The sequence below is a fragment of the Stenotrophomonas testudinis genome, assembly GCF_024499815.1.
In the GTDB taxonomy this organism is placed as follows: Bacteria; Pseudomonadota; Gammaproteobacteria; order Xanthomonadales; family Xanthomonadaceae; genus Stenotrophomonas.
This window is the reverse complement of record NZ_JAMOKY010000024.1, coordinates 1-55,437: the sequence shown is the minus strand read 5'-3', so window position 1 is coordinate 55,437 and position 55,437 is coordinate 1. Positions and strand designations below refer to the sequence as shown.

Annotated in this window: 52 protein-coding genes and 1 other RNA gene; 19 read left to right on the top strand and 34 right to left on the bottom strand. The window is 67.3% G+C overall.

Annotated features, from left to right (window positions below; translation table 11 throughout):
- Window positions 1-189 precede the first annotated feature (189 nt).
- Window positions 190-1,389, bottom strand: coding sequence for an MFS transporter (locus tag NQ204_RS13525; RefSeq protein WP_116865442.1), 1,200 nt, complete (start codon window positions 1,387-1,389; stop codon window positions 190-192).
- Window positions 1,390-1,462: 73 nt separating this feature from the next.
- Here NQ204_RS13525 and NQ204_RS13520 point away from each other — a divergent pair, with 73 nt between their 5' ends.
- Complete coding sequence (locus tag NQ204_RS13520) at window positions 1,463-2,260, top strand: AraC family transcriptional regulator (protein ID WP_116865441.1); 798 nt, start codon at window positions 1,463-1,465, stop codon at window positions 2,258-2,260.
- A gap of 152 nt (window positions 2,261-2,412) precedes the next feature.
- Here the strand turns inward: NQ204_RS13520 and dnaJ are convergent, their stop codons facing one another.
- From dnaJ to hrcA, 4 genes are all read right to left on the bottom strand, one after another.
- Window positions 2,413-3,540 carry a molecular chaperone DnaJ gene (gene dnaJ, locus NQ204_RS13515; RefSeq protein ID WP_116863917.1) on the bottom strand — a complete coding sequence of 376 codons (1,128 nt, stop codon included), beginning with the start codon at window positions 3,538-3,540 and terminating at the stop codon, window positions 2,413-2,415.
- A 154-nt stretch (window positions 3,541-3,694) separates the two neighbouring features.
- Window positions 3,695-5,617, bottom strand: coding sequence for a molecular chaperone DnaK (gene dnaK / locus NQ204_RS13510; RefSeq protein WP_108768569.1), 1,923 nt, complete (start codon window positions 5,615-5,617; stop codon window positions 3,695-3,697).
- A gap of 185 nt (window positions 5,618-5,802) precedes the next feature.
- Window positions 5,803-6,318: a nucleotide exchange factor GrpE gene (gene grpE, locus NQ204_RS13505; RefSeq protein WP_116863919.1), complete on the bottom strand. Its 516-nt coding sequence runs from the start codon at window positions 6,316-6,318 to the stop codon at window positions 5,803-5,805.
- Window positions 6,319-6,381: 63 nt separating this feature from the next.
- Window positions 6,382-7,446 carry a heat-inducible transcriptional repressor HrcA gene (gene hrcA / locus NQ204_RS13500; RefSeq protein ID WP_256644131.1) on the bottom strand — a complete coding sequence of 355 codons (1,065 nt, stop codon included), beginning with the start codon at window positions 7,444-7,446 and terminating at the stop codon, window positions 6,382-6,384.
- A 114-nt stretch (window positions 7,447-7,560) separates the two neighbouring features.
- Here hrcA and recN point away from each other — a divergent pair, with 114 nt between their 5' ends.
- Window positions 7,561-9,237, top strand: coding sequence for a DNA repair protein RecN (gene recN / locus NQ204_RS13495; protein ID WP_116863921.1), 1,677 nt, complete (start codon window positions 7,561-7,563; stop codon window positions 9,235-9,237).
- 103 nt (window positions 9,238-9,340) lie between these two features.
- On the opposite strand, the gene NQ204_RS13490 is transcribed toward recN, so the two are convergent.
- On the bottom strand, window positions 9,341-10,258 hold the full coding sequence (locus NQ204_RS13490) for a LysR family transcriptional regulator (protein WP_256644130.1): 918 nt from the start codon (window positions 10,256-10,258) through the stop codon (window positions 9,341-9,343).
- Between the two features lie 97 nt (window positions 10,259-10,355).
- Between NQ204_RS13490 and NQ204_RS13485 the strand changes: the two genes are divergently transcribed.
- A complete protein-coding gene (locus NQ204_RS13485; protein WP_256644129.1) occupies window positions 10,356-11,618 on the top strand; it encodes an SGNH/GDSL hydrolase family protein in 1,263 nt (420 codons plus the stop codon).
- A 65-nt stretch (window positions 11,619-11,683) separates the two neighbouring features.
- Here NQ204_RS13485 and fur read toward each other — a convergent pair whose 3' ends face one another.
- A complete protein-coding gene (gene fur / locus NQ204_RS13480) occupies window positions 11,684-12,091 on the bottom strand; it encodes a ferric iron uptake transcriptional regulator (protein WP_005409235.1) in 408 nt (135 codons plus the stop codon).
- Window positions 12,092-12,194: 103 nt separating this feature from the next.
- On the opposite strand from fur, the gene NQ204_RS13475 reads away from it, so the two are divergent.
- The gene (locus NQ204_RS13475; protein WP_116863924.1) at window positions 12,195-12,584 is read left to right on the top strand and encodes an outer membrane protein assembly factor BamE; all 390 of its coding nucleotides are present in this window, start codon (window positions 12,195-12,197) and stop codon (window positions 12,582-12,584) included.
- A gap of 36 nt (window positions 12,585-12,620) precedes the next feature.
- Here NQ204_RS13475 and NQ204_RS13470 read toward each other — a convergent pair whose 3' ends face one another.
- Both NQ204_RS13470 and NQ204_RS13465 read right to left on the bottom strand, forming a co-directional pair.
- Window positions 12,621-12,878 (bottom strand): RnfH family protein, encoded by a 258-nt coding sequence (locus tag NQ204_RS13470; protein ID WP_116863925.1) that lies wholly within the window; start codon window positions 12,876-12,878, stop codon window positions 12,621-12,623.
- A gap of 3 nt (window positions 12,879-12,881) precedes the next feature.
- The gene (locus tag NQ204_RS13465; RefSeq protein WP_256644128.1) at window positions 12,882-13,307 is read right to left on the bottom strand and encodes a type II toxin-antitoxin system RatA family toxin; all 426 of its coding nucleotides are present in this window, start codon (window positions 13,305-13,307) and stop codon (window positions 12,882-12,884) included.
- A gap of 57 nt (window positions 13,308-13,364) precedes the next feature.
- Here NQ204_RS13465 and smpB point away from each other — a divergent pair, with 57 nt between their 5' ends.
- Entirely contained in the window at window positions 13,365-13,868 is a 504-nt protein-coding gene (gene smpB / locus NQ204_RS13460; RefSeq protein WP_164074967.1) for an SsrA-binding protein SmpB, read from the top strand.
- Window positions 13,869-13,983: 115 nt separating this feature from the next.
- On the opposite strand, the gene NQ204_RS13455 is transcribed toward smpB, so the two are convergent.
- Both NQ204_RS13455 and NQ204_RS13450 read right to left on the bottom strand, forming a co-directional pair.
- Window positions 13,984-14,556, bottom strand: a complete 573-nt coding sequence (locus NQ204_RS13455; RefSeq protein WP_079221547.1) for a hypothetical protein — start codon at window positions 14,554-14,556, stop codon at window positions 13,984-13,986.
- Window positions 14,557-14,666: 110 nt separating this feature from the next.
- A complete protein-coding gene (locus NQ204_RS13450) occupies window positions 14,667-15,695 on the bottom strand; it encodes a hypothetical protein (RefSeq protein WP_256644127.1) in 1,029 nt (342 codons plus the stop codon).
- Between the two features lie 242 nt (window positions 15,696-15,937).
- On the opposite strand from NQ204_RS13450, the gene ssrA reads away from it, so the two are divergent.
- The 3 genes from ssrA (at window position 15,938) to NQ204_RS13435 (ending at window position 17,280) form a co-directional block, all read left to right on the top strand.
- Window positions 15,938-16,330, top strand: a transfer-messenger RNA (tmRNA) gene (gene ssrA / locus NQ204_RS13445).
- A 137-nt stretch (window positions 16,331-16,467) separates the two neighbouring features.
- Window positions 16,468-16,719, top strand: coding sequence for an NINE protein (locus tag NQ204_RS13440; RefSeq protein WP_256644126.1), 252 nt, complete (start codon window positions 16,468-16,470; stop codon window positions 16,717-16,719).
- A 90-nt stretch (window positions 16,720-16,809) separates the two neighbouring features.
- Window positions 16,810-17,280 (top strand): hypothetical protein, encoded by a 471-nt coding sequence (locus NQ204_RS13435; protein ID WP_256644125.1) that lies wholly within the window; start codon window positions 16,810-16,812, stop codon window positions 17,278-17,280.
- Between the two features lie 16 nt (window positions 17,281-17,296).
- On the opposite strand, the gene NQ204_RS13430 is transcribed toward NQ204_RS13435, so the two are convergent.
- On the bottom strand, window positions 17,297-17,752 hold the full coding sequence (locus tag NQ204_RS13430) for a methyltransferase family protein (RefSeq protein ID WP_256644124.1): 456 nt from the start codon (window positions 17,750-17,752) through the stop codon (window positions 17,297-17,299).
- 120 nt (window positions 17,753-17,872) lie between these two features.
- On the opposite strand from NQ204_RS13430, the gene NQ204_RS13425 reads away from it, so the two are divergent.
- Window positions 17,873-19,882, top strand: a complete 2,010-nt coding sequence (locus NQ204_RS13425) for an esterase/lipase family protein (RefSeq protein WP_256644123.1) — start codon at window positions 17,873-17,875, stop codon at window positions 19,880-19,882.
- Window positions 19,883-19,902: 20 nt separating this feature from the next.
- Here the strand turns inward: NQ204_RS13425 and NQ204_RS13420 are convergent, their stop codons facing one another.
- Window positions 19,903-22,011: a TonB-dependent receptor gene (locus tag NQ204_RS13420; protein WP_256644122.1), complete on the bottom strand. Its 2,109-nt coding sequence runs from the start codon at window positions 22,009-22,011 to the stop codon at window positions 19,903-19,905.
- A gap of 207 nt (window positions 22,012-22,218) precedes the next feature.
- Here NQ204_RS13420 and NQ204_RS13415 point away from each other — a divergent pair, with 207 nt between their 5' ends.
- The gene (locus tag NQ204_RS13415) at window positions 22,219-23,076 is read left to right on the top strand and encodes an endonuclease/exonuclease/phosphatase family protein (protein ID WP_116863929.1); all 858 of its coding nucleotides are present in this window, start codon (window positions 22,219-22,221) and stop codon (window positions 23,074-23,076) included.
- Window positions 23,077-23,092: 16 nt separating this feature from the next.
- On the opposite strand, the gene NQ204_RS13410 is transcribed toward NQ204_RS13415, so the two are convergent.
- From NQ204_RS13410 to NQ204_RS13380, 7 genes are all read right to left on the bottom strand, one after another.
- Window positions 23,093-23,356 (bottom strand): hypothetical protein, encoded by a 264-nt coding sequence (locus NQ204_RS13410; RefSeq protein WP_256644121.1) that lies wholly within the window; start codon window positions 23,354-23,356, stop codon window positions 23,093-23,095.
- A 150-nt stretch (window positions 23,357-23,506) separates the two neighbouring features.
- On the bottom strand, window positions 23,507-24,928 hold the full coding sequence (locus NQ204_RS13405) for an efflux transporter outer membrane subunit (protein ID WP_116863931.1): 1,422 nt from the start codon (window positions 24,926-24,928) through the stop codon (window positions 23,507-23,509).
- Window positions 24,922-25,659 (bottom strand): SDR family oxidoreductase, encoded by a 738-nt coding sequence (locus NQ204_RS13400; RefSeq protein WP_256644120.1) that lies wholly within the window; start codon window positions 25,657-25,659, stop codon window positions 24,922-24,924. Before NQ204_RS13400 ends, NQ204_RS13405 begins: the two co-directional genes overlap by 7 nt.
- 63 nt (window positions 25,660-25,722) lie before the next feature.
- A complete protein-coding gene (locus NQ204_RS13395) occupies window positions 25,723-28,893 on the bottom strand; it encodes an efflux RND transporter permease subunit (protein WP_256644119.1) in 3,171 nt (1,056 codons plus the stop codon).
- A gap of 127 nt (window positions 28,894-29,020) precedes the next feature.
- On the bottom strand, window positions 29,021-30,241 hold the full coding sequence (locus NQ204_RS13390; RefSeq protein ID WP_256644118.1) for an efflux RND transporter periplasmic adaptor subunit: 1,221 nt from the start codon (window positions 30,239-30,241) through the stop codon (window positions 29,021-29,023).
- A gap of 91 nt (window positions 30,242-30,332) precedes the next feature.
- A complete protein-coding gene (locus NQ204_RS13385) occupies window positions 30,333-31,103 on the bottom strand; it encodes an SDR family NAD(P)-dependent oxidoreductase (protein ID WP_256644117.1) in 771 nt (256 codons plus the stop codon).
- Window positions 31,100-31,327 (bottom strand): hypothetical protein, encoded by a 228-nt coding sequence (locus tag NQ204_RS13380; protein ID WP_108768549.1) that lies wholly within the window; start codon window positions 31,325-31,327, stop codon window positions 31,100-31,102. The genes NQ204_RS13385 and NQ204_RS13380 overlap by 4 nt, the downstream gene beginning before the upstream one ends.
- Window positions 31,328-31,473: 146 nt before the next feature.
- Here NQ204_RS13380 and NQ204_RS13375 point away from each other — a divergent pair, with 146 nt between their 5' ends.
- A complete protein-coding gene (locus NQ204_RS13375) occupies window positions 31,474-32,502 on the top strand; it encodes a LysR family transcriptional regulator (RefSeq protein ID WP_108764812.1) in 1,029 nt (342 codons plus the stop codon).
- Window positions 32,503-32,543: 41 nt separating this feature from the next.
- On the opposite strand, the gene NQ204_RS13370 is transcribed toward NQ204_RS13375, so the two are convergent.
- Entirely contained in the window at window positions 32,544-33,428 is an 885-nt protein-coding gene (locus tag NQ204_RS13370) for a LysR family transcriptional regulator (protein ID WP_256644116.1), read from the bottom strand.
- A 119-nt stretch (window positions 33,429-33,547) separates the two neighbouring features.
- Between NQ204_RS13370 and NQ204_RS13365 the strand changes: the two genes are divergently transcribed.
- Window positions 33,548-34,273, top strand: coding sequence for an SDR family oxidoreductase (locus tag NQ204_RS13365; RefSeq protein ID WP_256644115.1), 726 nt, complete (start codon window positions 33,548-33,550; stop codon window positions 34,271-34,273).
- A 200-nt stretch (window positions 34,274-34,473) separates the two neighbouring features.
- Here NQ204_RS13365 and NQ204_RS13360 read toward each other — a convergent pair whose 3' ends face one another.
- Both NQ204_RS13360 and NQ204_RS13355 read right to left on the bottom strand, forming a co-directional pair.
- The gene (locus NQ204_RS13360; RefSeq protein ID WP_079221528.1) at window positions 34,474-35,169 is read right to left on the bottom strand and encodes a YiaD family glycine zipper/OmpA-like lipoprotein; all 696 of its coding nucleotides are present in this window, start codon (window positions 35,167-35,169) and stop codon (window positions 34,474-34,476) included.
- Window positions 35,170-35,307: 138 nt separating this feature from the next.
- A complete protein-coding gene (locus tag NQ204_RS13355) occupies window positions 35,308-36,723 on the bottom strand; it encodes a cryptochrome/photolyase family protein (protein WP_256644114.1) in 1,416 nt (471 codons plus the stop codon).
- Between the two features lie 108 nt (window positions 36,724-36,831).
- Between NQ204_RS13355 and NQ204_RS13350 the strand changes: the two genes are divergently transcribed.
- Complete coding sequence (locus NQ204_RS13350; RefSeq protein WP_256644113.1) at window positions 36,832-37,416, top strand: hypothetical protein; 585 nt, start codon at window positions 36,832-36,834, stop codon at window positions 37,414-37,416.
- Between the two features lie 19 nt (window positions 37,417-37,435).
- Here the strand turns inward: NQ204_RS13350 and NQ204_RS13345 are convergent, their stop codons facing one another.
- The 4 genes from NQ204_RS13345 to NQ204_RS13330 are packed head-to-tail and all read right to left on the bottom strand — an operon-like array spanning window position 37,436 to window position 43,090.
- Complete coding sequence (locus NQ204_RS13345) at window positions 37,436-38,050, bottom strand: inorganic diphosphatase (protein ID WP_256644112.1); 615 nt, start codon at window positions 38,048-38,050, stop codon at window positions 37,436-37,438.
- Between the two features lie 11 nt (window positions 38,051-38,061).
- Complete coding sequence (locus NQ204_RS13340) at window positions 38,062-39,411, bottom strand: purple acid phosphatase family protein (RefSeq protein ID WP_256644111.1); 1,350 nt, start codon at window positions 39,409-39,411, stop codon at window positions 38,062-38,064.
- Window positions 39,412-39,422: 11 nt separating this feature from the next.
- The gene (locus NQ204_RS13335; RefSeq protein WP_116864854.1) at window positions 39,423-40,538 is read right to left on the bottom strand and encodes an NHL repeat-containing protein; all 1,116 of its coding nucleotides are present in this window, start codon (window positions 40,536-40,538) and stop codon (window positions 39,423-39,425) included.
- Window positions 40,538-43,090: a TonB-dependent receptor gene (locus NQ204_RS13330; RefSeq protein ID WP_305888405.1), complete on the bottom strand. Its 2,553-nt coding sequence runs from the start codon at window positions 43,088-43,090 to the stop codon at window positions 40,538-40,540. The genes NQ204_RS13335 and NQ204_RS13330 overlap by 1 nt, the downstream gene beginning before the upstream one ends.
- Before the next feature lie 179 nt (window positions 43,091-43,269).
- On the opposite strand from NQ204_RS13330, the gene upp reads away from it, so the two are divergent.
- Both upp and NQ204_RS13320 read left to right on the top strand, forming a co-directional pair.
- Entirely contained in the window at window positions 43,270-43,902 is a 633-nt protein-coding gene (gene upp / locus NQ204_RS13325) for a uracil phosphoribosyltransferase (protein WP_108768539.1), read from the top strand.
- A 163-nt stretch (window positions 43,903-44,065) separates the two neighbouring features.
- The gene (locus NQ204_RS13320) at window positions 44,066-44,356 is read left to right on the top strand and encodes a PsiF family protein (RefSeq protein WP_256644109.1); all 291 of its coding nucleotides are present in this window, start codon (window positions 44,066-44,068) and stop codon (window positions 44,354-44,356) included.
- 315 nt (window positions 44,357-44,671) lie between these two features.
- Here NQ204_RS13320 and NQ204_RS13315 read toward each other — a convergent pair whose 3' ends face one another.
- The 6 genes from NQ204_RS13315 to rsmD all read right to left on the bottom strand — a co-directional run bounded on the left by NQ204_RS13315 (window position 44,672) and on the right by rsmD (window position 49,516).
- A complete protein-coding gene (locus NQ204_RS13315; protein ID WP_200753789.1) occupies window positions 44,672-45,559 on the bottom strand; it encodes an MBL fold metallo-hydrolase in 888 nt (295 codons plus the stop codon).
- A gap of 132 nt (window positions 45,560-45,691) precedes the next feature.
- Complete coding sequence (ggt, locus tag NQ204_RS13310; protein ID WP_256644108.1) at window positions 45,692-47,422, bottom strand: gamma-glutamyltransferase; 1,731 nt, start codon at window positions 47,420-47,422, stop codon at window positions 45,692-45,694.
- On the bottom strand, window positions 47,419-47,700 hold the full coding sequence (locus tag NQ204_RS13305) for a YfhL family 4Fe-4S dicluster ferredoxin (protein WP_079221516.1): 282 nt from the start codon (window positions 47,698-47,700) through the stop codon (window positions 47,419-47,421). Before NQ204_RS13305 ends, ggt begins: the two co-directional genes overlap by 4 nt.
- A 131-nt stretch (window positions 47,701-47,831) precedes the next feature.
- On the bottom strand, window positions 47,832-48,323 hold the full coding sequence (locus tag NQ204_RS13300) for a hypothetical protein (RefSeq protein ID WP_116864860.1): 492 nt from the start codon (window positions 48,321-48,323) through the stop codon (window positions 47,832-47,834).
- A gap of 78 nt (window positions 48,324-48,401) precedes the next feature.
- Complete coding sequence (coaD, locus tag NQ204_RS13295) at window positions 48,402-48,911, bottom strand: pantetheine-phosphate adenylyltransferase (RefSeq protein WP_008267036.1); 510 nt, start codon at window positions 48,909-48,911, stop codon at window positions 48,402-48,404.
- Between the two features lie 26 nt (window positions 48,912-48,937).
- A complete protein-coding gene (rsmD, locus tag NQ204_RS13290; protein ID WP_116864861.1) occupies window positions 48,938-49,516 on the bottom strand; it encodes a 16S rRNA (guanine(966)-N(2))-methyltransferase RsmD in 579 nt (192 codons plus the stop codon).
- Between the two features lie 557 nt (window positions 49,517-50,073).
- Between rsmD and htpG the strand changes: the two genes are divergently transcribed.
- Window positions 50,074-51,960 carry a molecular chaperone HtpG gene (htpG, locus tag NQ204_RS13285; protein WP_256644107.1) on the top strand — a complete coding sequence of 629 codons (1,887 nt, stop codon included), beginning with the start codon at window positions 50,074-50,076 and terminating at the stop codon, window positions 51,958-51,960.
- A gap of 143 nt (window positions 51,961-52,103) precedes the next feature.
- Here the strand turns inward: htpG and NQ204_RS13280 are convergent, their stop codons facing one another.
- Window positions 52,104-52,400: a flagellar basal body protein gene (locus tag NQ204_RS13280; protein WP_116864863.1), complete on the bottom strand. Its 297-nt coding sequence runs from the start codon at window positions 52,398-52,400 to the stop codon at window positions 52,104-52,106.
- A gap of 130 nt (window positions 52,401-52,530) precedes the next feature.
- Between NQ204_RS13280 and ftsY the strand changes: the two genes are divergently transcribed.
- The 3 genes from ftsY (at window position 52,531) to NQ204_RS13265 (ending at window position 55,332) form a co-directional block, all read left to right on the top strand.
- Window positions 52,531-53,817: a signal recognition particle-docking protein FtsY gene (gene ftsY / locus NQ204_RS13275; RefSeq protein ID WP_256644106.1), complete on the top strand. Its 1,287-nt coding sequence runs from the start codon at window positions 52,531-52,533 to the stop codon at window positions 53,815-53,817.
- A 115-nt stretch (window positions 53,818-53,932) separates the two neighbouring features.
- Window positions 53,933-55,057, top strand: coding sequence for an A/G-specific adenine glycosylase (gene mutY / locus NQ204_RS13270; protein ID WP_256644105.1), 1,125 nt, complete (start codon window positions 53,933-53,935; stop codon window positions 55,055-55,057).
- A 5-nt stretch (window positions 55,058-55,062) separates the two neighbouring features.
- Window positions 55,063-55,332, top strand: coding sequence for an oxidative damage protection protein (locus NQ204_RS13265; RefSeq protein ID WP_108768528.1), 270 nt, complete (start codon window positions 55,063-55,065; stop codon window positions 55,330-55,332).
- The last annotated feature ends 105 nt before the right edge of the window (window positions 55,333-55,437 follow it).

Genomic DNA, 55,437 nt, shown 5'->3' with positions numbered 1-55,437 from the left:
GGGTGCTTTGCTTGCGAAGCATCGCTTCGCAAGCGCCCGAACGCCCAGCCGCCAGCGGCTGGGCCGGACTGGGGGTTCACGGCGTCCCCCTCAACCGGACCCACCCCGCCAACCCACGGAATGCAGACATTTGACGTTGACGTGGCTCGCAGCAGGTGCAGGGCTGCAAGCCCTGCAAACCCAAACTCCTCAATGAGCACGAGGACGCGACGGCGGCAGCCACGCTGCGATGATGCCCAGCAGCGGCAGGAACGCGGTCAGCTGGTACACGTACTCGATGCTCGTCTTGTCAGCCAGCAGACCCAGCACCGCCGCACCCAGCCCGCCCATGCCGAACGCGAAGCCGAAGAAGAGCCCCGACACCGTGCCGATGCGGTGCGGCATCATCTCCTGCGCATACACCACGATGGCCGAGAACGCCGACGACAGCACGAAGCCGATCAGCACCGCCAGCACCGTCGTCCAGAACAGATCCGCATGCGGCAGCGCCAGCGCGAACGGGGCCACGCCCAGGATCGAGGTCCAGATGATCGGTTTGCGGCCGATGCGGTCGCCCAGCGGGCCGCCGAGGAAACCGCCGGCCGCCGACGCCACCAGGAACGCGAACAGGTGCAGCTGCGCCTGCGCCACCGGAATGCCGAAGTGGTGGATCAGGTAGAAGGTAAAGTAGCTGCCGATGCTGGCCATGTAGAAGTACTTGCTGAAGATCAGCACCAGCAGGACCGCCATCACCCGGGCCACGGTGCGGGTCGGATGACGCGGTGCGACCGTGGCCTGCCCGACCGGGCGCGGGGCGCCCAGGTGCAGCGCATACCAACGGCTGACATAGGTCAGCAGGGCGATGCCGATCAGCGCGGCGCCGGCAAACCAGGAGGCGGCGTGCTGGCCGTACGGCACGATCACCGCGGCGGCGATCAGCGGGCCCAGGGCAGTGCCGAAGTTGCCGCCGACCTGGAACACCGACTGGGCCAGACCGTGGCGGCCGCCGGACGCCAGCCGCGCGATGCGCGAGGCTTCCGGGTGGAAGATGGCCGAACCGATACCGACCATCGCCGCGGCCAGCAGCACCATCGCGTAGTTCGGCGCGAAGCCGAGCAGCAGCATGCCGCACAGGGTCGAGGCCATGCCGATCGGCAGCGAGTACGGTGCCGGCTTGCGGTCAGTGACCAGGCCGACCAGCGGCTGGAAGATCGAGGCGGTCAGCTGGTAAGTCAGCGTGATCAGGCCGATCTGGGTGAAGCTGAGGTTGAAGCCTCCCTTGATCACCGGATAGATGGCCAGGATCAGCGACTGCATCATGTCGTTGACCATGTGGGAGGTGGAAATCGCCGCCAGCACGCCGCGGGTCGAGCTGCGGACGGTGGGGGCGGGTGTAGCCAGGCTGGACATGGTGCGCAGTCAGGTTGGGGGCGAGCCCTGCATGCTACGGTGCCCTCCCCCTCCCTTCCGCCGCGTTCTGGTCATGCCATATCGCAAAAAGGACACTTCCTGCTCGATCCGGGAATCCGCGCCCTGGAATGAAGTGCCCGGCCACCGCCCGGTCACGTGCCGGGTCAAGGATTACTCGGCCGGCACCCGGGTGTCGCCGCATCGCCATCGCCGCCACCAGCTGGTCTATGCGATGTCCGGGCTGATGGTGGTGCGTTCGGAAGTCGGCCGCTGGGTGGTGCCGTCCACCCGCGCCATCTGGATGCCGGCCGGCATGGCCCACGCCGTGGACTGCATCGCCGACGTGCACATGCGCAGCCTGTACATCGACCCGGCATTTGCCCCGCAGCTCGCCACCGAGGCATTCGCGGTGCAGGTGGCGCCGCTGCTGCGCGAACTGCTGCATGCAGCGACCCTCATCGAGGGCGAGCACGAGGACGACAGCCGCGATGGCCGCGTGGTGCGCCTGCTGCTGGATGAACTGCACCGCATGGACGTGTTGCCCCTGCACCTGCCGACGCCGGTCGATCCGCGCCTGCAGCGCATCTGCCAGCACATCCAGAAGCATCCTGGCGACGAGGCCACGCTGCAGGACTGGGCCGAAGCTCTGGCGGTGGACGTCAAAACCATCCAGCGCCATTTCGCCAGCGAACTGGGCATGACCTTCGGCCAGTGGCGGCAACAGGCCCGGCTGCTGGCCGCGATGGAACGCCTGGCCGTGGGCGAAAAGGTGATCGATGTGGCGCTGGCAATGGGCTATGACAGTCCCAGCGCGTTCACCAGCATGTTCAAGCGGCAGCTGGGGCAGACGCCAGCGGCATTCTTCCGCTGATTCGGCACGCCGCATCCACGCATGGCGTGCATCTACCAGAGAACAGCACCCCTGGTAGCGCCGGGCCATGCCCGGCGGAGTGCGTGCGATGCGCGCAAACAGAAACGCCGGGCATGGCCCGGCGCTACCGTTGTACGTTTCCGTTCAAGAACTCAGGACGTCATGCGGTCCCAGAAGCCCTTCACGCCATCGATGAACGTGGCCGACTTCGGCGAGTGCTTGCGCGCCTCCTCGCCGTTGAAGGTCGCTTCGAACTGCTCCAGCAGCCTGCGCTGGTCCGCAGTGAGATTGACCGGGGTTTCCACCACCACGCGGCAGTAGAGGTCGCCTTCGCTGCGGCTGCGCACCGAACGCACGCCCTTGCCGCGCAGGCGGAACAGCTTGCCGGTCTGGGTCTCGGCCGGAATGCGGATTTCCGCTTCGCCGCCGAGGGTGGCCACGCGCACGGTGTCGCCAAGTGCGGCCTGCGAGATGCGGATCGGCACTTCGCAGTGCAGGTCGTCGCCGTCGCGCTGGAAGATGTGGTGCTCGCGCACGCGCACTTCCACGTACAGGTCGCCCGGCGGCGTACCGGCCGGGCCGGCCTCGCCTTCGCCCTGCAGGCGGATGCGGTCGCCGGTATCAACGCCGGCCGGCACCTTCACCGACAGCACCTTGTCTTCCTCGATGCGGCCGTTGCCGTGGCAGGTCTTGCAGGGCTTGGCGATGATCTGGCCACGGCCGTTGCAGTTGTGGCAGGCCTGCTGCATCGCGAAGATGCCGCGCTGGATGCGCACCTGGCCGCGGCCATGGCAGACGTTGCAGGTCTCGACCTTGCCGTCTTCGGAGCCACTGCCATCGCAGTCGCCGCACTCGGCCAGGGTCGGGATCTCGATCCGGCGCTCGACGCCGCGCACGGCCTCTTCCAGATCCAGTTCCATCACGTAGCCGATGTCGGCACCGCGACGGGCCTGGCGCTGACCGCCACCGCCGCCACCAAAAATGTTGCCGAAGATATCGCCGAAGATATCGTTCATGTCCGGGCCGCCCGGACCGCCGCCACCGCCCATGCCGTGCTCGAACGCGGCGTGGCCGTGGGCATCGTACATGCGGCGCTTGTTGTCGTCGGACAGCGTTTCGTAGGCTTCCTTGCACTCCTTGAAGGAGGCTTCGGCCGCCGCATCACCCGGGTTGCGGTCCGGGTGGAACTTCATCGCGCAGCGACGGTAGGCCTTCTTCAGCTCTTCGTCGGTGGCGGTGCGGGCAACACCCAGCACTTCGTAGTAATCGCGCTTGCTCATATCGTGGATCGCATTCCGGAAAGTCGGGATTCGTCAAAGCGGAAGAGCGGAACAAGGTCCGCTCTTGCGTCGGGCGCCCCGACACGCCGGTGGGCGGTCAGGACCCTGGTACGACAACGGGACGCTGGCAGCCAGCGTCCCGTGTCGGTCCGGATCAGGACTTCTTGTCGTCCTTGACTTCGGTGAACTCGGCGTCCACCACGTCATCCTGCGCCTTGCCTGCGTTGCCGGCGTCGGCACCCGGGGCACCGCCCTGGTCGGCCGAAGCGGCGGCGAACAGCGCCTGGCCGGCTTCTTCCAGCACCTTCGACTTGGCTTCGATCTGTGCCTTGTCGTCGCCCTTCATCGCGGTTTCCAGGTCGGCCAGTGCCGCCTCGACCTTGCCGATGACATCGCCGCCGACCTTGCTGCCGTGCTCGGTGATGGCGCTGCGGGTGCCGTGGATCAGGGCATCGGCCTGGTTGCGGGCCTGCACCAGTTCCTGGAACTTCTTGTCCTCTTCGCGGTTGGCTTCCGCGTCGGCGACCATGCGTGCGATCTCTTCCTCGGACAGACCCGAACCGGCCTTGATCTCGACCTTCTGTTCCTTGTTGGTCTTCTTGTCCTTGGCCGACACGTGCAGGATGCCGTTGGCGTCGATGTCGAAGGACACTTCCACCTGCGGCAGGCCGCGCGGCGCCGGCTCGATGCCGGACAGGTCGAACTTGGCCAGCGACTTGTTGAAGCGGGCCTGTTCGCGCTCACCCTGCAGCACGTGCACGGTCACGGCCGACTGGTTGTCCTCGGCGGTGGAGAACACCTGCGAGGCCTTGGTCGGGATGGTGGTGTTCTTCTCGATGATCTTGGTGAACACGCCACCCATGGTCTCGATGCCCAGCGACAGCGGGGTCACGTCCAGCAGCAGCACGTCCTTGACGTCGCCGCCCAGCACGCCGCCCTGGATCGCCGCACCCAGTGCCACGGCTTCGTCCGGGTTGACGTCCTTGCGCGGTTCCTTGCCGAAGAACTCGGTCACCGCCTGCTGCACCTTCGGCATGCGGGTCTGGCCACCGACCAGGATCACTTCGCTGATGTCGCTCGAACGCAGGCCGGCATCGTTCAGGGCGACGCGGCACGGCTCGATCGACTTGCGGATCAGCTCGTCGACCAGCGATTCCAGCTTGGCGCGGGTCAGCTTGATGTTCAGGTGCTTCGGACCCGAGGCGTCAGCGGTGACGTACGGCAGGTTCACTTCGGTCTGCTGGGCGCTGGACAGCTCGATCTTGGCGCGCTCGGCGGCGTCCTTCAGGCGCTGCAGGGCCAGCGGATCCTTGCGCAGGTCGATGCCCTGGTCCTTGTTGAACTCTTCAACCAGGTACTCGATGACGCGGTTGTCGAAATCTTCGCCACCCAGGAAGGTGTCGCCGTTGGTGGCCAGCACTTCGAACTGCTTCTCGCCGTCGACGTTGGCGATCTCGATCACCGAGACGTCGAAGGTGCCGCCGCCCAGGTCGTACACCACGATCTTGCGATCCTTGTTGTCGCCCTTGTCCAGGCCATAGGCCAGCGCGGCCGCGGTCGGCTCGTTGATGATGCGCTTGACGTCCAGGCCGGCGATGCGGCCGGCGTCCTTGGTCGCCTGGCGCTGGCTGTCGTTGAAGTAGGCCGGCACGGTGATGACCGCTTCGGTGACCTTCTCACCGAGGAAGTCCTCGGCGGTCTTCTTCATCTTCTCCAGCACCTTGGCCGAGATTTCCTGCGGCGCCATCTTCTTGGCATCGCTGGTCGACACCCAGGCGTCGCCATTGTCATGGGCCAGGATGCTGTACGGGACGTGGGCGATGTCCTTCTGCACTTCGGCGTCGGTGAACTTGCGGCCGATCAGGCGCTTCACCGCGTAGAAGGTGTTCTTGGGGTTGGTCACGGCCTGGCGCTTGGCCGAGGCGCCGACCAGGACTTCGCCGTCCTTGGTGTAGGCGACGATCGACGGGGTGGTGCGATCGCCTTCCGAATTCTCGATGACGCGGGCCTTGCCGCCGTCCATGATCGCCACGCACGAGTTGGTGGTGCCGAGGTCGATACCAATGATCTTGCCCATGGGGGAGACTCCTGAAGAATGCTTGTTGGTGTCAGTCCGGCCGGTCGGCCGGTGGATGAATGGGATGTGGGGGAGGCTCGTGGAACATTCAAGCCATCACCCGAACGCTGTGTTCAACCGTTCAAAGTGCGCCGGGTCTGGCCAGGCGCTACCTGACGGCGAAGGGCCGTTGCCGGCCCGACGCGTCAATCGGCGGCCACGACCACCAGCGCCGGCCGCAGCAGGCGCTCGTTGAGCAGGTAGCCCTTCTGGAACACGGTCACCACGCTGCCGGGGGCGGCGCCGGGGGCCGGCACCTGGCTGATGGCCTGGTGGTGTTCCGGGTTGAACGCCTGGCCGGTCGGGTCCAGCAGGACCAGGCCGTTGTCGGCGGCGACCTTCAGCAGCTGCTTGTAGGTCATTTCCAGCCCCTCGCGCAGCGGGTTGGCATCGTCGCCGGCGGCCTTCAGGCCGGCATCCAGGCTGTCAAACACCGGCAGCAGCTCGCCCAGCAGCTTCTCGTTGGCGAACTTGCGGGCCTGCTCGATGTCGCGGGCAACGCGCTTGCGCTGGTTCTCCAGGTCGGCGCGCTCACGCAGCGCATCGGCCTTGACCTGCTCGACCTCGGCGCGCAGGCGCTCCAGTTCGTCATGGGTGTCTGCAGCAGCGGCCGCATCGGCGGCGCTCTGCTGGGATTCGATATCTGGATGTTCTTGGTTCATGTCTGGGTCCCTGGCGGTCACTCTCCGCCTCCACCCACCCTAGTGTGGGCGGGATGCTGCGTTTCAAGCGTCTGCCGGCCCCGGACCGCGTCCCGGGGGCGAAAAGGCCGCCCCGAGCACGTCCGCGGTGGCCTGGACCAGCGGAATCACCCGGTCGTAGGCCATCCGTTTGGGCCCGATCACCCCCAGCACACCCAGCACCTGGCCGTTGGCGGTATAGGGCGCGGTGACCAGCGAGATCCCCTGCAGCGGCATCATCCCGGTCTCTTCACCGATGAAGATGCGCACACCCGGGGCCTGGATGGTCCGCTCCAGCAGCTGCAGGATCTCGCGCTTGCTGGAGAAAAGCTCGAACAGCTCGCGCAGGCGCTCCAGGTCGGACAGGTCCTGCACCCCCATCAACCGGGTCTGCCCGGCCACCAGCATGTCGTCGGCCGGCGGCTGCAGGGCCTGCTCGGCCAGTTCGATGCTGTGCGCCAGCAGCTGCTCCAGCTCGGACCGGGCGTCGCGCAGCTCCAGCAGCAGGCGGGTCCGGATCTCGGCCAGCGGCAGGCCGGCGAAATGCGCATTGAGGTAGTTGGCCACCTGTTCCAGCTGGCCCGGCTCGAAGGCCTGCCGGGTCTCGATGACCCGGTTCTGCACCTCGTTGTCGGCAAACACCAGGATCGCCAGCACCCGGCGCCCGTCCAGCGCCACGAAATCGATCTGTCGGAAGGCGAACTGCTCGCGCCGCGGCGCGCTGACCACGCCGACGAAGTGGCTCATCGCCGACAGCAGCTCCGAGGCACTGCCGAGCAGGGCCTGGGTGCTGCCGCCACCGGCCAGCTCATGGCGCAAGCGGGCCAGTTCGCCCTCGCCCGGCGGCTGCATCTGCAGCAGGCTGTCGACGAACACCCGGTAGCCATGCGCGGTCGGGATGCGCCCGGCCGAGGTATGCGGCGAGGCCAGCAGGCCCAGGTCCTCCAGGTCGCCCAGGATGTTGCGGATGGTGGCCGGGCTGACCTCCAGGCCCGCCACGCGCGCCAGTGTCTGCGAGCCGACCGGCTCACCGTCCTGGATGTAACGCGCGATCAGCGTGCGCAGCAGATGGCGCGCACGCGGGGCAAGCTGGTCAGCGGAACCGTGCATGGAATCAACCTGTGAGACACGGACACTAGATAATGGCGGTGCGTCGCCTTGGCAAGTCATTGGACCACCCCGCCGCGCGTGCTAGCGTTGCGCGGCTCAGACACCCCTGTACCCATGCTCAGACATCTTTCGATCAAGGATTTTGCTGTCGTCCGCGCCACCGAGCTGGAGTTCGGGCCGGGCATGACCGTCGTTTCCGGCGAAACCGGTGCCGGCAAGTCGCTGATGGTCGACGCGCTCGGCTTCCTGTCCGGCCTGCGCGCCGACAGCGGCGTGGTCCGCCACGGCGCCGCCCGTGCCGAGCTGTCGGCCGAGTTCGCCCTGGACCAGCTGCAGGCCGCGCGCCAGTGGCTGGCCGACAACGAGCTGGACGACGAGGACCAGTGCCAGCTGCGCCGGGTGATCCGCGCCGATGGCGGCTCGCGCTCGTGGATCAACGGCCGCCCGGTGACCCTGGCGCAGCTGGCCGATCTGGCGGGGCGGCTGGTGGAAATCCATGGCCAGCACGAGCAGCAGGCCCTGCTGACGCGCCCGTCGCAGCTGGCCCTGCTGGATGCCTATGCCCGCAACGAGGACGTGCGCCGCCAGGTGCGCCGCGCCGCTGCGGCCTGGCAGACCCTGGTCGACGAGTCGCTGGCCCTGTCGCAACAGGGCGACGTTTCCGACCGCATCGGCTTCCTTGAACACCAGCTGCGCGAGCTGGACCGCGAGGACCTGGAGCCCGAGTCGATTGTCGCGCTGGGCGCCAGCCACCGCCGCCAGGCCCATGCCAGCGCCCTGCTGAGCGCCTGCCAGGCGGCCAGCAACCAGCTCAACGGCGACGACGGCAGCTCCGCGATGGATCTGCTGCAGCAGGTGCGCCACGACCTGTCGCGCCTGATCGAGCACGACCCGCGCCTGGGCGAAGTGGACGGCCTGATCGAGAACGCCTCGATCCAGCTGCACGAAGCCCTGTCGCTGCTGGACCGCGTGCACGACGACCTGGATGCCGACCCGGAGCAGTTTGAGGAGAACGAGCGCCGCCTCGGCCGCCTGCACGACCTGGCGCGCAAGCACCGCGTGCCGATGGACGAGCTGGGCGCGCAGCGCGAACGCATGCATGCCGAAGTGGAGCAGCTGCGCGGCGCCGACGAGCGCCTGCAGCGCCTGGCCGGCGAGATCGCGAAGGCCGCGGCCGCCTGGCGCGTGCAGGCCGAGGTGCTCACCGCCTGCCGCCGCAAGGCTGCTGCCGAGCTGTCGGCCACCACCACCGGCATCATCGCCGAGCTGGGCATGGGCGGCGGCCAGTTCCTGATCGAGCTGGAAGCGCAGGACAGCGGCAAGCCGGACCCGCAGGGCGCCGAGCGCGTCGAGTTCCTGGTGGCGGCCAACGCCGGCCAGCCGCCGCGGGCGCTGCGCAAGGTCGCCTCAGGCGGTGAACTGTCACGTATCTCGCTGGCCATCGAAGTGGCCGCGCTGGACCTGGATGCGGTGCCGACCATGGTGTTCGACGAAGTCGACTCGGGCATCGGCGGCGCGGTGGCCGACATCGTCGGCCAGAAGCTGCGTGCTCTGGGCGAGAAGCGCCAGGTGCTGTGTGTCACCCACCTGCCGCAGGTCGCCTCCAAGGGCCATGCCCATTACCGGGTCAGCAAGGCCCCGGTGGAAGGCATGACCCAGAGCGCGGTGGAGAAGCTGGACACCAAGGCGCGCGAGGAAGAACTGGCACGCATGCTGGGTGGCGTGGAAGTGAGCAAGGAAGCACGCGCCGCCGCCCGCAAGCTGCTGGTCGCGTCCAGCTCGCTGGACTGACCGCATTGAGCCGAGCATGGGCTCGGCTCTACGACGTGCGCCCGGACGAAACCGATATGTAGAGCCGAGACCACGCTCGGTTCGCGCGCTTCCGCGCGCGGGGTTACACCAGCGGCCGCGCCAGATCCACGTGCTCCACCAGGAAGTCGAGGAACGCCCGCACGCGCAGCGGCAGGTAACCGCCCTGCCCCAGGAACACCGCGTGCACCTCTTCCAGGTCGCCCGGGTTGGCCTCCTCCAGCACCGGCAGCAGGCGCCCCGCGGCAATGTCAGCCTGCACCTGGAACGCCGCCAGCCGCGCCATACCCAGCCCACCCAGCACCAGCTGGCGCAACGCATCGCCATTGCTGGCACGGGCATTGCCGCTGGGCAGCACCCTCCGCTCGCGTCCGTCCTGCAGCAGCGGCCAGCCCTGCATCGCCCGCGCATGGCCTATATCCAGCCGGTTGTGCGCCTGCAGCCCCTCGGCGGTCTGCGGCAGGCCATGGCGCTGCGCATAGGCCGGCGCCGCGACGATCATCATCCGGGTCGAGCCCAGCCGCCGCGCCACCAGGCTGGAGCTCTTCAGCGGTCCCGCACGCACGGCCACGTCGGTGCGCTGCTCCAGCAGGTCGATCACCTCGTCGTTCAGGGTCAGGTCCACGCCCACCTGCGGGTTCTGCTGCAGGAACGCGGGCAGCAGCGGCAGCAGGAAGTGCTGGCCGAACGGCACATTGGAATTGACCCGCAGCCGCCCGCGTGGCTCGGCGTGGGCGCTGGCGCAGCGCTCGGCCTCCTCCAGGTCGGCCAGCACGCGCAGGCCGCGCTCGTAGAACGCGCAGCCTTCCGGGGTCAGCTGCAGCTGACGGGTGGAACGCTGCAGCAGGCGCGTGCCCAGCCGCTGCTCCAATCGCGCCACCAGCTTGCTGACCGCCGAGGGCGTCATGTCCAGCGAGCGCGCGGCAGCGGAGAAGCCGCCGGTCTCGATCACCCGCACGAACACTTCCAGTTCGCCGGATCGGTTGATGTCGGGTCGTGCCATGTCAGTGAACTCAGTTCACAGATGATTATCCATCCGCAGTCTAGTTCACAGATGGATCCGGAATCACCATGACGCTCCCTCCTGCCGCGATTGCCCGATGAACCGCCTTCGCCCTCTTGCCGCCACCGCCCTGATCGCCCTGTCCGGCACCGCCGGCGCTGAACCTCCCAGCCCCAGCCACTGGGTCGCCAGCTGGCAGGCCAGCCCGCAACCGGTGTGGGGGCCGGACTTCCTGTTCCCGACACTGCTGCCCGCGCAGCTGGACAACCAGACCTTCCGCCAAACCGCGCGGCTCAGCCTGGGCGGGCCGCGCCTGCGGGTGCGGCTGAGCAACGCCCACGGCACGCAGCCGCTGCAGATCGATGCGGCCAGCGTGGCGGTAGAGGCCTGTTCGCCGCCGCTGGCCCTGCGTTTCGATGGTCAGCCGGGCGTGCGCATCGCGCCGGGCGAGCAGCGCCTGAGCGATCCGCTCGCACTGCCGACCCGCAACCTGCAGCAGGTGCAGGTCAGCACCTACCTGGCCGGGCCGACCCCGGTGCAGACCTTCCACTGGGACGGCCGGCAGACCAGCTGGATCGCGCCCGGAAACCAGAGCCCGGCGAGCACGCTGCACGACGCCCGCCCGACCACGGCGCGCGCGTTACTGGCAGGGATCGACGTCGAGGCGCCGGCCAGCGCGCGCAGCGTCGTGGTCATCGGCGACTCGATCACCGATGGCGCCACCGCCACCCTGGACCAGGACCAGCGCTGGACCGACCATCTGGCCGCCCGTCTGGCCCCGCGTGGCGTGGCCCTGGTCAATGCCGGCATTTCCGGCGGCCGCCTGCTGCGCGATGGCATGGGCGCAGCCGCCCTCGGCCGCTTCCAACGCGACGTGATCGACCAGCCCGGCGTGGCCAGCGTGATCGTGCTGATCGGCATCAACGACATCAGCTGGCCGGGCACGGCCTTCGCCCGAGACGAGCCCCGCCCGACGCTGGGCCAGCTGCAGGCCGGCTATCGGGCGCTGGCCCAGCAGGCCCGCCGCCACGGCCTGCGCATCCTCGGCGCGACCCTGCCGCCGTTCGCCGGCGCCCTGCCCGGCACGCCGCTGGAGGACTACTACGACGCAGACAAGGACGCACTGCGCCGCCAGCTGAACGACTGGCTGCGCACGGACAGTCCCTTCGATGCGGTGGTCGACCTGGATGCGGCCCTGCGCGACCCGGCGGAACCGTCGCGGATGGCCGCTGACTTTGATTCCAGTGACCACCTGCACCCCGGCGATGCCGGCAACCAGGCCATGGCCGAGGCGGTGGACCTGGGGTTGCTGCTTGGAGATCAGGGGCCACAGCCCTTTTCCGCCAGAAAAGGGATCTGACCCCAGCAACGAAAAACCCCGGGCAGGCCCGGGGTCTTCGTGTATCCGCAACTGGCTGCGGCGCCTTACTTGCGCTTCTTGCGCACGTACAGCACCAGCGAGTGCTCTTCCAGCTCGTAGCCGTGGTCTGCGGCGATCTTGCGCTGCAGCTCCTCGATTTCGTGGCTTTCGAACTCGATGATCTTGCCGCTGTCCACGTCGACCATATGGTCGTGGTGGCCGCCGCGGTCCAGCTCGTAGACGGCCTGGCCGCCTTCGAAGTTGTGCTTCAGCACCAGACCGGCGGCCTCGAACTGGGTCAGCACCCGGTACACCGTGGCCAGGCCGATTTCATCGCCGTGCTCCAGCAGCTGGCGGTAGATGTCTTCGGCGGTCATGTGGTGCTGGGCATTGCGCTGCTCGAGCAGCGCCAGGATCCGCATCCGCGGATGGGTCACCTTCAGGCCGACTTTACGCAGGTCGTGGGTTTCCATAGGTCTCCGTTCATTGGCGATTTAGCGCCAGCTGCCTCGGATTGGGTCGCGGTGGCACGCCGGGAGTGTATCATCGGTTTGATTTCCCCAACCGCCAGTACCGATGCGCAATCTTCTGTTGGTCGCCGCCGTCGCCCTGTCCACCACCGGGTGCGGCATCATCTACAAGCAACCCATCTATCAGGGCAACCTGATCCGGGAAGATGCCGTGTCCAAGCTGCAGGTCGGGCAGAGCAAGCAGCAGGTGAACGCCCTGCTGGGCACCCCGTCCGTGCCGGACCCGTTCCACGCCCAGCGTTGGGACTACACCGCCAGCCAGCGGATCGACCGTCTCGGCCGTACCGAAGTGAAGAACTTCACCGTGTACTTCGAGAACGACGCCGTGACCCGTTGGGAAGGCGACTACTTCCCGGCCAACGACAAGGCGCTGGCCCAGCAGACGGTCCGCCAGTTCGGCCGCAACCTGGCCAAGGACAAGAAGAAGAGCCGCTGAGCCCTTCTGCCCGCCCTTCGGGGCAGGACCCTGGAATCAATCGCCGCGCGCGCGACGCCGGCGGTTTTCCTTGGGATCGGCCTGCAGAGGCCGCAGCAGCTCCACCCGATCGCCATCCAGGAGCGCCTGCTGCGGGCGTGCCAGCACGCCATGCACGGCGGCGGCCGGACAGTCGCCACTACCCTCCAGGGCGGCGGTGGCAATGGCCTCGGCCACGGTCGCGCCTTCCGGCAGCTGCAGCCGGCGTGACAGCACCTGCTGCGGCCAGGCCAGCACCACCTCGACCTCGATCATCGCTCAGCCCTCGTCGGCAACGCGGACGAAGTCGTCGACCATGCGGTCGGCCAGGCCCTGGAAACCGATTGCCAGCGCCGGCGCGAGCAGGCGGGATTTCGGCTCGAACTCCAGGGTCAGGGTGACCTTGCAGGCATCCTCGGCCAGGGCATGGAATTCCCAGCGGCCGTGCAGCTGCTTGAACGGGCCGTCGCGCAGCTGCATATCGATGCTGTGTGGGCGCTGCAGGGTATTTTCGGTCTGGAACCAGGTGCTGAACGAACCCAGGCCCAGATCCAGGCGGGCGACCAGGCGGTCCTCGCCCTGTTCCAGGACGCGGGCATCGGAGCACCAGCGGAAGCGGCGCGGATAGGCCTGGACGTCGTTGACCAGGTCGAACATGCGCGCGGCCGAGTGTTCGACCAGGGCGCTGCGGCGGATAGTAGGCATAAAGAGGGCGCGTTTCGGCAATCGACCGGGCGGGCCCGAATCGGAGACAATACGGAAATGAGCAAGAACAGCAGCAAGGATAAAGCAAAGAACGCGACGGCCAACAAAACCATCGCGTTGAACAAGCGTGCCCGCCACGAGTATCACATCGAGGAACGCTTCGAGGCAGGTCTGGCCCTGCAGGGCTGGGAGGTGAAGTCGATCCGCGCCGGGCGCGGCAACATCATCGACGCCTACGCCTACGTGAAGCAGGGCGAGATCTTCCTGATCGGCGCGCAGATCACCCCGTTGATCCAAGCCTCCACCCACGTGGTGGCCAACGACCGGCGCGAGCGCAAGCTGCTGCTGCACCGGAACGAGATCGACAAGCTGGTCGGCAAGGTCGAGCGCGATGGCTACACGATCGTGCCCACCGCCATGTACTGGAGCAAGAACAAGATCAAGCTGGAAGTGGCGCTGGCCAAGGGCAAGCAGACCCACGACAAGCGCGATGCCGCCAAGGACCGTGACTGGGCGATCGAGAAGCAGCGCGTGATGCGTCGCGGAAATCGCGACGCGTAACAGCGGTATGTAGAGTCGAGCCATGCTCGACCGCGCTTTTTTGTAGACCCGAGCCATGCTCGGCTTGGCGTTTGAAGCAGCCGAGCATGGCTCGGCTCTACAGAAAGCCGGGCGATCAGCCCGCCAGCATGCCCTGCCCGCGCATCCGCGGCGCCAGCGCGGCATGCATCACCGCCAGGTGCATCACCACCGCCAGCTCCGGCGCATGCCGGTCGTCGCCGGCCCGCCACTGCTTTGCCAGCTGGGCCGCATCGTCAGGCAACAGGGCCAGCAGCTGCTGGTCATCCAGCGCATCGGCCTGGTGCTGCAGCTGCTGCGACAGCGCCCAGCTGCGGCGGACATGGGTCAGGATGCTCAACGACGCCAGGGTCAGCAGGGCAACGGCCGCCCCGTGCTCGAACCACAGCGCGATGACGTCCGGGCCCCACACCATCACCGCCAGCACGGCCAGGGCCAGCATGCGCCAGCCCGGCACCAGGGCCTGGTCGCGCCGCGGCCAGTACACCACCACCGCGCTGGCCACCAGGAACACCGCCGCCGTCGCCGGCAGCGCGGTCAGGCAGGCCGCAGTGACGATCGCGGCCAGCACCGCCCAGACCCAGCCGGGCGGCAGCGCGCGTCGGCGGTAGTCGGCGCCTACCGGCCCGATCAGCTGTCGCAGGCTGCGTTGTTGGATGGTGTCAGTCACCCGGGGTCTCCGTGTCGTTCCTGGCTCGGATGTTGGCCGCCAGTGTGTCGCAAAATCGTGCCAATGAAGTTAGCAATCCGCTATGACGGGCATGCGGCAATCCCACGGCTTCATTCGCAGACCGACGCCGCAGCCTGTGCCAGCGGGCCTTCACTCAGTACGGGCGCGGGCTGATCCGCCGGAAACGCGGCCGCGATCGCCTTCGCCGCGCGGTCGGCATGGGGCTGGACGTACCACGAAGACTGGCTCGAAAGCGTCATTCCACGCACCTCCCGCTCAAACCGGTACTGGCCCCAGTAGATCGCCAACGGCTCCTCCAATGCATTCAACGGATTGGGCAGGGCCAAGGCCGCGGGGCACAACCGCGCGAACGCTGCCGCCAATGCCTCACGACCGGCCGCAGGCTGGCCAGCCGAAAGGAAGTGCGCATACTCGTGCAGCACGATCGGCGCCCAGTCGTCCTCCACGCCCGGCGGCGAGAACAGCACGATGGAACCGCCGCGCAGCTTGGCCTGGGTGCGGTTGGTGTACGGCCACCACACAAAACGCACCTGGAAGACGGGCGCAGCCTCGGCGCCGTAGAACGTGCGCATGCGTGCGACGAACGCGTTCGTCTCCGGAGCCGCCAGCTCCCGGGTCAAAGCTTCCTGCTGCGGGGTGAAGCGTCCAGCCCCTGCCAGCAGTTCGCGGGCACGGGGCTCGAAACGCGCGTAGTAGCGCCGCAACAGCTCGCGGTCACCGGACGCCTGCGCAGCGATTGCATCCCTGGCGGCAGCTGTGAATGACGCGGCATTCTGGAAGTAGCCGGTGTAGGGGTCGCCGACGCGGGTATCGCTGCCGGCAAACAGGCGCTCCGCATCTGGCCGTGCATTGTCATCATCCCGGGCCATGGGGGACGTGCGCTGGCGGAAGCGGGCGTACTCCTCCAGCGCTGCACGATCCTGCGCGTCCAGCCCGAAGCGGCGCTCCCAATCCTGCTTGTAGATCGCGCTGGTATAGCCCGGCAGCCAGTCAGGCAGGTTGTCGAGCAGGTTGAACAGATCGAAGGCCGCGTCGTAGCCCACGGTCACCAGAGGCGGCGCCTGTCGCGAAACGCCTTGCGGCTCGGCACGGGTCCATGGGGCCAGCAGCAACAGCACAGCAATGCACGTGAACTGCCCTGCCCACGACCTGACTGACATCCGATATCCCCCTGAAGTCTGAATGGAGTGATTCGAGCACGGCGAGCACGCAGTCACAACGTGTCCATTGGCAGGGTGCCCTCACTCGGCCGGAGGTCCGCCGAGCGTGACTGTTCAGCAAGATTGCCGTACCATTCGTGTCGTTAGGCGGGTTTCTGGGCAACCAGACACCTGAAAGCCTTGCAAGACTTGAAGAAACCGGGGGTGCATTGGTTTCGACGGGGGTTGTGAAGTCGCCTGGCGCATGCCGAGGGGGTAGCTGTCCTCGTAAATCCAGCTGCAAAACTCTAGTTGCCAACGACGACAACTACGCTCCGGTCGCTCTCGCAGCCTAAAAACTGCGGTGCGTGACCTTCTGCCGACTTAGGCGGAGCCTCGAAACTGCTTGTGTCCATGCTCGCAGCGTAGAGTCATTATCATGGAATCGCGCTGGGCGGCTGCCTGTCAGTCCGGCACTAGAACACAACAGGCTGGTTCCCAGGTGCGCTTTGCACACCGTGCTGCTCGGGGATGAGATTCAACGGTGAGCTAAGCATGTAGTGCTGGGGATGGAGTGCCTTCGGACGGCGGTTCAATTCCGCCCACCTCCACCATCTGTACCGCCCCTCGGGGCACGAAAAGCCGGACACTCCCGTCGATTGGGGTCCGGCTTTTTTGTTGCCTGTTCTACGGCTGCGGCGCCCCGATCGGCGCCACCCGCCCGACCCCGCCGCCGCTGCATGCGGCACCGGTGTATGCCGCCCCTTATGCACAACCGCAACCCGTCGCGCGCGCCCGCGTCGCCTACGTCCTGCTGGGCCTGTTCCTCGGCGGGCTGGGCATCCACAACTTCTACGCCGGCTACCACGGCCGTGCCGTGGCCCAGCTGGTCATCACGCTATTGCTGGGCTGGCTGTTCATCGGCCTGCTCATCACCGGCCTGTGGGCGCTGATCGAGATCATCACCGTCGATACCGACGCCGCCGGCGTGCGCATGGTCTGAGTTCCGCGCTGTGGCCCGTGCAATCTCCTGCGGGCTGGCCCACACTCGATCCGTGCCCGACCACGGCCCCCGATTCCAGAAGGACCTGCCATGAAACTCCAGATTACCGTCTTGCTGCTCACCCTGGCCACCAGCACCGCCCTCGCCGCGGCGCCGTCGGAGAAGGGCACTGCCGCCCTGGAAACCCTGCTGGCCTGCAAGGCCGGCTCGGATTTCACCCAGGCCCAGGCCGAGAAGGCACTGCAGGCCGCCGGCCTGACGCACCTGCGGGGCGGCGTGTTCGAGGCCCAGGGCGGCAAGGTCGCCCTGCTCGGCGGCAGCGTGGACAGCGCCAGCGTCGATATCGCCCCCAGCGGCAGCAGGAGCCTGCATGTCTATCTGAAGAACGTGGCCGCCGATCAGGTGGGCCGCCAGCTGTCGGTCACCACGGTCAATGAGGACGCGGAGACCGAAGCGCCGTCGTACATCCGCAAGGTGGACTCAAAGCACACCCTGCATGTTGGTGCCGCCGATGACTACGAGGGTTATTCGGCGTCGGTGACCTGCCAGATCGCAGGCTGAGCGCAGGCGCCCTGCCCTACAGCCAGCGCCGCACCGCGCGCCGGAAGGCGGCAAAGTCGGTGCCGAACCGGGCAGACAGTAGCCGCTCCTCCGGCAGGATCTGGAAGCGGGTGATCCAGCCGACGAACAGCGGTACCACCAGCAGGGCCGCCGCACTGCCCAGCCACAGCATTCCGCCCAGCAGCACCAGCACCTGCCCCAGGTACATCGGGTTGCGCGTGTGGCGGTAGATGCCGCCGGTCACCAGCGACGTGGCGGCGGCCGGGCGCAGCGGATTGACCGTGGTCCGCGCGCGGCGGAAGGCCAGCTTCGGCAGCAGGTTCAGGGCCAGGCCCAGCAGCATCACCAGCAGCGCCATCCAGCCCGGCACCGGCAGAGCGGGCCACGGCCAGGTACGGGCAAGCGCATAGCCCAACGCCGCGCACAGCAGCATCACCAGCGGCGGCGGAATCCGCGTTTCCAGCAGGTGCATGGTCATTCCCTGAAAGCACTGCCGGCGATGGTGTCACAGTCCGTCCAGCGCGCGTTTAGCCCCGTGCTTCCGCGTTGACAGCCCGGCCGCTAGAGTGGCGCCACCGCGCTGGAGGATCGCATGGCAACCACGGGCTTGGGCGTCATCCGCCACACGACCCTCATCATCACCGCGCTGCTCCTGCTGAGCGGCTGCGCTACGCTGCGCCAGTTCGGTCCCTCGGTGCAGGTGGCCTCGGTCACCCCGGGCCAGTACATCGCGCTCAAGCGCGGCGACATCCTCACCAGCGGCCGATTGAGCGCGGCGACCACCGAGACACTGCGGGTGGCCGGCCTGGACGAGACCACCTGTGCCAAGCCCGGTCTGCCCTGCATCGAGGCGATGGAAGCGAGCATCGTGGTGCGCGAGGAGGACAAGCGCTCGACCCTGGCCGAACTGTGGCTGCAGCAGGCGATGGCGATGCCGGCGCCCAAGGCCAAGCGCGGCACCACGCCAGCGATGATCGTGGCCGATCCCGGCTTCCAGCCGCGGCTGGATGCATGGATGCAGGTGGCGCGGCAGGCGTACGCGTACCTGTTCTTCACCGAACGCACGGCCAACCAGCGCGGCTTTGAAGACCGCCAGACCCAGGTGCGCGACTACTACAACCTGGCCGCGCAGGAAGCGGCGGTGATGCTGTTCGACGCATATTCCAGCCAACAGGTGCGCAACAAGGATGGCCGCCTGCAACTGGGCCGCTGGACCTTCGTGCTCGCCCCCGCCGACACCGGCGTGGTGCAGGACACCCGCGAACCCATCGAGCTGGTGCCGGCCGCGTCGCTGTCCTTCACCGGCACCCTGCGCCGGGTGCAGCGGCGCGATGGCTTTGGCGCCGAGCTGGTGGCGGTGATGGCGGACCCGGCCAGCGATGGCCTGGCGGCGGCGCACGGCCACGGCAGAACAGCAGCGGATGACGCGGCTTCGGCCCAACGCTGGAGCGGCATGCCTTCGCCGTCGATAACGGTGCTGCTGCGGTTCTCCGGCGCCAACCTGTGGGAAGTCCTGCACGATGAAACGCCCACGGTGGAGATCCATGATCCCTACCAGATCGCGGCCGTTGAACTGCATGGGCAGAAGGTGCCATTGGCCGCCAACTTCACCGCCGGCTACGCGTTTTGGCTGGCGCGCGCGAATTTCAGCCGACAGTCGCTACGCAGTCTGTTTGGCAGCAAGGGCGGCATTGATCGGCCACACCTGTTCATGCTGCAGCCCTACGATCCGAACCGGCGGGTACTGCTGATGATCCATGGCCTGGCCAGCAGCCCCGAGGCCTGGGTGAACGTGGCCAACGAGCTGATGCGCGACGACGAGATCCGCCGCGAGTTCCAGGTCTGGCAGTTCTATTACCCTACGAACATGCCCATCGCGCTCAGCCACGATGCGATCCGGCACACGCTGGATGATGTGATGCAGCACTACGATCCAACCGGGAAGGCACAGGCGTCGCATGACATGGTGGTGGTCGCGCACAGCATGGGCGGGGTCATCTCGCGCCTGCTGGTGTCGTCGTCGGGCGACCATCTGGTGGATACCCTGCTGTCGACGGCAAAGATGAGCCCCCGACAGCGCGAACTGCTGCGAACCCGCGGCGCGCCACTGCTGACCTTCCAGCCCGAGCCGGAGATCTCGCGGGTCGTGTTCATCGCCACCCCGCACCGCGGCACGGACGTGGCCGGTACCCGCCTGGGTCGCTGGATCGGCCGGCTTGTGCGCCTGCCGTTGACCGTGCTGGAGGATGTGGCCGGGGTGGATGATGGCGGCAGCTTCGACGCCAAGGACGCCAAGCAGGGCTACCAGATGAACAGCATCCAGAACCTGGACAAGGACGATGCGTTCGTGAAGGCGGTGGCCGACCTGCCGATGTCACCACAGGTGCGCTACCACTCGATCATCGCCCGCGCCAACGCCGATGGTCCGCTGGACAAGACCGATGACGGATTGGTGCCGTACTGGAGTTCGCACCTGCCCAACGCGGTGTCGGAAAAGGTGATCGTGTCCGGGCACAGCGTGCAGGAAGCCACGCCGGCAATCGTCGAACTGCGGCGCATCCTGCATGAGGACATGCAGGCGCATGATGGCGGGCAGAAGTAATCCTGCCCGCGCGGCGTGCCTCAGAAATCCAAGCTGTAACCCAGCGTCACCGTCCGCCCACGCCCGGCGAAGTACCGCGCCGGTTCAATCAGCGCGCTCTGCGAGTAATAGGTGATGTACTGGCGGTCGAACAGGTTGGCGATGCCCAGGTTCACCTTGCCCTTGGCAAGCCTGTAGTCCACGCCCAGATCGAACAGCGCGTAGCCGCTGAATTCCTTGGCGGCCTCGTCGAAGCTGCGGCTGAAGGCGTACTGCCCCTGTACGAAGGTCGACAGCTCCGGCGTCCACTGCGCCGACCAGGTGGCGATGACGCGGTTCGGTGCGATGTTCAGGCCATCCAGGCGCGCGTCGAGCCGGCCGTCGGCGTTGCTGTCGTAGCGGCCACGGGTCCAGGCGTAGGACAGGCCCAGGCGGTGCGCATCATTCAGACGATAGCGCACGCTCGCATCCAGGCCTTCGATGGCGGTCTTTTCGCGGGCCAGCTGGAACGCGCCGTCGACTGCGATCACCCGCGTGCCGTACTCGGAGCGCGACTGGAACGCACTGGCCTCGGCTTCCCACGACGGCGAGCGGTAGCGCACGCCGATCTCGCTGTTGCGGGTCAGCAGCGGCTGCAACGAACGCAGCGATTCCACGTTGGTACCCGGCGTGTTGATCGAGCGCAGCACGCGGCCGACGTCGGGCATGCCGAACCCTTCGGAATAGCTGGCGAAGGTGTTGAAGCGCTCGGTCGGCGCGTACACCAGGCCGATGTTGCGCAGGTTCTGCTGGAACTTCAGCTTGCCGCCCTGCACCGCCACGCGGTTGTAGCGGTACAGCGTGGTGTAGCTGTCGATGCGCAGGTCGGCCTCTTCGCGGCGCCACCCGCCCTGCACGATCAGCTGCGGCAGCAGCTTGTAGTCGGCCTGCACGAAGCCGGCCACGCTGCTGTAGCGCGAATCGGGCACGTAGGTGCGGCCGGTGCCATACAGATCCTGCTTGCCACTGTCGCGCAGCGTGTCCACGCCGGCAGTGATCTTCAGGTCGCCGCCGAGCAGATCATCGCGGCCCAGGCTGGTCTTGGAGCCCCACTTCGAGGCGGTCGAGCGCGACTGGTCATACAGCGTCCCGACCGGTGCGATCAGCGGATCCTGGAAGGTGGACGAGTTGTCAGCGCCGAACAGGCCTTCGAATTCCTGGTTGAACACCATTGCCTTCAGTTCCATGCCCGCCAGGTCGTGGTGGGTGTAGCTGAGGCCGGTGGTCCAGGCATCGTTCCACGCCGGCGTGCCCGGCGGCGTGCCACGCACCGACGTGGTGGCGATGCCCAGGTCGCGGTTGCCGGCCACAGGGACGTACTCGGCCTTGGACTTGATGCGGTAGCGGTTGCTGCTGAACTGCAGTTCCTGGTTGTCGTCGATCCAGTAGCCCAGCTTGGCGTGCAGGTCGTAGGCGCGGGTCGACATCAGGTCACCCTGAGTGACGTCCACGCCGATCGGCGCGCCCTCGCCGTCCACCCACAGGCCCTGGTCTTCATAACCGGCGCCGAGCAGGTAATCCCACTTGCCTTTGCTGCCGCTGATGCGGTAATCGGCGCGGTAGCCGGCGGTTTCACCGCGCACCTCGGACGTCGGCAGCGTGGTCTGCACGCCCACGTGCTGGTTGACCGCACCCGGTTCCGGGCGCCGGGTGATGAGGTTGATGGTGCCGCCGGTGGCGCCCAGGCCGTTCATGGCGTTGGCGCCCTGGATGACTTCGATGCGCTCGACCAGCGCGTAATCAATCGTGTGTGCTTCGCGACCGGTCGGGCGCAGCGGGTTCGACTGCGGAATGCCATCGACCAGGATCAGCGGCGTGCGCCCGCGCAGGGTCTCGCCACTGCCGTTCATCTTGCCGCGGCTGGGCGTGTACGACGGCAGCAGGCTGGACAGCACATCGGACGAATTGCTGCTGAGGCGCAGCTGCTGCTCGATCTGTTCCTTGCCAATGATCACCACCGTCTGCGGCGCGGTGGCGGCGTCCTGGCCGGTACGCGAGGCGGTCACGATGACCTTGTCCAGCGTCTGCGCCTCGGGCGGGGCCTGCTCGGCGTGGGCATGGGCACAGACCAGCAACGAAATGGCGACCGTCAGCCGCGAATATCTCAGCACGTGAACTCCTCTTGGGGGGGGAGGGCGTGGCGATATGGCTGGCCCGGAACAGGGGCGTATCTTTCCCGACGTGTCGAAATGCGTCAATTCCATGCGACGGGCCAAAGGGCACGCAGTGTTCACCAGCCGCCCATCCCGGCACACCTCCGCCTCCCGTTCCATGGCATGCTCCGTGAAACCGTTTTCATGGAATGGAGGGATTCCACGATGTTGTCGCGTCTTCGCCGGCCCGCACTGTGCGCGCTGCTGGCTCTTGCTCTGCCTGCTGCTGCCTGGGCAGCCCAACCGCCTGCCCCGCTGAAGGTGATGTCCTTCAACGTGCGCACTCCCGCCGATACCGAACCCGGCAAGCGCTGGGACGACCGTCGCGATGTGATGGTCAAGGTCATCCTCGATGCGCACCCGGCCGTGGTCGGAACCCAGGAACTGGTGCAGGAACAGGCCACCTACCTGGCCGCGCACCTGCCCGGCTACCGCTGGTTCGGCGAAGGCCGCCGCGGTGGCGACGGCGATGAGCACATGGGCGTGTTCTACGACACCAAGGTGCTGGCCATCGAGGAGTCGGGCAACTTCTGGCTGTCCGACACGCCGGACGTGCCGGGCAGCATCACCTGGGGCAACCTGTACCCGCGCATGGTCACCTGGGCGCTGTTCCGCCGCCTGGACGATGGCCGTCGCTTCTACTTCATGGACACCCACCTGCCCTATCGCGACGAGGACGAGCCGCGCCGGATCAAGGGTGCCGAGCTGATCGCCAAGCGCGTGCAGACGCTCCCGGCCGACCTGCCGGTGGTGCTGACCGGTGATTTCAACACCGAGCCGGGCAGCGAGACCTACAAGGCATTCACCCGCGTGCTGCAGGACACCCGCACCCAGGTGAAGGCGCCGAAGGGCCCGCGCGAGACCTTCCATGATTTCACCGGCAAGGCCACCGTGCAGCTGGACTGGGTGCTGGTGCGTGGCTTCCATGCACGCAGCTTCACCACCGACGACCGTCGCATCGGCGGCGTGCTGCCGTCGGACCACTTCCCGCTGGTGGTCGAACTGGACTGGCCGAAGCCCTGAGCACATGCGGCCATCGCTACGGCGGTGGCCGCCTTCCCAGCAGGCGATACAGCGCCTGATGCTGGTCACGCGCCTGGCAGATGCGTGCGGCGATGGCCAGGAACAGGCCGATGCCGACCAGGCCGGGCGCCAGCAGCGAATCGGGCAGGCGCAGGAAGCCGATGGCCACTGCCAATGCGGCCAGCACCAGCAGCGCCACCACCGCTACGGACAGGCCTGCGCCAGGCAGGCCGGGATCGCCGAACAGCACCCGCTGCGTCGATCGCTTCTCGTCACTCATTGCCGCCGCTCCTTGGAACCTGCCCTATTACTTACTACGTCGGACCAGCGTTCCGGCAGAGTCAGAAACGTCATGGCGGCAGCGGGCCAGATGCAACAAAGGGACGGATGCCTGCGCATCCGTCCCTTCCTGGGTACTACAACCCTGCGGTTACTGCACCTGCGCCACGCTCGGCGCCTGCGGCGACTGCCCCCAGCCACCCAGTGCCTTGTAGACACCGACCACACTGACGTTGACCTCGGCCTCGGCTGCGGCCAATGCATCGTCAGCGGCCAGCTGCGTGCGCTGCGCATCCAGCAGGGTCAGGAAGTCCTCCGAACCCTCGCGGAAGCGGATCTGCGCCAGCGATTCAGCACGCCGCGCCGCCTGCGCCTGCTCGACCACGATGGCAAGCCGCGCCTGCTGCTTGGAGTAGCGGGTCAGGGCGTTTTCGGTGTCTTCCAGCGCCAGCAGCACGGCCTGCTCGTACTGCGCGGCCACGCCTTCGGCCTCGGCCTTGCTGGCACGCAGGCGTGCACGCACGGTGCCGAAGTCGAGCGCCGCCCAGCTCAGCGACGGCGTCAGCGACCAGGCCTTGTTGTTGCCGTTGACCAGGCCGCTGGCATCGCCGCCGAGGAAGCCGACGAAACCCGACAGTGACAGCCGCGGGAACAGATCGGCCGTGGCCACGCCGACACGCGCGGTGGCGGCGGCGAGGCGACGCTCGGCCACGCGCACATCGGCACGCTGGCGCAGTAGCTCGCGGGTGTCACCCAGCGGCAGTGCCTTGGCAAACGCCGGCACGTCCTGCGGCGCCAGCATCGCGGTCAGCACTTCCGGGCGCTGGCCCAGCAGCACCGCCAGGCGGTTGCGCGACTGTGCCTCGGACACTTCCAGCAGCGGGATGTCGGCCTCGATCGCCTTCAGGCGGGCCCGGCTGCTCTGCACATCCAGTTCGCTGCCGGCACCCAGTTCCCAGCGGGCCTCGGTCAGCTTCTGCGTATCACGCAGGTTTTCCAGCGTGTGCTGGGCCACCGCGATGCGCTTCTGCGTGCCACGCAGCTCGAAGTAGTTGCGTGCCACTTCGGCGGCGACCAGCACCTGCGCGTCGGCCAGGTTGGCCTGCTCGGCACCGAGGTCGGCGCGTGCGGCTTCTGCAGCGCGGCGCTTGCGGCCGAACAGATCCAGCTCCCAGCCCGCATCGAAGCCGAGCTGGTAGCTTTCACTGAACACCCGCTGCCCACCCAGCTGCGGATCGGGTTGCTTGCGGCGGTCGTAGCTGCCGTCAGCGGTGATGTGCGGGGCCTGGTCGAAGCGGCTTTCGACGAACACCGCACGGGCCTGGCTGACGCGGGCCACGGCCACGCGCAGGTCCAGGTTGTCCGACAGTGCGCCGTGCACCAGTTCTTCCAGCACCGGATCGTCGAACTGCGCCCACCAGCTGGCCACCGGCGAAGCGGTGCTGTACACCGCCTGCTGTGCGCCCTGCAGCACCACCGGCTCCTGCGCTGGGGCCATGTAGTTGGGGCCGACGCTGACACACCCGGCCAGCACCAGGCTGGAGATGGCCATCGCCAACGTGCGGATCACCATGGCAGCACCTCGCCCAGGTAGGTGAAGCTGCCGCTGGCGCCGGCTTCGCCGACCAGCGCCATTTCCACGCTGGAACGTGCGCCTTCGCTGATCTCGATTTCGCCGTTGCCACCGTTCATGTCGGTCTTCACGTAGCCGGGGTGCACGGTGTTGACCTTGATCGGGGTGTTTCGCAGCTCGTAGGCCAGGGCCAGGGTCCAGCTGTTCACCGCCGCCTTGGAAGCGTTGTAGGCGGGGATCTTGAAATCGTAGATGCCCGAGTTCGGGTCGGCGTGCAGGGTCTGCGAGCCGAGCATGCTGGACACGTTGACGATGCGGCCGGACTTGGCCTGCTTGACCAGCGGCAGGAAGGCCTGGGTGACCGCGACCAGCGCGAACACGTTGGTGCCGAAGGTGCGGTGCCAGGTGTCCAGCGACTGCTCGGACGGCGCCTGCGCCGGGTTCTCGATCATGATGCCGGCGTTGTTGACCAGGATGTCCAGGCGGCCGTGGCGCTGGCGCACCTGCTCGACGGCCTCGGCGATGCTGGCGGCATCGGTCACGTCCAGCTGGATGGCTTCCACCGGCAGGCCTTCGCCCTGCAGCAGCAGTGCCTGCTCCACCGCGGTCTCGCGTTTGCGGCCGGCCAGCAGCGTGTGCACGCCGGCCTGGCCCAGCTGGCGCACGGTTTCCAGGCCGATGCCACGAGTGGCGCCGGTGACCAGCGCGATCTTGTTCTGATGGGTGTTCATGGATTCATGCCTTGGTTTGGGGGAAGCGGCCGCCGCTCGGGGCGGCGACCGCGGGAGTGCATGTCAGTGATGGATGGTGGGCTCGCCGTGCTGCACGAGCTGGCCACCGCCGTTACGGGTGACGAACTTGCGCAGGGCCACGTAGAACACCGGGGTCAGGAACAGACCGAACAGGGTCACGCCCAGCATGCCGGCAAACACCGTGATGCCGGTGACAGAGCGCACTTCGGCGCCTGCACCATGGGACAGCACCAGCGGCACGGTGCCGGCGATGAACGCGATGGAGGTCATCACGATCGGACGCAGACGCAGGCGGCAGGCTTCCAGCGCCGCTTCAACGATGCCCTTGCCGCCCATTTCCAGTTCACGGGCGAACTCGACGATCAGGATCGCGTTCTTGCACGCCAGGCCCATCAGCACCACCAGGCCGACCTGCACGAACACGTTGTTGTCACCACCGGTCATCCACACACCGAACAGCGCCGACAGCAGGGTCATCGGCACGATCAGGATCACCGCCAGCGGCAGCGACCAGCTTTCGTACAGCGCCGCCAGCACCAGGAAGGCCAGCATGATCGCCACCGGGAACACGATGAAGGCAGCCTTGCCCTGGGTGGCCTGCTGGTAGCTCAGGTCGGTCCATTCAGTGGTCATGCCCACCGGCAGCACCTTGCCGGCGATCTCGGTCAGCTTGTTCATCGCTTCGGCCGAGGACAGCAGGCGCGGGTCGGCTTCACCTGCCAGGTCGGCGGCCGGGTAGCCGTTGAAGCGCAGCACCGGGTCCGGGCCGAAGGTCTGCTTGATGGTGACCATCGAACCGATCGGCACCATCTCGCCGCGATCATTGCGGGTACGCAGCTTGCCGATATCTTCGACGCTCTCGCGGAACGGGCCGTCGGCCTGGGCGATCACCTGCCAGGTACGACCGAACTGGTTGAAGTCGTTGACGTAGGCCGAACCCAGGTAGGTCTGCAGGGTGTCGAACAGCTCGGTGAGCTGCACGCCCTGGGCCTTGGCCTTGACGCGGTCCACTTCCGCATCCAGCTGCGGCACGTTGGCCTGATAGCTGGTGATCGGGAAGGCCATGCCCGGGGTCTGCGCGACGGTGCCCTGCATCGCCTGCACGGCATTCTGCAGCGCGCCGTAGCCCAGGTTGCCCCGGTCCTGGATGAACATCTGGTAGCCGTTGCCGTTGCCCAGGCCGAGGATCGGCGGCGGCATCATGGCGAAGGCGAAGCCTTCCTGCAGCCCGGCGATCTTCTGGTTGATCTCGGCGTTGATCTGCGCAGCGGTACGGCCATGACGCTCGGCAAACGGCTTGAGCGGAATGAACGCCACACCGGTGTTGGGCGTGTTGGTGAACTGCAGCGCGTTCAGGCCCGGGAACGAAATGGTGTGGGCAACGCCATCGGTTTCCTGGGCGATCCTGGCGACCTTGCGCAGCATTTCATCGGTACGCGCGATCGACGAGCCCTCCGGCAGCTTCACGCCGGCGATCAGGTACAGCTTGTCCTGGGTCGGGATGAAGCCCGGTGGCACCAGCTTGAAGATCATGCCGGTACCGACCAGCAGGATCGCGTAGACCACGAACACCGCGCCGCGACGACCGAGGATCTTCGAGACACCACGCTCGTACTTCTCCGAGCTGGACTTGAAGAAGCGGTTGAACGGACGGAACACCCAGCCGAAAAGGCGGTCGATGAGGCGCGTCGGCGCATCCTTGGCGGCGTCATGCGGCTTCAGCAGGCGCGCGGCCAGGGCCGGCGACAGGGTCAGCGAGTTGATCGCCGAGATCACCGTGGAGATGGCGATGGTGACCGCGAACTGCTTGTAGAACTGACCGGTGACGCCGGACAGGAAGGCCATCGGCACGAACACGGCGCACAGCACCAGCGCGATCGCGATGATCGGGCCGGACACTTCGCGCATGGCCTGGTGGGCCGCCGCGAGCGGGGTGAGGCCTTCCTCGATGTTGCGTTCAACGTTTTCGACGACCACGATCGCATCGTCGACCACGATGCCGATCGCCAGCACCAGGCCGAACAGGCTCAGCGTGTTGATCGAGAAGCCCAGCAGGTACAGCGCAGCGAAGGTACCCACCACCGACACCGGCACGGCGATCAGCGGAATGATCGAGGCACGCCAGGTCTGCAGGAACAGGATCACCACTAGCACCACCAGGGCGATGGCTTCGAGCAGGGTGGACACCACGGCCTTGATCGAGTCACGCACGAAGATGGTGGTGTCATACACCGCTTCGTACTTCACGTCGGCCGGCATGGTCTTCTGCATCTCGTCCATGGTGCCGATGACCGCATCACGGATTTCCAGCGCGTTCGCGCCCGGTGCCTGGAAGATGCCGATGCCCACGGCGTTCTTGCCGTCCAGCTGCGAGCGCAAGGTGTAGTCGCCGGCGCCCAGTTCAACGCGGGCCACATCGGACAGGCGCACGATCTCGCCATCGGTGCCGCTCTTGAGCACGATGTCGCCGAATTCCTTCTCGGACTTCAAGCGGCCCTGGGCATTGATCAGGGTCAGGAACTGGCTGTTGGGCAGCGGTTCCGCACCGAGCTGGCCGGCCGAGACCTGCACGTTCTGCTCGCGCATGGCGGCAACCACATCGCTGGCGGTCAGGCCGCGCGAGGCCACCTTGTCCGGGTCCAGCCAGGCGCGCATGGCGTAGTCACCGCCACCGAAGATCTGCGCATCACCCACGCCCGGAATACGCGCCAGCGCGTCCTTGACGTGCAGGCGGGCGTAGTTGCGCAGGTACAGGGTGTCGTACTTGCCATTGGGCGAGGTCAGGTGCACCACCATCAGGAAGGTCGGCGACTGCTTCTGGGTGGTCACACCCTGCCGGCGAACGTCCTCGGGCAGACGCGCCTGCGCCTGCGCCACGCGGTTCTGCACCTTCACCGCCGCTGCGTCCGGGTCGGTGCCCGGGCGGAAGGTAACGGTCATCTGCAGCACGCCATCGGAGCCAGCCACCGACTTGAGGTACATCATGCCCTCGACGCCGTTGATCGCCTCTTCCAGCGGGGTGGCCACGGTTTCAGCGATGACCTTGGGGTTGGCGCCCGGGTAGACCGTGCGCACGACCACCGACGGCGGCACCACTTCGGGGTACTCGCCGATCGGCAGCAACGGGATCGAGATCAGGCCGGCGGCGAAGATCACGATCGACAGCACCGCCGCGAAGATCGGCCTGTCGATGAAGAAACGGGAAAAGTCCATGGAAAAATTCCTGGGAAATGCCGCCGACGGGCAACAGCCGCCCTGCCCCTCGTCAGAATGACGAAGGCATGGAAGGCTGCCGCTGGCGCCGGCAGCTAAGCGGAAACCTGGATCAGGAGACGGCGGATCAGTGGTTCAGCGCGGCGGTGGCATCGCGGCCCGGTGCGGCGGCCGGCGGCTGCATCGCCACCGCCTTGGCCTGCACCGGCATGCCCGGCATGAACACCTTCTGCACACCGTCGATGATGACCTTGTCACCAGCGGCCAGGCCGCTTTCGACAATGCGCAGGCCTTCGGCGGTGCGGCCGAGCTGGATGTCGCGGCGCTGGGCCTTGCCATCCTTGTCGACCACATACACGTACTTGCGGTCCTGGTCGGTCAGCACGGCCTTGTCGTCGATGAGCATGGCCTGGAACTGGCCGCTGCCGAGCAGCTGTACGCGGGCGAACAGGCCCGGGGTGAACTGGCGGTCGGCGTTGTCCAGCAGCGCGCGGACACGGATGGTGCCGGTGCTGCGGGCCACCTGGTTGTCGAGGAAATCGACCTTGCCGGCGTGCGGGTAACCCTCTTCACCGGACAGGCCGACCTTCACCGGCAGTTCGCTGTCACGCTCGCTCGGGCGTTCACCCTTGCGGGCCATCTGGGCGTAGCGCAGGAAGGTGCTTTCGTCAGCATCGAAGTACACGAACACCTTGTCCAGCGAGACCAGCGTGGTCAGCACGCTGGCGCTGTCGCCGGCGGTGACCAGGTTGCCGGCGGTGACCATCGCGCGACCGGCACGGCCGTCGATGGGCGCGCGCACCTTGGTGAACTCCAGGTTGAGGCGGGCGGCATCCAGTGCGGCCTGCGCGGCCTGCACCGCAGCACCGGACTGGTCAGCCGCGGCGCGACGCTGTTCGGCGGTCTCGGTGGAGATGGCCTGCTGCTCGGACAGGCGCTTGGCACGCTCGGACTCGCTGCGGGCCAGGCTGGCCTGGGTGCGGGCGCGGGCCAGTTCGGCGGCGGCGCGATCGTACTCGGCCTGATAACTGCGGGCGTCGATGGTGAACAGGACGGCGCCCTTCTTAACTTCTTCGCCTTCCACGTAGTTGACCTTGTCGATGTAGCCGGAGACGCGCGGGCGCAGTTCAACGCTCTGCACGGCCTCGACGCGGCCGCTGAACTCGTCCCACTGGCTGATCGGCTTGACCAGCACCGGGGCGGCACTGACCTGCGGCGGCGGCGGTGCGCCGGCCTCTTCGGCATGGCCGCCACTGCAGGCGGCCAGCACCGCGGCTGCGAGGATCGACACGCCGGCCATCGCCAAGCGATGGCTGAAACGATGTGGGGTGGTGTTGGGGGAAGTCATGGCATGCATCCGTACGGAAGGGGTGGTAGTGCGTGGAAATCGAAGATCGGTGAAACGGCGGCGTAGCCTGCGACCTCAACGATGGTTGAGGTCAAGCAACGCCTGCGGTGTCGCGCCACAGCGGTGGCAGGTCGAGGTTCAACAGGCCGCGCGGCAGTTCCGCATCGCTGCTGTCGCAGCGGACGATGGCGCGGTTATCGCGGCATCCATCGAGCAGCGACACCACGCGGCGACCGACCAGCAGCGAGCTGGGCCACTCGATGCAGGCATTGGCCGCATTGGCCGGGGTGCACACGGGGCTGCACACTTCCAGCATCTGCGCGCGCACTCCCAGTGCCTGCGCTTCCTGGTGCACGACCTGCGCGTACATGCGCAGCGCAGCGGTGGTGATCGAGGTTTCACCGTAGCCAGCCCAGGGCTTGGCACCGGCGGGGCTGCCGATCATCACGTAGCGGCGGGCGTGCGGGTTGTCCTGCAGCAGCGGCAGCAGGTGGCGCACCGCGTGGGCATGCGGCATCAGGTCGGCCTGTATTGCACCCAGCAGGGCATCGCCGCTGCGGTCGATGACACGGCCGCGGTTGTACGGGCCGCCCATTGCCGCGACCACGGCCGCCAGCGGGCGCGGACGCTGCGCCACGCGTTCGGCCAGCACCCGTGCCGAGCCGTCATCGCTGAGCGAACCCAGCATCGTCTGCAGGCCGGGCTCATCGGCGAACAGCTCGTGCAGCGCCGCCAGTCGGCCCGGGTCGCGCCCCACCACCAGGACCGGACTGCCGGCCTCCAGCAGGGCACCGACCACGCCCTGGCCGACGGCACCGGTGCCGCCGAGGACCAGGACTTCGGGCGTCAGAATCCCATTCACGGGACATTTCCTCCCAAATCCGGGATAGTCCCAATTCGACGCAGTCGGTCGCCCTGCCGGGGGACCAGACGAATCGAACTGCCGCGCTGGCTACGGACGGGCGCGGTGAACTCCCGGAAATCCTTGTGTACCAAGGAACTGGGGCGGGCTTCCACGGTCATGGCCTGGTCCAGAGCGTTCTGGCCGGCACGCCGGAAGTGGTCAAGAATGTTGCGCAGGCTCATGGGGGACGAGCTCCATTTCACGAATGGCGCCACGATAGACCTCAAACCTTTACTTGATTAGTCCGGATTAAGGGGAATAATCATCCCGTCCCCGGTCCAATCGATCTGTCACGATTGTCCCATCCCCGCCGTCCAGGATCCCGACCATGTCCCACGATCTCAACGAGACGCTGATCTTCGTCAAGGTGGTCGAGCAAGGCAGCTTCATTGCCGCTGCCAAATCGCTCGGCCTGCCCAAGACCACGGTCAGCCGCAAAGTGCAGGAGCTGGAAACGCGCCTGGGTGCGCGCCTGCTGCACCGGACCACGCGCCGCCTCGGCCTGACCGAAGCCGGTTCGATCTATCACGAGCATTGCCAGCGCATCGCACGCGAGCTGGAAGAAGCAGAGAGCGCGGTGAGCCAGTTGCAGTCCGGCCCGCGTGGCTGGCTGCGCTTCACCGTGCCCTACGCCATCGGTATCACCTGGATCGCGCCGCTGCTGGGCCAGTTCCATGCGCAGTACCCGGAAATCCGCCTGGACATGCACCTGGGCAACGAGAAGCTGGACCTGATTGCAGGCGAAGCCGATCTTGCGCTGCGCGTCGGTGCCCTGCCCGATTCCAACCTGGTGGCGCGCAAGCTCGGCAGCCTGCGCACGCAGGTGTTTGCCAGCCCGGCCTATATTGAACGTTACGGCGAGCCGCTGCACCCGGAAGAGCTGCAGTTCCATCGCATCCTGGCCATGCGCAAGCCGTACCACACCGGCAATTCGCCGCGCTTCACCTGGCAGCTGGGCGAGAACGGTGGCGAGCTGCGCGATTTCCCGGTGACGCCGCTGATGACCGCCAACGACATGTCGGCGTTGAACGGCGCGCTGGTGTGCGGCGAAGGCCTGCTGCTGACCGGCGACGTGATGGCCAAGCCGTTCGTCGAATCGGGGATGGTGCGCCGCGTACTGGCCGGCTGGACCGGGCCGGAAGTGGATTTCAACGCGGTGTTTGCCGGCGGCCGCCTGGTCTCGCCGAAGGTGCGTGCCTTCGTCGATTTCCTGGTGGAGAAGCTCAACTTCGATGCCAACTACATGCTGGCGCAGTGCCCGGCGGCGAAGCTGGCACGGCAGCAGCAGGAGAAGGAAGACGCGGTGCTGGAAAGCAGTGGCAAGCGCATCCTCGAGAAGGTCACTGCTGCGGCATGACCGACGGTAGTGCCGGCCGCCGGCCGGCACGCCACCGCGCATCAACCCAATACGTGCTCGACAAGCGCGCGCAGCTTCGGTTCGGCCTGGCGACGGCTCGGGTAATACAGGAAAAAGCCTTGGAAGCGCGGGCAGTACGGCTCCAGCAGTGACACCAGTTCACCGCGCTGCAGCCACGGCCGCCACGTCTCTTCCATGCCGATAGCGATGCCAGCGCCGGCCAGCGCCAGGCGCACCATCACACCCATGTCGTTGCTGGTGATTTCCGGCTGCACATCGACGCTGAACTCGCGGCCGCGCTCCTCGAATTCCCAGCGATACGGCGCCTTGCCCGGCGCACTGCGCCAGCCGATGCAGCGATGCCCGGCCAGGTCGCGCGGATGCGTCGGCAGCGTGTGCTGACCGCGGTACGACGGCGCGCACACCACCAGCTGCCGCTGCCGCGCCGATACCGGAACGGCAACCATGTCCTGGGCGATGACTTCGCCCAGGCGCACGCCCGCATCGAAGCCCGCGCCGACGATATCGAACTCTTCATCGCTCACCGTGATATCCAGCTGCAGCGCGGGGTGCTTTGCCGCGAAGCTGGCCAGCAACGGTCCGGCGAGGAAGGCTTCGGCGATGGAGGAGACCGCAAGCCGCAGCTGTCCGGACACGGCGGCCTGGCGCCGTTGCGTGGCCTCCAGTGCGGTATCCAGCTCGGCCAGCGCCGGCCGCACCGACGCCAGCAGTGCCTGCCCGGCATCGGTCAGGTTGACGCTGCGGGTGGTGCGCAGGACCAGAGCGATGCCCAGCGCCTGTTCAAGCTTGCTGATCGTCTGGCTGACCGCGGATCGGGTCACGCCCAGCTGGTCGGCCGCACCAGTGAAGCTGCGGCACTCGGCCACCCGCTGGAACACGGCAAGGGCATTCAGATCGACGGGCATTGGTTAGCAATCCTTAACAGGCTGATCGGCAATCGCCATCTTATCGCGACAACGCGGGCGATCTACCTTAGCAACACCGGGTCCAGACCGACCCTTTCCATCCGATCAGGAGTCCTGCCATGAGCGTTTCCCGAACCATCCTCATCACCGGCGCGTCCAGCGGCATCGGCGCCGGCATTGCCCGCACACTGGCCCAGCCGGGTGCACGGCTGGTGCTCGGCGCGCGCCGTGTGGACCGCCTGCAGGCATTCGCCGACGAACTGCGCGGGCAAGGTGCGCAGGTGCTGGTGCAGGCGCTGGACGTGACCCAGCGTGCGCAGGTCGAGGCCTTCGCCGTCGCCGCGCTGGCGGAGTTCGGCAGCATTGATGTGATCGTCAACAACGCCGGCGTCATGCCGCTCTCGCCGATGGCCTCGCTGAAGGTGGACGAGTGGGACCGGATGATCGACGTCAACATCCGCGGCGTGCTGCACGGCATCGCCGCCGTGCTGCCGCACATGCAGGCGCGTGGCCACGGGCAGATCATCAACATCGCCTCGATCGGTGCGTTGTCGGTGGTGCCGACGGCCGCGGTGTACTGCGCGACCAAGTACGCGGTGCGTGCCATTTCCGAGGGCCTTCGCCAGGAACACCGCGAGCTGCGGGTGACCTGCATCCATCCGGGTGTGGTGGAAAGCGAGCTGGCTGACACCATCACTGATCCGGTCGCGGCAGAAGCGATGGTGCAGTACCGCGCCATCGCCCTGCAGCCCGATGCGATTGGCCGCGCGGTGCGTTTTGCAATCGAGCAGCCGGGCGACGTGGACGTGAACGAGATCGTGGTGCGGCCAACGGCGGCGGGGTGACCTGCCTCTTGTAGAGTCGAGCCATGCTCGACTGCTTTTACGGAGTCGAGCATGGCTCGACTCCACAGAAGGCGAGAAAGCGCGCGGTCGAGCGGCGGACTGTTCCATGGCGTGCCGAGCAAGGCTCGGCACCTACAAAAAATGCCGCCTGCAAGGGCGGCATTTTTGTTCCGGCTTCTCCGGAACCATACCGCTACGCGTTATTGCTTGAGCGGAATCACACGGATTTCCACGCGACGATTCTGCGCGCGGCCGGCATCGGTGCTGTTGTCGGCAATCGGATACGCCTTGCCGGCACCCAGAGTCTCGATGCGCACCTGCTGCACGCCCTGCCCCACCAGGTACTGCGCCACCGAATCGGCGCGCTCCTTCGACAGGCGGTTGTTCACCGCATCACTGCCGATGCTGTCGGTGTGGCCGACCACTTCGATCATGGTCTGGTTGTACTCGTTCAGCGTGCTGGCCACGCCATTGAGCGAGCCGTAGAACTGCGGCTTCAGCGCCGACTTGCCGAAATCGAAGGTGATGCCGTCCGGCAGGTTCAGGGTGATGTTGTCGCCCTGGCGCTGCACGTCGATGCCGGTGTTGGCGGTGCGCTCACGCAGGGCGCGCTCCTGGCGGTCCTGGTAGTTGCCGATGGCCGCGCCGCTCAGCGCGCCGATGCCGGCGCCGACCAGCGCGTGCTGGCGACGCTCGGTGGCGCTGTTGCCACTCAGAAGGCCTGCGGCCACGCCGACGGCGGTACCGATCAGGGCGCCACGACCGGTGCGGTTCTGCTGCTCGGTCGGGTTGCCATACTGGTCACTCTGCACGTAGGAGCCGCCGGTGGCGCACGCCGTCAGCGCGGCAGCGGTCATCAGGGCCAGGGCGACGTTGCGGGTGGTGTTGCGGATCATGATGGTCTCCTTGAATGCCGGCCAGTGCGGCGTGCGAACGACGCGGAGGATATACAGCCCGGCGCGATGCCGGGATGATGGATGTGAAGGCCGGACGTACTGCATTCAGCTTTCTGAGCCGGCCTTCATCTGCCCGCTTTACTCGCCGCCCGTGCTCCGATAGGCCGCCAGCGCGGCATCACGGCCAGCGGCCAGATCCACCAGCGGCGTGCGCGGATAGCCCGGCGCCTTGTCGGCCAGCAGCAGCGGATGCTGCCAGGGCGCAAAGCGCGCCTTGACCGGCAGTGTCCCCAGCTCTGGCACCCAGCGGGTGATGTAACGGGCCTGCGGATCGAACTTCTCGGCCTGGGTGACCGGATTGAACACCCGGAAATACGGCGCTGCGTCGGCGCCGGTACCGGCCACCCACTGCCAGCCCATGGTGTTGTTGGCCAGGTCGGCATCGACCAGCGTGTCCCAGAACCAGCGCGCGCCGTGCAGCCAGTGCGCGCGCAGGTGCTTGCACAGGTAGCTGGCGACGATCATGCGCACCCGGTTGTGCATGTAGCCGGTGTGCCACAGCTCACGCAGGCCGGCATCGACGATCGGCACGCCGGTGTTGCCGCGCTGCCAGTCATGCAGCTGCGCGCTGCTGGGGTTGGCCCACGGGAAACCATCGAAGCGCGGATTGAGGTTCTCGTTCGGCGTCTTCGCGAAGTGATGCAGCAGGTGATAGGCGAAATCGCGCCAACCGAGCTGGCGCAGGTAGCCATCGATATCGGCATCGGTGCCGGCGCTGCGCACGCCTTCCAGCGCATGGGCAATGCGCCACGGCGCGATCTCGCCGAAATGCAGGTGCGGCGACATCCGCGAGGTGCCAACCCGGTCCGGCAGATCGCGCTGCTCGCGATAGCCGCGCAGGGCGCCATCCTCGAACACCGACAGCGCCTCCAGCGCACCGGCTTCGCCCGGCTGCCAGTGCTCCCAGAAGCCGGTGTCCCAGTCGAGCGTCGGCGCCAGCTGCAGTTCTTCCAGCGCGAGGCTGTGGATCTTGTGGGCCGGCAGCTTCTTCGGCGCGGCCTGCAGCGCGGGCAGGCGCCAGTGGCTGAGCACGTTGCGCCAGTACGGGGTGAACACCTTGTACGGCTGCCCCTGCTGGGTCTCGATGTCCCAGGGTTCGAACAACAGGCTGCCATTGCAACTCTGCGCGTCGATGCCCTGCTCGCGCAGCGTGCGCTTGATGGTGGCGTCGCGTGGCTGGGTGGCCGGCTCGTACTTGCGGTTCCAGTACACCGCCTCGGCGCCGGTTTCCTCTATCAGTGCCTGCAGCGTGGCCGGGCTCTCACCGCTGCGCAGGACCAGCGCCGAACCGCGTGCGCGCAGGTCGGCATCGAGTGCGGCCAACGAGCGATGGCGCCAGGCATCCGACGCCGCGCCGGGCGTCCACTCGCCCTCTTCCTGCGGCGCATGGATATAGACCGGAACCACGTCATGGCCGGCATCGAGCGCGGCCTGCAGGGCCGGATTGTCCTGCAGCCGCAGATCGCGGCGGAACCACACCAACGCTACCGACACGTGCATCGCCTTCGTTCTGGATGGCGCACATGATAGCCAGCCACGGTGAAGGCATTGCACGCGGGTCCGTCTGCTAGGCTGCCGGGCCCGTTGCCGGAACGCCTCCGCATGAATGACCTGCACGCTGCCTTCGCCCGTTTCGGCGCCCTTCAGGCCCAGCACGAAAAAGACTGGCAGGGCCCGCTCCCGCTGCCGCCGGTCCTGGCCCGCTTCTACGCGCAGGTCGGGCCGCTGGGGCGCGAGATCAACGCCAAGGTCGGCCATGCCGGCATCACCCTTCCCGGGCTTGAGGTATGGGTGCCGCCGCTGCAGCGCCTGTGGAGCTACCAGGCGGGGTATCGCTGGAATGGCATGGACGGCGAGCCGATCGAGGACTGGCCCGCCAACTGGCTGGTCGTGGCCGACCTCGGCGCCGATCCCTTCATCCTCGACATGGACAATGGCCGCGTGCTGTTCGCGCGGCATGGCTGCGGCAGCTGGGAGGCCGATACGTTCGTCGACGACCTGCCGACTCTTATGACGGCCCTGGCGGCGGCCGGCGCAGTGTATCTGGAAGCCGGCGATGATCTCTACAACGATGACGACGACGGCGGCATCCGCGCCGAGCACCAGGAAGCGGCCGTGCAGGCGGTGGCCCAGGTGCTGGGCGACCGGATCGACGCGGAGTCATTCATCCAGACGTTGCGGGGGTGAATCCACGCATGGCGTGGATCTACTTTTCGAAGCGCTTCATCGCCTCGCTGATCAGCGCACGGGCTTCGGCGGCATTGCCCCAGCCATTGAGCTGCACCGGATTACGGCCGGCCGGCAGGTCCTTGTAGACCCGGAAGAACGCCTCGATGCGCTGCCGTTCGATCTCAGGCAGATCAGACAGGTCGCGGATGTTGGCGTAGGTCGGGTCGACCTTGTCGGTGGGCACGCCGATCACCTTCTCGTCGTGCTCGCCGCCATCGATCATTTTCAGATAACCGATCGGACGAAAGCGCACGATCACGCCCGGATGCAGCGGTTCGCGGGTCAGTACCACGGCATCCAGCGGATCGTTGTCACCGGCCAGCGTGCGCGGCATCGAGCCGTAGTTGGCCGGATAGGCCACCGGCATCGACTGGAAGCGGTCCACGTGTAGGAGACCGTCTTCCTTGATCTCGTACTTGGTGAAGCTGCCGGCCGGGATCTCCACCGCCAGGTTCACTTCGGCCGGGGCCTGCTTCGGCTGCGCGGCCAGGAACGGGTGCAGCACGCTGTCGGTGGCGGTCACGGCGCCGGCCACCAGCAACAGGGCTGCGCAGAGGGCGGCCAGCGGGGCGATGCGTCGAGTCGTGTTCATGCGATCGCTCTTCATTCCCAGCAACGGTCCGCCCGGCCCTTTGCGGTCTGCGCACGCGGGCAGTCGCGCGGAGCGATGCGGTCCTCGCGCAGTTCCACCCGCTGCTTGCCGCCGGCGGCATCGCGGCGCAGCTCGAAGGCATCGTACAACCGGCCGGTGACCGTGCGTGCTTCGTAGCGCAGGTGCTGCGGATCGATCTTCAGCACCTGGAACAGCTGGGTATCCTCGGCCACCGGATCCATGGTCCGGCGCGCCTCGTCGGACAGGCGGTACTGCTTCGGCCCAGCCACCGTCACCACGTACTGCGGCGTGGCGGCCTCACCCTCGCCGCGACGGCCGTAGGTGTGGTCGTGGCCCTGCAGCACCAGGTCAACGTCGTGGCGGCGCACGACCGGCAGCAGCACGTCGCGCAGCGCGGCGTTCTCGCGGCCTTCGCGCGGCGAATAGAACGGCTGGTGCAGCAGCACGATGGTCCACGGGTGCGGGTTGTTGGCCAGCACCTTGTCCAGCCACTGCGCCTGCGCCTGGGCGGTGCCCAAGTCGAGCGCGGAGGTGCCGTCGAGCACGGCCACGCGCACGTCCTGCACATCGAACCAGTAGGTGCTGCTGGCAGTCGCTGCAGCACCATTGCCTGGCAGCGCGAACGTCACCGGCCAGTGCCTGCCCAGCACGCGGCGTTGCTGCGGGGTGTCCTCGAACTCTTCGAAGTACTCGTGGTTGCCGATGGCCGGGGCCACCAGCGTTTCCTGCGCCAGCCAGCTGGTGGCGGCGAACCACTCACCCCATTCGTTGTCATCGGCGCCGTCACCGCCACTGACCAGGTCACCGGCGAACAGGCTCATGCGCGCCTCCGGTGCGGCCTTCTGCGCGGCACGCACCACGCGGCTGACATGGCTGAGGTTCTTGTTCTGGGTATCCCCGAAGTACAGCAGGGTCAGCGGCTCGCCGGCCTTGCCCAGCGTGCGCAGCTGGTTCCAGGCACTCCAGCTGCCATTGCCCTGCACGCGGTACACGTACAGGGTGTCCGGCTTCAGCCCATCAACCTCGGCGCGATGGTGGTGCGACACACCGTTCTCGGTCTTCAGCTCCTGGGTCTTCGCGCGCACCTGGCGGATGCCCTCGATGGCCGGCGAGTCACCGGCCAGGGCGATTTCCAGCAGCGGCGCCTGCACGCTGCCATTCGTACGCCAGGCCACGGCGAAGCCCTGGCTGGGATCGACCGACGGCGAGGCGACGATGCGGTCCGGCACGGTGGTGGCCGCGTAGTGATGGCTGCCCACCGGCACCTGGGTGTTCGGTTCGGCGGCGGCGAAGCCCAGTGCGGGCACTGCCAGCAGCAGGCCCAGCGCAAGGGCATTCATGCAACAACGGCTCATGCGCCACACTCCAGCGGCAGCGACAGCTGCTTGGCGATGGCTTCCCAGTCGAAGGCCACCACGCCCTGGTCGTCATGCACGGCATACAGCGCACCGTGCGGGAAACGCGGGCTCGGCTGCTGCATCATCCAGATACCATCGGTGTTGGCGACCGTGTTGCCCTGGAAGGCACCGACCGGCTTCAGGGTATGGCGGTCGAACAGGTGGAACACGCTGCGCTGCTTGCCCTGCTCGGTGGTGATCCACCAGCCGTCCTTGCCGCAGGTGCGCAGCATCACGCCCTCGGCCTGCGCCTTGAACACACCGCGGCCGAACGTGGTGCCGGTGAAACGGCCAGCCAGCGTGTAGACCTTGAACTCGCTGGCGTAGGTTTCGTCTTCCTCGGCGATCAGCAGACGGTCGTTGGCCGGGTCACCCCAGATCGACTCGACCACGCGCAGTGCGCCGGCCTCGCTGGTATCACCGATGCTGGCCGCCAGGGTCGCTTCGACCTTGGCACCATCGCGGGTGACGTGGTACTGGCGCACGCGCTTGTCCAGCTCGGCCAGCGGCGGCAGGATGTCCTTGCCCTGTGCGTCCTCGCCGTTGTCCCAGGAATCGGTGACGTAGACGCTGTAGCCATCGGCGCGGCGGTCGACCCACAGGCCATAGGGCTTGCGCAGGTCGTCGGCGCCGAACACCGCCAGCGGGGTGAAATCGGGCAGCGAGAACACCTGTACGCGGTGGTTGTCACGCTCGACGATCCACAGCAGGTCGTCGGTGATCGAGATGCCGTTGGGGCGGTCGAACTGACCCAGTGCGGTGCCGGCGGTGCCGACGTCGCGCAGGTGCTGGCCGGTGCTGCCGTCGTACACCACCAGCTTGTCGGTGGCCTTCGCGGTGGCGATCAGCCAGGTCTTGCCATCCGGCGCCTTCCAGGCGGCCGGCGAATCGATGTTGTCGTCCGGGGTCATCGGGCTGAGGAAGGCTTCGGCGATGGTCGACACCGAGCGTGCGGTTTCGGCCGGAGCCTTCGCGGCGGCATCGGCGCCGGCCGGAGCGGCCGCCGGCGTGCAGCCGGCGGCGAGGCAGGCGGCCATGGCGGCGGCCAGCAGGGTCATGCCACGCGCCATCACAGGGCCACCTTCAGGCCGACAGCGTAGGTGCGGCCGTACTCTTCCATCTGCAGGGTGCGCGAACGGGTGCCCTGGTACAGCTCCAGCGGCTTGTCGAGCAGGTTCTGCGCTTCGAAGTACATGCTGATGCGCGGGGTGAACTTGTAGTCCAGCGAGAAGTCGAGCTGGGTGTTGGGCGCGACGTAGATGTCGAACGCGCGGCCGGCACCGACGGTGTCCAGGTATTCGCTGCGGTAGACCGCGGCCAAGCGAGTGCTCAGGCCGTACTTCTCATAGCCGATGTGCGCGCTGTACACGTGCTTGGAAGCACGCGGCAGCATGAACTCCTCGCCTTCGCGGTCCGCGATGCCCGCATCGAACTTGGTATCCAGCCAGGTGCCGCTGGCACCGACCAGCAGGCCGTCCAGCACGCCCGGCAGGAATGCCAGCTGCTGCTGCCAGTTGAACTCGGCGCCGCGCACGGTGGCCTTGCGGCCGTTGATCGGGCGGGCCACGTCGAGGCCGTCGTAAGCCGGATCATTCTGGCTCACGGTCTCCACGATGTAGCCATCGATGGACTTGTGGAACAGGCCCAGCGAAACGATGCCGGTGCTGCCGATGTACTTCTCGACCGACAGGTCGATGTTCTTCGACTCGTAGGGATCCAGCTGCGGATTGCCCAGGCGCAGCGCTTCGTCACCGGCATTCAGCGCGCGGCGCGGCGAGATGTCACCGAAGGACGGACGCGAGACCGTCTTGTTGGCCGAGGCACGCAGCACCCAGTCGTCGGCCGCGTCGTAGCGCAGGTGCAGGCCCGGCAGCACGTTGGTGTAACTGCGGTTGGCCTCCACCGGGCTGACCGTGTAGCCGTCATCGTCGTCCAGCTCGACGCTGTTGCCGGTGGCCCTGAAGCGGGTGTTCTCCACGCGCACGCCGCCGATGATGCGCAGCGCACCGATGTCCCAGGTGCCCATCGCGTAGCTGGCGAAGATGTCTTCGCTGGCGGTGTAATCCTCTTCCAGCGAGGTCGCGGCGTTGCCGGCCACGTCCTGCGGACGCGCGGTGTAGCGGCTGCCGTTCTGCGCCCAGTAGGCGCGCATGGCCGCCGAGCTCATGCCCTGGCCCATCACGCCATGGCGGTGTTCCGGATCGGCGGCCGTCCAGCTGGCCAGGTCGATATCCGGGCCGCGGCGCAGTTCGCTCTCGTCCACATTGACATCACGGTCGCGCCAGCGGCCGAGAAGGCCGAACTTGATGCTGCTGTTGTCGCCGTCGAAACGCACGTTGATCTGCGCGCTGCGCTCTTCGTCGTTGACCTGCTTGGGCGAGATCACGAAGCGGTCGAAGGCGTAGTTCGCGTTGTCCATCCAGTCGTTGCTGCTGAGCGTGTAGGTCGGCAGGCGACTGCGCTGGTCCAGGGTGCCGGACATGTCGTCAGCAACCAGCTCGAAGCGCGCTTCCATCTCGTCGTTGACGCGCTCTTCGGTGCGGGTGTAACCGATCTTGTAGTCCACCACCGCGTTGGTCAGCTTGTTCTCGCCGCCCAGGCTGGCAGCAAAGGTGTTTTCCTTCTTGGTGCGGTAGCGCATGCGCTTCTGGATCGCATCGGCCGGCAGGTCGTCCAGGCGGTACTGGTCGGTGCCGGTGGCCACCATGTCGGCGTCATCGAAGTTGTAGATCACGCGCTGGCGGGTTTCGGCGTCGTCGAACTGGCTGTACAGCGTGCGCAGGTAGTACTTGCTGTACTCGTTCGGGCGCCAGTCCATGTTGAGGTTGGCACCGATTCGCTTGCGCTCGATCTCGTACTTGCGGCTCTGCAGGTTGATCGCGGTGACGTCACCCGGCTTCACGTCCTGCGGATCGATGTCACCGTCGAGATTGTCGTACTCGACTTCGGTGTTGTCCGACTCGAACCTGCGGTTCTGGTAGTTCACGCCCAGCGCGATGCCGAAGGTGTCGGCGAACACTTCGCTGTAGTTGAACGAAGCCTTGGGGCTGGTCTCGCCGGACAGCTGCTGGTGGCTGGCTTCGATCTTGCCGCGCAGGCTGCGGCCGTCGCGGTCGAAGGCCGAGGCGGATTCGACCAGCACCGCGCCACCGATGGCGTCACCCGGCATGTCCGGAGTCGGCGACTTGACCACGCGCAGGCGCTCGGTCGAATCGGAGGGAATGACGTCCAGCGGCGCGGCGCGGCTGGAATCTTCCGGGGTACCCACGGCGATGCCATCGATGCTGACGCTGTTGAGGTTGGCATCCAGGCCACGGATGACCACGAAGCGGCCTTCGCCCTGGTCGCGGGTCACGCTGATGCCCGGCAGGCGCTGCAGCGACTCGGCCACGTTCTTGTCCGGGTACTGGCCCAGGGCATCGGAGGACACCGCATCTTCGATGGCGTCGCTGCTGCGCTTCAGATCAACCGCGCGGATCTGCGATTCGAGCTGGGCGCGCACTTCGATGCGGTCCAGATCGACCGCATCGGCGGCAACCGCGCCGGTGGCGGCCAAGGCCTGCTCCCCGGCGGCCTGCAGCGGTGCTGCGGCCCCCAGCGCCAGGGTCACGGTGATGGCCATGGCCAGCGGAGTCTTGATGTGCACGGTGGAGCCCCATACCTGTGAAGAATGGGTCTGCAAGGTATGTCCGCAAAGTTGCACGGCGGTGACACCGTTCAGCACATTCATTGCATCCGGCGTGGGCTTCGCAGCGCCGATCCGGCAAAATGGAGGCCTCTCTACAGTCCCCATTCCCGACCATGAAGATCGTCGAAGTGCGCCACCCGCTGGTGCAGCACAAGATCGGCCTGATGCGCAATGCCGCGCTCAGCACCAAGGATTTCCGCGAGCTGGCCAACGAACTGGGCACGCTGCTGGCCTACGAGGCCACCGCCGACCTGGAGACCGAACCGCACACCCTCCCCGGCTGGGCCGGCCCGGTGACCGTGCAGCGCATCGCTGGCGCCAAGATCACCGTGGTGCCGATCCTGCGTGCCGGCCTGGGCATGCTCAGCGGCGTGCTGTCGCTGATCCCGGCCGCGCGCGTGAGCGTGGTCGGCCTGCAGCGCGATGAGGAAACCCTGCAGCCGGTGCCTTATTTCGAGCGCCTGACCGGCCGCCTGGAAGAGCGCGATGCGCTGATCCTGGACCCGATGCTGGCCACCGGCGGCACCCTGATCGCCACCATCGACATGCTCAAGCGCGCGGGCGCGCGCCGCATCAAGGGCATCTTCCTGGTCGCCGCACCGGAGGGCATCGAGGCGGTCAAGGCCGTGCACCCGGACGTGGAGATCTACACCGCGGCCATCGATGCCCAGCTCAACGACAAGGGCTACATCCTGCCGGGCCTGGGCGATGCCGGTGACCGTATCTTCGGTACCCGCGTGGTGTGATCCAGCGGCTGGGGGCAGAGCCCATTGCCGTCGCAAAGGGATCTGACCCCGGGGTCGGATCCCTTCCGCAGGAAGGGCTCTGACTCCAGATTCATCTTCACGTCGTCTTCCGGCCAGCAGGCGAATGCTCCGCGCACCCCGCACCGCTCGCCCTGGAGATGCCATGAAAGCCTCGTTCCTGCTGGCCGCTGCCCTGCTCATCGGCCTGCCCCTTGCCGCCACCGCCGCCACCCCGCAACAGCAGCGCATGGCCGACTGCTCGGCGAAGAACAAAGGGCTGAAGGGCGACGCCTACAAGACCGCGCAGAGCGCCTGCCTGAGCGGCCACGCCACCGACACCAGGGCCACCACCCCGCAGGAGCGCATGAAGCAGTGCAACGCCGATGCCGCGACCAAGAAGCTCGCCGGCGACGCCCGCAAGACCTTCATGAGCAGCTGCCTGAAAGCCTCGTAACACTGCTCGTCCAGTTCAATCGAATGGGGTCGGAGCCCGTGGCTCAGCAACGGGATCCGACCCCATTTGAATATCGATATATGACAGATGTGCCGACCAACGGTCGGCACCCACCAACAGCCGCGTAAACCTGTCGAAGGTGGGGCGGTGTCGAATTGCGGGGTGTCCGCCGCATGGATGCGGCGGCCAAGCCTACACGGACGTGCTTGCGGCGTCCCCGCAATCCGACACCGCCCCGCCAACCCACGGGCAGCCCGCTTTTGACGTTGACGTTGTTTCTGCAGGTGCAGGGCGCAGCCCTGCCAAACGCTCCCCTCACCCCAACGCCCGCGCCTTCAGCTCCCCCTGCTCATGCAGGGTCACGAAACGCCCCTTCTCATCCCGCCCCAGCTGCGCCAGCGCCACCTGCGGGTCATGGGTGAAGAACAGATGCACGTTGCGCGCGAGCTTGTCTTCCAGGAAGCGCCGCTTCTCGTCGATCAGCAGCTCCGCATTGCGGTCGTAGCCCATGGTGATCGGCACGTGCACCCACGAGCGCCCCGGGATCAGGTCCGCACAGAACACCACGCCGCCGTGCGCATCCTCGCCGGCATGCGCGTGGCCAACGATCTCGGCCAGCATCAGGCCCGGCGTATGGCCGTCGCTGTAGCTGAAACGCACGCTGCTGCCCAGCACCTTGGAGTACTCGCCCTCCACCACTTCCAGGCGGCCCGTGGCCTGAAGCAGGCCCGGCAGCTCGGGAATGAAGCTGGCGCGGTCGCGCGGATGCGGCTGCAACGCCCGCTGCCAGTGCTGCGCACCCACCACGAAGGTCGCGTTGGGGAACAGCAGTTCCGGCGAGCGGCCTTCGCTCCATGCCGCCAGCAGGCCGCCGGCATGGTCGAAATGCAGGTGGCTGAGAACCACCACGTCGATGTCCTCGTGTTCGAAACCCGCTTCGCGCAGCGAATCGATCAGTACGTGCTGGCTTTCCTGTACGCCGTAACGGTCACGCATGCGCGGGTCGAAGAACGCACCGATGCCGGTCTCGAACAGCACGGTCTTGCCATCCAGCGGGCTGGCCAGCAGCGCACGGCAAGCCAGCTCGATGCGATTGAGCTCGTCCGGAGCCGCCCACTTTTCCCACACCGCACGCGGCGCGTTGCCGAACATCGCACCGCCATCCAGGCGTTGCGAGTTCCCACGAATCGACCATAGTTTCATGCGGCAATTATCGAGGCCCCCCCGTTAAATAATCGCTAGCCGGAATTGCGTGCCGCAAAATGCAGAACCCCGCCGGGTGGCGGGGTTCGGTGATTCTCACTTCGCCGGGCATGGCCCGGCGCTACCGCCGCATCAGTGCGCCGGCACGACCTGGGCGCTGCCCACCGGGTTGCGCGGATCGCTGCCGCCGTAAAGCTTGTTGGCCTTGCGGTCCCACTCCACCGTCTGCAGGTTGCCCCACACGTGGCTGGAGCCGCGGCCGCCGGCGGCGACATCGCCCGGCAGGTCGATCTTGTGGCCCATCGCCTGCAGCTGCTTCACGATGTCCGCGTCGAAGGCATCGCTCTCGGCCTCGATCAGGTCGGGCAGCCACTGGTGGTGGTAGCGCGGCAACGCGGCCACCTGCTGCGCATCCAGGCCAGCGTCATAGCCGAGGATGCCCAGCAGCACCATGGTGATGATGCGGCTGCCGCCCGGGGTGCCCAGCACCACTACCTTGTCGGCGTTCTCCATGAAGGTGGGCGTCATCGAGCTGAGCATGCGCTTGCCGGGCTTCGGTGCATTGGCCGCATAGCCCATCACGCCGAAGGCGTTGGGGGTGCCCGGCTTCAGCGCGAAGTCGTCCATCTCGTTGTTCAGCAGCACGCCGGTGCCCTTGGGAATCAACCCCGAGCCATACAGCAGGTTGACGGTCTGTGTGGCGCCGACGCGGTTGCCATCGCGGTCGATGATCGAGAAATGGGTGGTCTCGTCATCTTCCAGCGGGGTCGGGTTGCCCGACAGCAGGTCGCTGGGGGTGGCCTTGTCCGGGTGGATGGTGGCCCGCAGGCCCTGCGCGTAATCCTTGCTGGTCAGCACCTTCTGCGGGATCTGCACGAAGTCCGGATCGCCGAGGAAGAAGGTGCGGTCGCGGTAGGCGCGGCGCATGGCTTCCACCACCAGGTGGGTGCGGTGGGCCGCGTCCATCTGCTTGATGTCCCAGCCTTCCAGGATCTGCAGCATGCTGGCCAGGGCGATGCCACCGGACGACGGCGGCGGCGCGGTGGTGATCTTCCAGCCGTTGTAGTCGAACACGATCGGCTCGCGCAGCTTGACCTGGTAGCCGGCCAGCTCATCGGCCGTCCACTTGCCACCGGCCTGCTTGACGCCTTCCAGCAGCAGCTTGCCGGTCTGGCCCTTGTAGAAGCCATCGCGACCGCCGGCCGCCAGGCGCTCCAGGGTCTGTGCCAGCTCAGGCTGCTTGAACAGATCGCCGGTGGCGATCGGCTTGCCGTTGCGCAGGTAGACCTCGCGCGTGCCGGGGAAGCGTTCCATCACCTCGCGGCGCGAGGCGTAGCCCTTGGCCATGCGGTCATAGACCGGGAAACCTTCGCGGGCGATGCGGATGGCCGGCTGCAGCGAGGCCGACAGCGGCAGCTTGCCGTGCTTGGACGACAGCTCCACCAGCGCAGCGGGCAGGCCCGGGATACCCGCCGACCACGGGCCGTTGACCGAGCGGTCGCGATCCAGGTTGCCCTGCTTGTCCAGGAACGCCTGCGGGGTCGCGGCCGCCGGGGCGGTCTCGCGCGCATCCAGCATGATGTCCTTGCCGGTGGCTGCATCGTGCAGCAGGAAGAAGCCGCCGCCGCCCAGGCCCGAGCTGATCGGCTCGACCACGGCCAGGGTGGAGGACACCGCCACCGCGGCGTCGAAGGCGTTGCCGCCCTGCGCCAGAATGTCGATGCCGGCCTGGGTGGCCAGCGCATGACCACTGGCGATGGCCGCGCCATCAGGGCGCTCGGCACGGGCAGTGGTTTCAGCCCAGGCCAGCGGGCTCAGCACCAGGCTGAGCAGCAGCAGGGGGCGGACGATCAGCGTCTTCATTCGGATGGGGGCTCCGCGTAGAGTTCGGGGTGATCGTGCTGCAGTCGGCGCAACTTGGCCAGCAGCTGGACTTCCGTTTCCACGATCTCCGGGTCCGGGTCGATGCATTCGACCGGGCAGACGACCACGCACTGTGGCTCGTCGAAGTGACCCACGCATTCGGTACAGCGCGCAGGGTCGATCAGGTAGATGGTTTCACCCATCGAAATGGCCTGGTTCGGGCAGGCCGGCTCGCAGACGTCGCAGTTGACGCAGAGCTCGTTGATTTTCAGCGACATGGCGATACTCCTCGCCCGCGCCTTGGGACAAGGACCGCCCCGCGTGGGCGCGCGGGTCGGTCAGGTCATCAGCGGCTTCCTTGCGGAGCGCCGCCCGGGCCATGCCGGAGCATGGCCGCCATGGCACGGTCTTACTTGGCTTCGACGAAAATGTACTCGGCGCCGGTCGGCTGCACGGCAGCCTGCACGCGGGCGTTGTCAGCGGACTGGCCGATGAAGACGACGCGCACGCCCTTCATGGAATCCGGCGAGACGTCCTTGAACACGGTCTGGATCATGTCAGCCATCTTGCCCGAGGCCGACGAACCGAAGGCCAGCATGTTGCCCGGCTGAACGCCACGGGCCACGGCCTGGGTCGCGCTTTCGGTCTGGCGCTCGTACTTGGCCTGGAAGTCCGGGTCCGATTCCGGCGAGAGGTAATACAGGAACGGGCTGTTGGTGATGTTGCCCATGTTCTGGATCGCCACTTCCTGCAGGTACTTCTTCCAGCCTGCATCGTCTTCCTTGGCCGGAGCGACCAGGGCCTGCTTGGCGTCTTCGACCGGAGCGGCCTCTTCCTTCTTGCAGGCGGTGAAGGCCAGGGCAAACGAAGCGATCAGCATCGCGCGCATGGTGGTGTTCATGGGTTTCCTCCCGAGTGGTGCGTGTGGTTTACGTAATGGGGGTGCGTGGTACTACTGGCCCTGCCGCGCGGGCAGGATTTACGACTGCGCCGACTTCGCTTCGCGGACCTTGCGCAGCGCCTCGAGCACGGCGGCCGGCACGAAACCGGACACGTCGCCTCCCAGGCGGGCGATCTCGCGGACCAGCGAGGACGAAATGAAGCTGTGCTGCTCGGCCGGGGTCAGGAACAGGGTCTCGACCTCCGGGATCAGGTGGCGGTTCATGCTCGCCATCTGGAATTCGTATTCGAAGTCGGACACCGCGCGCAGGCCGCGCAGCAGCACCCCGCCCTGGACCGAACGTACGAAATGGGCCAGCAGGGTATCGAAGCCGATGACCTCGACATTGCTGTGGTGGCCCAGGGCGCCCCGCGCCAGCTGCACGCGCTGCTCCAGCGGCAGCGCCGGGCCCTTGGACGGGCTCTGCGCCACGCCGACCACGACCTTTTCGAACAACGGCGCGGCCCGGCTCACCAGGTCGATATGACCATTGGTGATGGGGTCGAACGTGCCGGGGTAGACGGCGATGCGGCGGTTGGCCACGGTCATGGGCGGTAGCAGATGTTCAGATGAGGTCAAAGTGTAGCAGTGGCGCGGCGGTACAGGGCAAAGCGCACCTCGCGGGTGCCGCCCTCGCGGTGCAGCAGCCATTCCGGAGGCAGCACGGGCACATGGCCCGCCGGGGATTCCAGGTACAGCCAGGCATCGGCGGCGAGGTGGCGCGGCAGCTGGGCGAGCACGTCCTGCCAGAGGCCGTCGGCGAACGGCGGGTCGATGAAAACCAGTGTGGCCTGCTGCGCGGGGGCGCCCTGCAGCCAGCGCAGGGCATCGGCCTGAACCACGGTGACCTGCTCGGCAGCCTGCAGCTTGGCGACAGCGGTGGTCAGGTTGCGGCCGAGCTGGGCATCGCGCTCGACCAGGGTGGCGTGGGCGGCACCGCGCGAGACGGCTTCCAGGCCCAGCGCGCCGCTGCCGGCGAACAGGTCCAGCACCCGCGCCCCGCCGAGCTTGGGCAGCAGCCAGTTGAACAGGGTTTCGCGCACGCGGTCGCTGCTGGGCCGCAGGCCCGGAAGGGTCGGCACCGGCAGGCGGGTATTGCGCCAGCGCCCGCCGATGATGCGGACCTGGCCGTCATTGCCACCACGGCCGCTCACCGGCGCCCCCGGCGGGCTTCATTCGAGAATTTCAGCATGAGCAGGATTGTAGTTCGGCCGGGCGGCGCCCGGGGACGCGCCAACGCATGCGCGCTGTCGCTCCCACGCTTCGCTGCGCGAAACGCGGGGCCCCACTTACCAGCTTCCACACCCCCGCCGCTTCGCGGCCGCCCCCTGACTCAGGGGGCTCCACCCCAGACGCGATCCGATGCTCGACATACAGGCCAGTTTTATTTCGATATCTGACAGATGTGTCGACCAAGGTCGACACCTACCAACCGCCGAGTGAACCCGTCAGAGGCGGGGCGGTGTGGGTTGGCAGGACCGTTGGCGCCATGGATGGCGCCATCGAGCCCCCAGGGACGGGTTCACGGCGTGTCCTGCCAACCCACACCGCCCCGCCATCCCACGGAACGCCCGCTGTTGCTGTTGCTTCGGCCTCTGCAGGTGCAGGGCTGCAAGCCCTGCCCGACCAACCCCTTGATATCGGGACAATCAGCCATACCCCTTGGCCAGGCCGCACGCGCTGGCGCGGCATTGCACACGGAGCCCTATCGATGACCGAGACCACCCAGACCGAAACCCTTGGCTTCCAGACCGAGGTCAAGCAGCTGCTGCAGTTGATGATCCATTCGCTGTACTCCAACAAGGAAATCTTCCTCCGCGAGCTGGTCTCCAACGCCGCCGACGCCGCCGACAAGCTGCGCTTCGAAGCCCTGACCCAGCCCGCCCTGCTGGAAGGCGACAGCGAACTGCGCGTGCGCGTCAGCTTCGACGCCGCCGCCCACACCATCACCATCGAAGACAACGGCATCGGCATGAGCCGCGCCGAAGCCATCGCCCACCTTGGCACGATTGCCAAGTCCGGCACCGGCGATTTCCTGCGCCAGCTGTCCGGCGACCAGAAGAAGGATTCGCAGCTGATCGGCCAGTTCGGCGTCGGCTTCTACAGCGCCTTCATCGTCGCCGACGAAGTGGAAGTGACCTCGCGCCGCGCCGGCCTGGCCGCCGCCGAGGGCGTGCGCTGGACCTCGCGTGGCGAAGGCGATTTCGACGTGGCCACCATCGACAAGGCCGAGCGCGGTACCCGCATCGTCCTGCATCTGAAGGATGGCGAGCACGACTTCGCCGACGGCTGGCGCCTGCGCAGCATCCTCAAGAAGTACTCCGACCACATCGGCCTGCCGATCCAGATGCCGAAGGAAGGCGACGACGCCGCAGGCGAGTGGGAGACCGTCAACCGCGCAAGCGCGCTGTGGACCCGCCCGCGCACCGAGATCAGCGACGCCGAGTACAACGAGTTCTACAAGCACGTGGCGCACGACCACAGCGACCCGCTGGCGTGGAGCCACAACAAGGTTGAAGGCAAGCTCGAGTACACCTCGTTGCTGTACGTCCCCGGCCGCGCGCCGTTCGACCTGTACCACCGCGACGCGCCCAAGGGCCTGAAGCTGTACGTGCAGCGCGTGTTCGTGATGGACCAGGCCGAGCAGTTCCTGCCGCTGTACCTGCGCTTCATCAAGGGCGTGGTCGATTCCAACGATCTGTCGCTGAACGTCTCGCGCGAGATCCTGCAGTCCGGCCCGGTCATCGATTCGATGAAGGCCGCGCTGACCAAGCGCTCGCTGGACATGCTGGAAAAGCTGGCCGCCGACAAGCCGGAGCGGTACGCCACGTTCTGGAAGGAATTCGGCCAGGTGCTGAAGGAAGGCCCGGCCGAGGACTACAACAACCGCGAGAAGGTGGCCGGCCTGCTGCGCTTCGCCTCCACCCGTGGCGAAGCCGATGCACAGACCGTGTCGCTGGCCGATTACATCGGCCGCATGGCCGAGGGCCAGGACAAGATCTATTACCTGACCGGCGAGAGCTACAGCCAGGTGCGCAACAGCCCGCACCTGGAAGTGTTCCGAAAGAAGGGCGTGGAAGTGCTGCTGCTGACCGACCGCATCGACGAGTGGCTGATGGGCTACCTGACCGATTTCGACGGCAAGGGCTTTGTCGACATCGCCCGCGGCGACCTCGACCTGGGCGCGCTGGAAAGCGAAGCCGACAAGCAGGAACAGGAAGCGGCAGCGAAGGACAAGCAGGGTCTGGTCGAGCGCCTGAAGTCGGTGCTGGGCGATGACGTGGCCGAAGTGCGCGTGTCGCACCGTCTGACCGATTCGCCGGCGGTGCTGGCCATCGGCGAACAGGACCTGGGCCTGCAGATGCGCCAGATCCTGGAAGCCAGCGGGCAGAAGGTGCCGGACAGCAAGCCGGTGCTGGAGATCAACCCGGGCCACCCGCTGATCGCCAAGCTCGACGCCGAAGCCGATGGCGCGCGCTTCGACGACCTGGGCCGGGTCCTGTTCGACCAGGCCGCGCTGGCCGCCGGTGACAGCCTGAAGGATCCGGGCGCCTACGTGGCACGCCTGAACAAGCTGCTGCTGGAACTGTCGGCCTGACCGATGGGGAGGGCGCCGGGCAAGGCAGGCTTTTGTAGAGTCGAGCCATGCTCGACTGCCGTGCGGGTGCCAACCAACGGTTGGCACCTACCGGGGCGGATCGGGCGTGTCAACCAAGGTTGACACCTACCAGAGCGGTTGCCTCAGGCTTCCCGATCCAGCAGCGAGCCCAGCATCTGGTCCTGGCGACGGATCACCGCGGCGTTGGCGGCAAACGCCACCACCTCGGCCTTGGCCGCCAGCAGGTCGCCCAGTGGCGCTGTCGGGTCCGGATCGGTGGCATTGACGGTGGTTTCCACCCCGCCCTGCTCCATCGGGCTGCGCTGCAGCTGCAGGCGCTGCGCGTCCGGGGTAGCGAGGTTGGCCACGTTGTGTGCGGCCACCTGCACGCCCTGCTGGGCCGCACGCATGCCGGACAGCGCAGTCTCCATCACGTTCATCGGCGGTCTCCTGGCCGCCCTGCGCAGCCCCTCGAACCGGTTAACGGCCGCACCTGCGAAATCTTGAGTGCACATCGGGCCGACAGGCTCGAGTGGTAGCATATCCCTCTGATTTCAGCGCCTTTTGCCAATGCTCAGTTTTTTCCGCCGCAAGAAGCCCCAGGACGCCGCCACACCGGACGCGCCCAAGACCCAGCATTACTCGGCTGACGAGCTGGCGGCGGCGTTCCCGTCCGCCGCCCCGGTCGAAGAAGCCCCGGCCGCGCCGGTCGCCACGCCCGCGCCTGCGCCTGTCGTAGCGCCCGAGCCGCCGGTCGCCGCTGCGCCGCCTGCCCCGGCCCCGGCCCCGGAACGCGTCATCGCTCCGGAAGACTTCGAGGCCGAGGCCTTGGCTGCGGCCGCCGTGCTTGCACCGCTGGCCCCGGTCACCCCGGCCGAAGCGCCAGCCACGCCTGCCACGGACCTGCCGGTACTGGTCGATGCGCCCCCGGCCCCGGCCGGCAAGCCCGGTTGGCGCGAGCGCCTGCGCAACAGCGTCATCGCCCGCAGCTTTGGCGGCCTGTTCTCGCGCAATCCCAAGCTCGACGACGACCTGCTGGATGAGCTGGAAACCGCACTGATCACCGCCGACGTCGGCGTGGGCGCCACCACCGACCTGGTCGAGGGCCTGCGCAAGCGCATGAAGTCGCGCGAGTTCGTCGATGCCAATGCGCTGCTCGCCGCGCTGCGCAGCGAACTGATCGCAATCCTGCAGCCGGTCGCCAAGCCGCTGGTGATCGACCGCAACGCCAAGCCCTTCGTGGTGCTCACCGTCGGCGTCAACGGCGTCGGCAAGACCACCACCATCGGCAAGCTGGCCAAGCGCTTCAAGGACGAAGGCCACAGCCTGATGCTGGCCGCCGGCGATACCTTCCGCGCCGCCGCCGTGGCCCAGCTGCAGGCCTGGGGCGAGCGCAACGGCGTGGCCGTGGTCGCCCAGGGGCAGAACGCCGACGCCGCTTCGGTGGCCTACGACGCCCTGCAGGCCGGCAAGGCGCGCGGCACCTCGGTGCTGATCGCCGATACCGCCGGTCGCCTGCATACCCAGTCCGGCCTGATGAACGAGCTCGGCAAGATCCGCCGCGTGCTCGGCAAGATCGACGAGACCGCGCCGCACGAAGTGCTGATGGTCATCGACGGCACCACTGGCCAGAACGCGCTCTCGCAGCTGCGCCAGTTCAATGCCGCGGTGAAGGTGACCGGCCTGGTGGTGACCAAGCTGGACGGCACCGCCAAGGGCGGCGTGGTGTTCGCCCTGGCCCGCGAGTTCGGCATTCCGATCCGTTTCGCCGGCATCGGCGAGCGCCCGGAAGACCTGCGCGTGTTCGATCCGGAAGCCTTCGTCGACGCCCTGCTGCCTGAAGCGCTGGGCGCCTGATACGCCGTGCAGCCACGCATGGCGTGGCCCTACTGCCCTGCGCGCGACGCATGGCGTGGCGCAACCGCAATCCAGTAGAGCCACCCCACGGGTGGCTGCCTTCCCCGGAACACCCATGTCCCGCCAGCCGCACGCCAGCGCCAACACTGCCCGGGAAGACGGCTTCGTCGCCCACCTGCTGCACTGGTTCGACGACCACGGACGCCACGACCTGCCCTGGCAGCATCCGCGCAGTCCCTACCGGGTCTGGCTGTCGGAAATCATGCTGCAGCAGACCCAGGTGACCACGGTCATCCCGTATTTCCAGCGGTTCCTGCAGCACTTTCCGACCCTGCCCGACCTGGCCGCCGCCAGCAACGACGAGGTGATGGCGCAGTGGGCCGGGCTCGGCTACTACGCCCGCGCCCGCAACCTGCACGCCGCAGCCAAGCGCTGCGTGGAGCTGCACGACGGCGACCTGCCACGCGATTTCGATGCCCTGCACGCCCTGCCCGGCATCGGCCGCAGCACCGCCGGCGCGATCCTCAGCCAGGCCTGGAACGACCCGTTCGCGATCCTCGATGGCAACGTCAAGCGCGTGCTCAGCCGCTATCACGGCATCGAGGGGTTCCCCGGCCTGCCGGCCATCGAGAAGCAGCTGTGGTCGCTGGCCGAAGCACATGCAGCGCAGGTGCCGGCCGGTCGCATGGCCGATTACACCCAGGCGCAGATGGACCTGGGCGCGACCGTGTGCAGCCGCGCCAAGCCGGCCTGCGTGATCTGCCCGATGCAGGAAGACTGCGTGGCACGCCGCGAAGGCCGCACCGCCGACCTGCCCACACCGAAACCCGGCAAAATTCTGCCCGAGCGCGAGGCCGTGGCCCTGCTGCTGCGCGACGCCCAGCAGCGCGTGCTGCTGCAGAAGCGCCCGGACACCGGCATCTGGGCGCAGCTGTGGACGCTGCCGCAGGCCGACGCCGGCAGCGACCTGCAGGACTGGTTCGACGACCATGTCGACGGTTCGCTGGAAGAGGCCGAGGAACTGCCGGTGCTGCAGCACACGTTCAGCCACTATCGGCTGCACCTGCAGGTATTGTCGCGGCAGGTGCGCGGGCTGCGCGTGGAGGAACCCGCGCTGCGCTGGGTCGCCGCCGATGAACTTCCGGCGCTGGGCCTGCCCGCGCCGATCCGCAAGCTGCTGGAGGGCACGCCGGTGAAGGCGCCGAAACGCAGAGCCACCAAACCCCGCAACCACGAGTGAGTACCATGCCCCGAACCGTCTTCTGCCAGTACGAACAACGCGATGCCGAGGGCCTGGATTTCGTGCCCTACCCCGGCGACCTGGGCCAGCGCGTGTTCAACCATATCGGCAAGCAGGCCTGGGCCGCCTGGCTGGCGCACCAGACCATGCTGATCAACGAAAACCGCCTGTCGCCGCGCAAGCCGGAGCACCGCGCGATGCTGGAAGCGGAGCTGGTCAAGTTCCTGTTCGAGAAAGACGCCGAAAAGCCGGCCGGCTTCACCCCCGAAGCCTGAGCCGGTAGCGGGGGGGGGGGGGGGGGGGGGGGGGGGGGTGGGGCGGGGGGGGGGGGGGGGGCGGGCGGCGGGGGGGGGGGGGGGGGGGCGGGCGGGGGGGGCGCG

What these genes read in the sequence shown, in the direction of transcription:
- NQ204_RS13525 (WP_116865442.1), bottom strand. Translation starts at nt 1,389, where the DNA reads ATGTCCAGCCTGGCTACACCCGCCCCCACCGTCCGCAGCTCGACCCGC.
- NQ204_RS13520 (WP_116865441.1), top strand. Translation starts at nt 1,463, where the DNA reads ATGCCATATCGCAAAAAGGACACTTCCTGCTCGATCCGGGAATCCGCG.
- dnaJ (WP_116863917.1), bottom strand. Translation starts at nt 3,540, where the DNA reads ATGAGCAAGCGCGATTACTACGAAGTGCTGGGTGTTGCCCGCACCGCC.
- dnaK (WP_108768569.1), bottom strand. Translation starts at nt 5,617, where the DNA reads ATGGGCAAGATCATTGGTATCGACCTCGGCACCACCAACTCGTGCGTG.
- grpE (WP_116863919.1), bottom strand. Translation starts at nt 6,318, where the DNA reads ATGAACCAAGAACATCCAGATATCGAATCCCAGCAGAGCGCCGCCGAT.
- hrcA (WP_256644131.1), bottom strand. Translation starts at nt 7,446, where the DNA reads ATGCACGGTTCCGCTGACCAGCTTGCCCCGCGTGCGCGCCATCTGCTG.
- recN (WP_116863921.1), top strand. Translation starts at nt 7,561, where the DNA reads ATGCTCAGACATCTTTCGATCAAGGATTTTGCTGTCGTCCGCGCCACC.
- NQ204_RS13490 (WP_256644130.1), bottom strand. Translation starts at nt 10,258, where the DNA reads ATGGCACGACCCGACATCAACCGATCCGGCGAACTGGAAGTGTTCGTG.
- NQ204_RS13485 (WP_256644129.1), top strand. Translation starts at nt 10,356, where the DNA reads ATGAACCGCCTTCGCCCTCTTGCCGCCACCGCCCTGATCGCCCTGTCC.
- fur (WP_005409235.1), bottom strand. Translation starts at nt 12,091, where the DNA reads ATGGAAACCCACGACCTGCGTAAAGTCGGCCTGAAGGTGACCCATCCG.
- NQ204_RS13475 (WP_116863924.1), top strand. Translation starts at nt 12,195, where the DNA reads ATGCGCAATCTTCTGTTGGTCGCCGCCGTCGCCCTGTCCACCACCGGG.
- NQ204_RS13470 (WP_116863925.1), bottom strand. Translation starts at nt 12,878, where the DNA reads ATGATCGAGGTCGAGGTGGTGCTGGCCTGGCCGCAGCAGGTGCTGTCA.
- NQ204_RS13465 (WP_256644128.1), bottom strand. Translation starts at nt 13,307, where the DNA reads ATGCCTACTATCCGCCGCAGCGCCCTGGTCGAACACTCGGCCGCGCGC.
- smpB (WP_164074967.1), top strand. Translation starts at nt 13,365, where the DNA reads ATGAGCAAGAACAGCAGCAAGGATAAAGCAAAGAACGCGACGGCCAAC.
- NQ204_RS13435 (WP_256644125.1), top strand. Translation starts at nt 16,810, where the DNA reads ATGAAACTCCAGATTACCGTCTTGCTGCTCACCCTGGCCACCAGCACC.
- NQ204_RS13430 (WP_256644124.1), bottom strand. Translation starts at nt 17,752, where the DNA reads ATGCACCTGCTGGAAACGCGGATTCCGCCGCCGCTGGTGATGCTGCTG.
- NQ204_RS13425 (WP_256644123.1), top strand. Translation starts at nt 17,873, where the DNA reads ATGGCAACCACGGGCTTGGGCGTCATCCGCCACACGACCCTCATCATC.
- NQ204_RS13415 (WP_116863929.1), top strand. Translation starts at nt 22,219, where the DNA reads ATGTTGTCGCGTCTTCGCCGGCCCGCACTGTGCGCGCTGCTGGCTCTT.
- NQ204_RS13410 (WP_256644121.1), bottom strand. Translation starts at nt 23,356, where the DNA reads ATGAGTGACGAGAAGCGATCGACGCAGCGGGTGCTGTTCGGCGATCCC.
- NQ204_RS13405 (WP_116863931.1), bottom strand. Translation starts at nt 24,928, where the DNA reads ATGGTGATCCGCACGTTGGCGATGGCCATCTCCAGCCTGGTGCTGGCC.
- NQ204_RS13400 (WP_256644120.1), bottom strand. Translation starts at nt 25,659, where the DNA reads ATGAACACCCATCAGAACAAGATCGCGCTGGTCACCGGCGCCACTCGT.
- NQ204_RS13395 (WP_256644119.1), bottom strand. Translation starts at nt 28,893, where the DNA reads ATGGACTTTTCCCGTTTCTTCATCGACAGGCCGATCTTCGCGGCGGTG.
- NQ204_RS13390 (WP_256644118.1), bottom strand. Translation starts at nt 30,241, where the DNA reads ATGACTTCCCCCAACACCACCCCACATCGTTTCAGCCATCGCTTGGCG.
- NQ204_RS13380 (WP_108768549.1), bottom strand. Translation starts at nt 31,327, where the DNA reads ATGAGCCTGCGCAACATTCTTGACCACTTCCGGCGTGCCGGCCAGAAC.
- NQ204_RS13375 (WP_108764812.1), top strand. Translation starts at nt 31,474, where the DNA reads ATGTCCCACGATCTCAACGAGACGCTGATCTTCGTCAAGGTGGTCGAG.
- NQ204_RS13370 (WP_256644116.1), bottom strand. Translation starts at nt 33,428, where the DNA reads ATGCCCGTCGATCTGAATGCCCTTGCCGTGTTCCAGCGGGTGGCCGAG.
- NQ204_RS13365 (WP_256644115.1), top strand. Translation starts at nt 33,548, where the DNA reads ATGAGCGTTTCCCGAACCATCCTCATCACCGGCGCGTCCAGCGGCATC.
- NQ204_RS13360 (WP_079221528.1), bottom strand. Translation starts at nt 35,169, where the DNA reads ATGATCCGCAACACCACCCGCAACGTCGCCCTGGCCCTGATGACCGCT.
- NQ204_RS13350 (WP_256644113.1), top strand. Translation starts at nt 36,832, where the DNA reads ATGAATGACCTGCACGCTGCCTTCGCCCGTTTCGGCGCCCTTCAGGCC.
- NQ204_RS13345 (WP_256644112.1), bottom strand. Translation starts at nt 38,050, where the DNA reads ATGAACACGACTCGACGCATCGCCCCGCTGGCCGCCCTCTGCGCAGCC.
- NQ204_RS13340 (WP_256644111.1), bottom strand. Translation starts at nt 39,411, where the DNA reads ATGAATGCCCTTGCGCTGGGCCTGCTGCTGGCAGTGCCCGCACTGGGC.
- NQ204_RS13335 (WP_116864854.1), bottom strand. Translation starts at nt 40,538, where the DNA reads ATGGCGCGTGGCATGACCCTGCTGGCCGCCGCCATGGCCGCCTGCCTC.
- NQ204_RS13330 (WP_305888405.1), bottom strand. Translation starts at nt 43,090, where the DNA reads ATGGCCATCACCGTGACCCTGGCGCTGGGGGCCGCAGCACCGCTGCAG.
- upp (WP_108768539.1), top strand. Translation starts at nt 43,270, where the DNA reads ATGAAGATCGTCGAAGTGCGCCACCCGCTGGTGCAGCACAAGATCGGC.
- NQ204_RS13320 (WP_256644109.1), top strand. Translation starts at nt 44,066, where the DNA reads ATGAAAGCCTCGTTCCTGCTGGCCGCTGCCCTGCTCATCGGCCTGCCC.
- NQ204_RS13315 (WP_200753789.1), bottom strand. Translation starts at nt 45,559, where the DNA reads ATGAAACTATGGTCGATTCGTGGGAACTCGCAACGCCTGGATGGCGGT.
- ggt (WP_256644108.1), bottom strand. Translation starts at nt 47,422, where the DNA reads ATGAAGACGCTGATCGTCCGCCCCCTGCTGCTGCTCAGCCTGGTGCTG.
- NQ204_RS13305 (WP_079221516.1), bottom strand. Translation starts at nt 47,700, where the DNA reads ATGTCGCTGAAAATCAACGAGCTCTGCGTCAACTGCGACGTCTGCGAG.
- NQ204_RS13300 (WP_116864860.1), bottom strand. Translation starts at nt 48,323, where the DNA reads ATGAACACCACCATGCGCGCGATGCTGATCGCTTCGTTTGCCCTGGCC.
- coaD (WP_008267036.1), bottom strand. Translation starts at nt 48,911, where the DNA reads ATGACCGTGGCCAACCGCCGCATCGCCGTCTACCCCGGCACGTTCGAC.
- htpG (WP_256644107.1), top strand. Translation starts at nt 50,074, where the DNA reads ATGACCGAGACCACCCAGACCGAAACCCTTGGCTTCCAGACCGAGGTC.
- NQ204_RS13280 (WP_116864863.1), bottom strand. Translation starts at nt 52,400, where the DNA reads ATGAACGTGATGGAGACTGCGCTGTCCGGCATGCGTGCGGCCCAGCAG.
- ftsY (WP_256644106.1), top strand. Translation starts at nt 52,531, where the DNA reads ATGCTCAGTTTTTTCCGCCGCAAGAAGCCCCAGGACGCCGCCACACCG.
- mutY (WP_256644105.1), top strand. Translation starts at nt 53,933, where the DNA reads ATGTCCCGCCAGCCGCACGCCAGCGCCAACACTGCCCGGGAAGACGGC.
- NQ204_RS13265 (WP_108768528.1), top strand. Translation starts at nt 55,063, where the DNA reads ATGCCCCGAACCGTCTTCTGCCAGTACGAACAACGCGATGCCGAGGGC.